Origin of the sequence: Pseudomonas sp. 8 R 14 (assembly GCF_900005955.1) — a bacterium.
GTDB classification, from domain to species: domain Bacteria; phylum Pseudomonadota; class Gammaproteobacteria; order Pseudomonadales; family Pseudomonadaceae; genus Aquipseudomonas; species Aquipseudomonas marginalis.
In genome coordinates this window covers 1-47,606 of record NZ_CVTH01000065.1, presented here as the reverse complement: position 1 = coordinate 47,606, position 47,606 = coordinate 1, and the positions used below count along the sequence as shown (strand labels likewise).

Sequence of the window (47,606 nt, the reverse complement as noted above, 5' to 3'; positions counted from 1 at the left end):
TGAACGAGCCCCATGAAAGACAGGACACCGTTTCCCCCTTACGATAAGGGATAGGCAAACGGTTATGTTTATGACTAATAGCAACGACAAGAGTGGGGAGCTTTTGGGCCAGGAGCGGCGGCGCCGCTGGAGCCCGGAGCAAAAACTGGCCATGGTTCGCGAGAGTCTTGAGCCAGGGCAAAGCGTTTCGGTGGTCGCTCGACGCAACGGCATCAATGCCAACCAGCTGTTCCTATGGCGCAAGTTATATCAGGACGGCAGTCTGTCGGCGGTCAGTGCCGGTGAAGCCGTTGTGCCCGCCTCGGAGTTGAGCGATGCGCTCAAGCAGATCCGTGAACTGCAACGGATGCTGGGCAAGAAAACGATGGAAGCAGAAATCCTCAAAGAGGCCGTGGAGATCGCCCGGTCGCGAAAATGGATTGCGCACTCACCCTTGTTGCCGGGGGACGACCAGTGAAGCTGGTCAGCGAATGTCTCGGTGTGGCGCGCTCGCAATTAACGGTTCGAATCAAGCAATCGGTATCGCTCAAAGTACGGCGCCGCAGGCCTGTGGACGATGCTGATCTGGTGGTTGAAATCCAGCAACAGATCAGCGAACTGCCCAGCTATGGCTACCGTCGTGTTTGGGGATTGCTGCGTCGTGCCCGTGAAACCCAGTCGCTGCCGGCGATCAATGTGAAACGGGTTTACCGGGTCATGCGCGATCACGACCTGCTGTTGGCGCGGCGCATCAAACAGCCCGGCGTGCCGCGTCGGCACGAGGGTCGTATTGCGGTGCAAACCAGTGATACGCGTTGGTGCTCGGACGGCTTTGAGTTCCGCTGTGAGGACGGCGCCAAACTGAGCGTGACCTTCGCCCTGGATTGCTGTGACCGCGAAGCCATCGGCTGGGTCGCGAGTCCGACCGGGTACAGCGGCGATGACATCCGCGACTTGATGCTGGAGAGCGTAGAGAAACGCTTCGGTGATCAACTGCCTGCAACGCCGGTTCAATGGCTAAGCGACAACGGCTCGGCGTACACCGCCGAACAGACACGCCTGTTTGCTCGACAGATCGGTTTGCAGCCGGTGACCACCCCGGTGCGCAGCCCGCAGAGCAACGGCATGGCCGAGAGCTTCGTGAAGACGATCAAACGTGACTACGTTGCGCACATGCCCAAGCCGGATCGAGAAACGGCGCTGCGCAACCTGGCAATTGCCTTCGAGCATTACAACGAGCAGCATCCGCACAGCGCCTTGAACTATCGCTCACCGAGGGAGTTCAGGCGCTTGGCAGCAGCATCAATTTGACGGGGAGTTGGTGTCCGGTTTTGTAGGGGCAAGTCCAGGGGGTGACCTCTTATTGTTATGCAACCAGGGTTGGTTGGGTGTTTATAAGAGGTGACGAAATGTTCGAGGAGAAGTCGGACGGTTCCTGCTGCGTTGTAGTTAAATTCTCTAACGCTGCTTTAGCTGTTTGTGCTGAAACACCATGCCGAGCAGTGAGGCCCTAAGGTTAGAGAGGTCGTTGCTAAGCAATGGGCTGCTGCGCAGCCCAACGGGAGCAAGCTCCCTCGCCACAGAAACCGACTATGCGTTTAGTGCGGCCGCACGCACTCCAGTGCCCGGTCCACCATCACACTGGCCATGTCCACCAAGTGCATGACCGAAAGCACCAGCGTGCGCGAAGGACCGTCCAGTTGATCACCTGCCGTCTGTGCGGCAACGGCGGCGCAACGCAGCACACTGCTGGCGTGGGCCAGGGCGTCTTCGAAGCTGAGGTCTGGGGTGGTGGTGAAGAATTGCAGTTCTGGGGCGGGTGGGGCGGGGACGAGTTTGTCCATGGGTTCAACTCCTAATCTAAATTGGAATGTCACCACCATCGCTACCAAACGATTCTTAGGGTGGTGACCGTACGCAGATTGGTAGACCGGTGATTAGGACCCGGTGCACCCGAAGGTGCCCTGCGCACGGCCACCATAACGCAGGGCCGAAAAAAAGCGCCTTGCAGAAGGGGGCGCTTAGCGCCTAATCACTCGTGGTCTACCAAACCCCGAGTCACTGAATTGGCAGTGACCGCCGAAGACTAGCCACGTGATTTGAGCGGCGCAAGCGCTTGGGATTCTCTCGGAAACGTCCTGCAAGTTAAAGGGAAATGTCACGGCTGCGACTGTTCCTGCACTTGCCAAACCCCACCGATTCTGGGAAAACCCCAGCCTTTACGCCTTCAACGAGAACCCCATGAGCCCCGACGAACTCCAGATCACCGACACCCGACCAGGCACCGGCAAAGCCGTGGTCAAGGGCGCACTGATCACCACCCAGTACACCGGTACCCTGGAAGACGGCACGGTCTTCGATTCGTCCTGGGAGCGGGGCAAGCCGTTCCAGTGTGTAATCGGCACCGGGCGGGTGATCAAGGGCTGGGACCAGGGTTTGATGGGCATGCAGGTCGGCGGGGTGCGCAGGTTATTTGTGCCGGCGCACCTTGCCTATGGCGAACGGTCGATGGGCGCGCATATCAAGCCCAACAGCAATCTGCGCTTTGAGATTGAGTTGTTGGAAGTGCTGACGCGGGACGATTAATTTCGCAAAAACCTGGCCCACCACCTCGTACGTAGCAGCTGCCGAGCGCAAGCGAGGCTGCGTTCGCGGTGTGTCAGACGAACTGCTGACGCAGCCTCGCTTGCGCTCGGCAGCTGCTACGGGATCTGGCGAACCTGCCACCTCACATTCAAGCATCGGCGGCTTCAGGATGGGTGTTCCTGAACCCTCCCTGAAGAATCCTCTTATTCACCATATGGAAACTTTCCTACGGTTTACTCTCCTTAAATCGGGGCGTAAGCTTCGCGCGTTTTCATCAATAGCGGAGACCCTCAGTGGGTACTTGTTCGAGTGACAGTTGTCGGCCGGTCTCGGTAACCGGCACATACTTGGCAAGATAACGCGCATTTTTTCGATGCCGTTGTCTCGCCACCTAGCGAGAAGCGGCATCCCGACAGCGGCCAGTCCTGGCCCCTGTGCGATCCCTCTCATCGACGCTGACCAGCACCCGGTTAACCTCGGGATGCTACGGACGCGGCTGCCTTTTACGGCAGGCGGGCCGGGCTGACTGTGCCTATGAAGCGGGCGCGGTGGGACAGGCAGTACCTGCACGAAGGTTTTTTCCTCGCGCAGGAGTAACACACCATGAACCTCACTCTGTTGAAAGAGTTCTTCGCCGGCTTCCTGCGGACCCGGCATATCGCCCGGCATTTCCGCCGCCTGGCGATGCTCGAAACCGTCACCGATGCCAGCGTCAGCCGCGAAGTGCCGCCCACCCTGGCGCAAACCCTGGTGGTTGCGGCCAACAGCAGTGCCGTGCAATTGCTCGGTACGTTGGGCAGCCATGCCGAGGGCTTGAGCGGCCTGGAAGCCGACGCCCTGCGCGTGCAATACGGCCTCAATGAAGTCGAGCACGAGCAGCCGCTGCCGTGGTGGGTGCACCTGTGGCATTGCTACAAGAACCCGTTCAACCTGCTGCTGACCTTGCTGGCGGTGATCTCCTGGCTGACCGAGGACATGAAGGCCGCCACGGTGATTTTCTCCATGGTGGTGCTCTCGACCCTGCTGCGCTTCTGGCAGGAGGCCAAGTCCAACAAGGCCGCCGATGCCTTGAAAGCCATGGTGAGCAACACCGCCACGGTGCTGCGCCGGGATGATGCCAAGCGCATTGAATTGCCCATCAAGCAGTTGGTACCAGGCGACCTGATCGTGCTCTCGGCCGGTGACATGATCCCCGCCGACTGCCGCGTGCTCAGCGCCAAGGACCTGTTCGTCAGCCAGGCGGCGATGACCGGGGAATCGATGCCGGTGGAGAAGTTCGCCCAGCAGCACGACACCAACACCCGCAACCCGCTGGACCTGGAGAACATCCTGTTCATGGGCACCAACGTGGTGTCCGGCGCCGCGACGGCGGTGATTCTGACCACCGGCAACAGCACCTATTTCGGTGCGCTGGCCCAACGCGTGACGGCCACCGACCGTGCGACCACCTCGTTCCAGCACGGCGTCAACAAGGTCAGTTGGTTGTTGATCCGCTTTATGTTCGTGATGGCGCCGCTGGTGTTGTTCATCAACGGTTTCACCAAGGGTGACTGGACCGAAGCGCTGCTGTTCGCGCTGTCGATTGCCGTGGGCCTGACCCCGGAAATGCTGCCGATGATCGTCACGTCCACCCTGGCCAAGGGCGCGGTGTTCCTGTCGCGCAAGAAGGTCATCGTCAAGCGCCTGGATGCGATCCAGAACTTTGGCGCGATGGATGTGCTGTGCACCGACAAGACCGGCACCCTGACCCAGGACCGGATTTTCCTGGCGCGTCATGTGGACGTGTGGGGCGAGGAGTCCGACGACGTGCTGGAGATGGCTTACCTCAACAGCTACTACCAGACCGGCCTGAAAAACCTGCTGGACGTGGCGGTGCTCGAGCACGTGGAGGTGCATCGCGAACTGAAGGTCGGCACCGCGTTCCAGAAGGTGGATGAAATCCCGTTCGACTTCAACCGCCGCCGCATGTCGGTGGTGGTGGCCGAACAGGGCCGGCCGCATCTGCTGATCTGCAAAGGTGCGGTGGAGGAGATCCTCTCGGTGTGCAACAGCGTGCGCCATGGCGAGGTCAACGAAGCGCTGACCGACGACCTGCTGGCGCGCATTCGCCAGGTCACTGCCGCGTTCAACGAAGAAGGCCTGCGGGTGGTGGCCGTGGCTGCGCAACCGATGGCCCCGGGGCGCGACACTTACAGCCTGGCGGATGAAAACAACCTCACGCTGATCGGCTACGTCGCATTTCTCGACCCGCCCAAGGAAAGCACTGCGCCCGCTCTCAAGGCGCTGAAAGCCCATGGTGTGGCGGTCAAAGTGCTGACCGGCGATAACGAGCTGGTCACCGCCAAGATCTGCCGTGAAGTGGGCCTGGAGCAACAAGGCCTGTTGATGGGCAACGACATCGAGGACATGACCGACGCCCAGTTGGCCAAGGCCGTGGAAACCACCAATGTGTTCGCCCGCCTGACGCCCAGCCACAAGGAACGCATCGTGCGCCTGCTCAAGGCCAACGGGCATGTGGTGGGCTTTATGGGCGACGGCATCAACGATGCACCGGCGCTGCGTACAGCAGACATTGGTATCTCTGTGGACAGCGCGGTGGATATCGCCAAGGAAGCCGCCGACATCATCCTGCTGGAAAAGAGCCTGATGATCCTGGAGGAGGGCGTGCTGGAGGGCCGGCGCACCTTCGCCAATATGCTCAAGTACATCAAGATGACCGCCAGCTCCAACTTCGGCAACGTGTTCTCGGTGCTGGTGGCCAGTGCGTTTATCCCGTTCCTGCCGATGCTGCCGATGCACCTGCTGGTGCAAAACCTGCTGTATGACATCTCGCAGATCGCGATCCCGTTCGATAACGTCGACGAGGACATGCTCGCCAAACCACAACGCTGGCAGCCGGGGGACGTGGGGCGGTTCATGCTGTTTTTCGGGCCGATCAGTTCGATTTTCGACATCACCACGTTCGCACTCATGTGGTATGTGTTCGATGCCAACACCCCTGACCACCAGACGCTGTTCCAGTCCGGCTGGTTCGTGGTGGGGCTGCTGACCCAGACGCTGATCGTGCACATGATCCGCACCCCGAAAATCCCGTTCCTGCAAAGCCGCGCGGCGATGCCGTTGATGGTGATGACCGCGGTGATCATGGCCGTGGGGATCTTCCTGCCGATGGGGCCGCTGGCGCATTACTTCAAATTGCAGGCGCTGCCGTCGCTGTACTTTGTGTTCCTGCCGGTGATCCTGCTGGCGTATATGGCGCTGACCCAGGCGGTGAAGGGCTACTACATCCGTAAGTTTGGCTGGCAGTGAACAGGGACGGTTTCCCATGCAAGCAATCGACAACATCAACCTCAACTCCCTGGTCGATACCCTGGTCAGCCTCACCGCCGCGTTTATCCTCGGTGGCCTGATCGGCTTCGAGCGCCAGTACCGCCAACGCACGGCGGGCCTGCGCACCAACGTACTGGTGGCGGTGGGTGCGGCGATTTTCGTCGACATGGCCAACCGCCTCGGCGGTGCGGAAGGCGCCGTGCGGGTGGTGGCGTATGTGGTGTCGGGCATCGGCTTTCTGGGGGCCGGCGTGATCATGCGCGAAGAAGGCAATGTGCGCGGTCTCAACACCGCCGCCACGCTCTGGGCGTCGGCAGCGGTGGGGGCGTGCGCCGGTGCCGACCTGGTCCTCGAAGCGTTGTTAGGCACGCTGTTTGTGCTGGCGGCCAATACGCTGCTGCGGCCCATCGTCAATAACATCAACCGCCAACCGCTGGATGTGGTGTCGGCGGAGGTCACCAACATCCTCTATGTGATTGCCCGGCGCACCCAGCAAACCGCGGTATTGGCGTTGCTGGAAGCCGAACTGGCGCGCTGTAACTACCCGGCCAGCGATGTCGATGTGCGGCCGTTCGGCACTGAGGAAGTTGAAATCGAAGCCACACTGGCGGTGACCTCGGTAGACGGTGACGAGTTGGACGCCCTGGTGGCGCGAATTTCCAGGTCGACCCTGGTGGTGCAGGCCTTCTGGAGCCCCAGCACCACCGAGTAGCTTTGGAGAGTTCTGAGGAAAAGTCCTACATTTAGTCGAGATTATCCCTTCATTGGCAAAAACACGCGGTTGCTAAGGTTGCGCGCTTGCGCCTGTTCAGGAATCAAGGCGTGGCTTCACATGTTTACTGTGTTTTTCAAAAGGAGGGGCCTGTACTGCCTGAGGTGTTTGACTGAGTAATCAGTGCCGCTTGTCGGAACTGTTACTTTTCACAGGTAGTGGGGTCTCGCGTGATATGTAAGCGTACTGATCTTCCCAGGGGAGTCTTATGAGCAACAAAGCTTTAATCGTGGATGATCACCCTTTTATACGCGCTACCGTGAAGTATCTGTTGAGGCAGGAAGGTTTCGATACTATCTACGAAGCGGGTAATGGCGCTGATGCCATGCAGATTGCTCGCGAAGAACGTCCGGACCTGGTCATTCTCGACCTGGCGATGCCCAAGCTCGGTGGGTTGGAGGTGATCAGCCGGATCAAGGCGCTGGAGTTGCCCTGCCGGATCCTGGTGCTGACCTCGTATCTGGCGGTGTTTTTTTCCACTCGCTGCATGCGCGCCGGAGCGATGGGTTTTGTTGCCAAGACCGGTGAACTGGATGAGCTGCAAAAGGCGATCAGGGCGATCAGGTCCGGCTACAGTTGCTTCCCCAGCCTGCCCACCAGTTCGGTGCGTCGCGACGACCTGCAATCGACCGAGCAGGAGTTGGTGGAGGCGTTATCCGATCGCGAATTGACCGTGCTGCAGAAGCTGGCCCTGGGCCTGGGCAACAAGGATATTGCCGAGGATATGCTGTTGAGCCACAAGACTATCAGTACGTACAAGACGCGGCTCAAGGAGAAGTTGCGTATGTCGTCGGTGGTGCATCTGTCCAAGTTCGCCCAGCGCAATCATCTGATCTGAAATGCTCACCTCCCGGCGGGTGAAACGCGCGGCCATCCTGCTGATGGGGCTGTTGCCCTGGGCGGTGATGGCCTTGGAGGAATCCCACGATCTGAAACTGCTGGGTCACTCCACTCTTGAAAATCCCTCGGTGGTGTTGGACGAAGCCGACTGGCGCTGGCTACGCGAGCGCCGCACGCTCCTGATGGGGGTGTCGGCCCCCGACTACGCGCCCTTTGACTTGAGCAACAATGACGAGCTCGAGGGCATCACGGCCGATTTTGCGGCACTGGTTGCCCAGGCGCTGAATATCACCATCGACGTGAAGCGCTACGACACCCGTGATGAGGTGATCGAAGCCCTGAAGACCGGGGCCGTGGATTTTGTGGGATCGGCCAACGGGTTCGAGGCGGCCGACCCGGAGCTGGTGCTGTCCCGATCCTACGCCAATGACCAACCCGCGCTGGTGACGCGTGCGGGAGAAAACCAGGCGCTGAAGGCTGACCTTGCCGGCAAGCGCCTGGCGATGCTCTACCATTACATGCAGCCCGAGGCCGTCCAGGCCTTTTACCCCGATGCGCGATTGCTCTTGTTTGCCTCGACCTTCGAAGCCATTGGCGCCGTTGCGTTCGGCCAGGCGGATGTGTACCTGGGTGACGCCATCAGCACCCGCTACCTGATCAACAAGAACCACCTTAATAACGTGCGCATGGCGGATTTCTCCGCATTGGAGGTCAACCCTTTCGGGTTCGCATTCGCCAAGGACAATACCCGCCTGTTGGGCATCATCAATAGCGCACTGGCCGCCGTTCCGGCCAACCAGCAGATGGAAATCCTGCGCCGTTGGAGTGCCGGCGGCAGCGGGTTCCTGGAGGCGGAGCAACTGCGCTTGAGCGCAAGTGAACAGCGCTGGCTGGAGAAGCACCCGCGGGTGAAAGTGGCGGTGCTCGATAAATTCGTGCCGTTGTCTTTTTTCAACGAACAAGAGCAATTCGAGGGATTGAGCTCCGAGGTCCTCTCGCGTATCAGTCTGCGTACAGGCTTGAGGTTTGATGTGGAACGGGGCAGTTCGCTGCCGCGGCAAATTGAACAGGCCAGTGCCGGTCGCGTGGACATGCTGGCGGTCGTCACCCCCAGTGTCGAGCGGTCCGAAAAGATCCGCTTTACTCGCCCTTATCTGTCCAGTCCCTATGTATTGGTGGTGCGCACCCACGACGAGCATCTGGTGACCCTGGAAGATATGCCTGGCAAACGCATGGCGCTTATTCGCGGCAACAGCCTGGCCGGGCAAATCAGCCGGGACTACCCAGGCATCGGGTTTGTCGACGTGGAGAACCCGGAGCAGGCCATGGAATTGGTGGTCAACGGCAGCGTCGATGCGACTGCGGTTTCACTGATGAGCGCGCGCTACATGATCGCCCGCAATTACCGCAAGCGGCTGCGCATCACCAGCACTGTCGGGAGTGAGCCTGCACGCATTGCCTTTGGGGTCAACCGCAGCCAACTGGAGCTGTACTCGATCCTCGACAAGGCGTTATTGAGCATTACTCCAGAAGAAATGGACGAGCTGACCAACCATTGGCGCAGCGAGATCATCATCGAAGACAACTACTGGATACGTCACCGCAACATCATCCTCCAGGGGTTTGGCTTGGCCGCGCTGCTGCTGCTGGTCACCCTGGGATGGGTGTTCTACCTGCGCAGCCTGATTCGCAAGCGCACCCAGGCCGAGCGTGCGTTGAGCGACCAGATGCGGTTCATGAGTGTGTTGATCGACGGCACGCCGCACCCGATCTATGTGCGCGATCGCCTGGGGCGCCTGATGGCCTGCAACAATGCCTACCTCGATGTGTTCGGCTTCAAGTTGGAAGACGTCATCGGTAAGACCGTGGTGGAAACCGACACGGGGAACCCGCCCCAGGCCCAGTCGTTCCATGCCGACTATTTGCGTTTGATGGCGTTGGGCGAGCCGCAGGTTCATGACCGCGTGCTCAAGGTGCCCGGCGGCGAGGTGTTGACCATCTACCAATGGATGCTCCCGTACCGTGACAGCAATGGCAGCGTGGTGGGCATGATCGCCGGTTGGGTGGATGTCAGCGAGCGCCAGCGCTTGCTGGGGCAGTTGCAGGAAGCCAAGGAGGAGGCCGACGCCGCAAACCGTGCCAAGACCACCTTCCTGGCGACCATGAGCCATGAGATCCGTACCCCTATGAATGCCGTGATCGGCATGATCGAACTGGCCCTGAAAAACGCCGAGCAGGGCGTGGCTGACCGCGATGCGCTGGAGGTTGCGTCGGTAGCGTCCCGGAGCATGCTGGAGTTGATCGGCGATATTCTCGACATTGCGCGAATCGAATCCGGCCACCTGTCCCTGAGCCTGGAACCGGACAATCTGCACGAACTGCTGGCCTCAGTGGCGCGGGTGTTTGAGGGGCTGGCGCGGGACAAGGGCCTGGTGCTGCAGGTGGAACTCGACCCGTTGATCGACCGGCCGGTGCTGGTTGACCCGCTGCGCTTCAAGCAGGTGGTGTCCAATGTGTTGGGTAACGCGATCAAGTTCACCGCCTCCGGCCAGGTGCGCCTGGGCGCCCAGGGTGCACCGGTATTGACCGACGACCAGTTGCACCTGCGGTTGTGGGTGGAGGACACGGGTATTGGCATCAGTGCCGAAGATCAGCAGCGCTTGTTCAACCCCTTTATCCAGGGCAGCAACAACGAACAGCCGGCGCGAAGCGGATCGGGCCTGGGGTTGGTGATCAGTCGCAACCTGTGCGAGATGATGGGCGGTCAATTGCACTTGAGCAGTGTGCTGGGCAAGGGCACGCGGGTGGATGTGACGTTGACGCTGGCGCTGACCTCGGCCGTGCCTGCCAATGTACCGGTCCCCCACGTTCCGCCAGCGCGCGGGTTGAATATCCTGGTGGTGGATGACTACCCGGCCAACCGCTTGTTGCTGGCTCGACAGCTGAGTTTCCTGGGGCATCGCATCACCTTGGCCGAGGACGGCGCCCAAGGATTTTCACTGTGGCAGGCCGGGCATTTTGACGGCGTGATCACCGATTGCAATATGCCCTTCAAGGACGGTTACGCGTTGGCGCGTGATATTCGTGCACAGGAACGCCAGCGTGGGCTGGCGCCGTGCCTGATCCTCGGGTTCACCGCCAATGCCTTGCCGCAGGAAGCCGAACGCTGCCGGCAAGCAGGCATGGACGGTTGCCTGTTCAAGCCGACCGGGCTTGAGGACTTACGCCTGGCCTTGGCGTCACGGACCGCTGGCGCGCTAACGGATGAAGTGGAAGTGGCGTTTGATTTAAGTTCACTGATCATGCTGACGCAGGGTGATAAGGATGCTCTCAACGAGCTGCTGACGCCGTTGCTCAATAGCCTCGAGGAGGACCGTGCGCTGTTGCCGTCCCTGAAATCGCCGGCTGATTTCGCCAAGCTCCATGACTTGGCTCACCGCGTTAAAGGGGGCGCGCGCATGGTCAAGGCTCAGGTGTTGATCACGTGCTGCGAGACATTGGAGAGCGTGTGTGAGCGGCATGACAACGATGCATCGGACGCTGCGGTAGAGGCGGTAGCTTCGGCCATCGAACAGTTGCATCACAGCTTGAGCCGGTATGGCAATCAGGCTTGACTGCGGGAGCTGGCCATTCGGTTGATTTGGGAGAACTCCTACAAGAAGGGGGAACATGCCTGATTTTGTCTTCGGGATATGTCTGGAAAATGGGCCTCGCTCACTGACGAGCGCTGCCTGCCCAGGGGTTTGCCATGCCGAACAAAGCACTGACCATCCTGATTGCCGATGAACAACACCTGCAACGGTTGTACATCGAAAAAATGCTCAATCAGTTGGGGTACCACCGGATCGTGCCGGTACAAACCTTCGAGGAAGTCCAGATACTCACGGCCATCCCGGCCGAACCCTTCGACGTGCTGATCATCAATGCGGGGCTGACGGCCCAGGCCTGTGGGCCCCAGCCCCAGGTGCGCCATGTATTGGTCTACGATCACCTGGATGTGGGGGCACACCCTGGCGTAACGCCGGCGGTGCTGGTGCGGCTGCCCGGCGTGCCGGACAACGTCAATCTCGAACACTTCATGGACATCATCGACCCACCCGAGGCCACTGCCGGCCTGCGGGTGTTGCCATGGCTGCGCGAGTTATCCCGCACACCGGTGGCGGGGGTTTAGTCCCACTTCGGCGCGATGCCCTTGGGGCTGGTCAAGCGCTGGCCCCGTTCCAGCCCGGCAATGTGCGCCATGTCAGCAGCGCTCAAGGTCAGTTGCAGAGCCTTGAGGTTGCTTTGCAGGTTGGCACGCTTGGTTGAGGACGGGATGACCGCATAGCCCGATTGCATGGCCCAGGCCAGGTTCACCTGCGCCGCTGTGGCCTGATGGCGCTCGGCAATCTGCTGGATCACCGGATCCTTGAGTACTTCACCGTAGGCCAGGGTCATGTAGGAGGTGATCTGGATACCGTTGGCGGTTGCGAAATCCACAACCTGCCGGTTTTGCAGATAAGGGTGCAATTCGATCTGGTTGGTGGCGATGTGCTCGGCACCCACGGCTGCGATGGCCTGCTTCATCAGGGCGATGGTGAAGTTGGAAATGCCGATCTGGCGCGTCAGGCCCAGGCGTTTGGCTTCCAGCAACTGCCCCATGAATTCGGTGACGGGCACCTGGTTCTCTGGCGATGGCCAGTGGATCAGGGTCAGGTCCAGGTAATCGGTCTTGAGCTTGCGCAGGCTTTCCTTGAGGCTTGGGATCAATTGGCCTTCAGCGAAGTTGGCGATCCAGATCTTGCTGGTGATAAACAGCTCGTCCCGCGGGATGCCGCTGTCGGCGATGGCTCGGCCAACGTCCGCTTCATTCTCGTAGATCTGCGCGGTGTCGATGACACGGTAGCCCAGTTCCAGGCCGGTGCTGACGGAATCGATCACCACCTGGCCTTGCAGGCGAAAGGTGCCGAGGCCGAAGGCAGGGACTTTTGGCGTGAGGGTAGACATCGGTAACTCCAATAGGGCCGTAGGCAATGGCGTTGAGTATCCCCTCGTCGTTGCGTCGGAAACACCGTCGACGCCGAAAAGGACTCTTGCCTGCACGTCACGAATGGCCTGTGTGCCGCAGGTTCTCATGAGGCGCTGTACCTGCGGCAGCAGCGCCTCGATCCATCAGCCTTAAGCGCGCAGGCGCTCGGCAGCCGCACGCAGCAACTGCTCGGTGGCGGTCCAGCCCAGGCAGCCATCGGTCACCGACACCCCGTATTTCATCGGCGGGCTCAATGGTTGGCAGCCTTCGAACAAATGGCTTTCGAGCATCATGCCGATCAGCGAGGTATCACCCTGCAAGCGCTGCTCCAACACATCGTTGAACACGGCCGGTTGGCGCAGCGGGTCCTTGTTGCTGTTGGCATGGCTGCAATCGACCATGATCCGCGGGGTGACCTTGGACTTGGCCAGGTCGTGTCTTACCCGCGCCACGCTCTGCACATCGTAGTTCGGCCCGTGATGCCCGCCGCGCAGCACCAGGTGGGTGTCGGGGTTGCCCGGGGTCTGGATGATCGCCGGATGGCCTTGGCTGTCGACGCCGAAGTGGCGGTGCGGGTGAGACGCCGAGCGCATGGCGTCACAGGCAATCGCGACGCCGCCATCGGTGCCGTTCTTGAAGCCCACGGGCATGCCCAGGCCGCTGGCCATCTCGCGGTGGATCTGCGACTCCGTGGTACGCGCGCCAATCGCCACCCAACTGAGCAGGTCATCGAAGTAGCCGGCGGCCATGGGTTGCAGCAGCTCGGTGGCGACCGGCAGGCCCAGGCGCAGCATTTCGCGCATCAGCTCGCGGGACAGGGTCAGGCCGGCGGCCATGTCATCGCTGCCATCCAGGCGAGGGTCGTAGGCCAGGCCTTTCCAGCCGATAGTCGTGCGGGGTTTTTCGACATAGGCGCGGATCACCAGCAGCATCTGGTCGCCGACGTCGAGGGCCAGCTTCTTCAGGTTGCGGGCGTATTCCATCGCCGATTCCGGGTCATGGATCGAGCACGGACCGACGATGACCAGCAAGCGTGAATCTTCGCCATTGAGGATGGCGCGCACGGCTTGGCGGTGGGCGTGGATCTGTTCGTTGAGGAACGGGCTGAGGGGCAACTGGTGCTTGAGCTCAAGCGAGCTGGGCAGGCGCTGGGTCAGGGCTTCATTGGCACTGTTCAAGGCAGAGAGGGGCAGAGCGGCGACGGAGGAGTTCATATTCAAGGCTTCCTGGGCAAGCGGCGGGCTATTCCCGCGCGCTTGGCCTACTGGGGTGTTCGACAATTCGCCGTATCGGCGACGTGTGTTGGTTTGCCACCGATAGGTGACCGATCGGAGGCGGCAGGCTGTCCCGAGCGGAGCTGGCTAAATCGCCATGCAGTGCACATGTCGTAGCGGTAATAGGTGGCGTAGTTCATGTCGGGATTCCTTTAAGTGTTCTTGATCAAGTTGAAAAGTTTATGGGGACCTGAAAAAACAAAACCCCCGGTCGGGGAGCCGACCGGGGGTTAGATTTCTCTGGTAGGCGACCCTTGGTGAGTGGGCGCCGATTTCAGGTATCAGGCGCGCCAGTGGCTAAACCAATACCCAAAATAAAAGCTGACCAGTGCACTCGAACCGTTCACACGGGTAGCCGACACCGAGCGCTGGGCGCTGGCAGCAGGGCAAACCTGAGTGTGGGTGAGTTGCAACATGGTGTGTCTCCAAATGTATGGGGGAGCTTACTCGAGGCACGCAGGCAGATTCAATCAGTAATTTCTATTGCAGTGGGGGACTTACGGCTATGGGGGGAGTGCCGATATGCTGTTTGCACTTTGATACTGATTGCTTGGACGCGACCATGACTGCCTTCACTCTTGCTGCTGCTCAATCCATTTCCATCGCGGGCGATGTCCCGGCCAATATTGAACGGCACCTCGCATTTATGCGCGCGGCGGCGGAACAGGGTGTGCAATTACTGGTGTTCCCCGAGTTGTCGTTGACGGGGTATGAGCCGTCGCTGGCCGCTGAATTGGCGATTGCGCCGGGGGATAAGGTGCTGGCGCCCCTGCGCGAGATGGCGCGTGAGCTGCGACTGACGGCGGTGGTGGGGATGCCGATCCGACTGACGCCAGAGGCGGGCGTGCTGATCGGTGCGTTGGTGCTCGGAGCGGATGGCTCCCTGGCGGTCTACACCAAGCAGCATCTGCATGCCGGCGAAGAGGCTGTGTTTGTCCCAGGGCAGGGCGGTGCAGTACTTGAGCGAGGGAATGAGCGGATTGCGCTGGCGGTGTGCGCAGATTTTTCCCATGCCAGCCATCCCCGTACCGCCGCGCGAGCGGGCGCCACGGTGTATGCCGCCGGGGTGTTGATCAGTGAGGGCGGCTACGCCACGGACAGTGCGCTGCTCCAAGGCTATGCCGCTGAACATGGCCTGCTGGTGTTGATGGCCAATCATGGCGGCCCGTCGGGTGGCTGGGCCTGCGCCGGTCGCAGTGCGATCTGGGCCGCCAATGGCCGTTTGCTTGCTGCTGTACCTGGCGTGGGGGATGCGTTGCTGATTGCCCGTCGCGATGGCGGGGGGTGGGTCAGCCACGTGATGGCTCTCTAATGGCTTTTCACCTGCGCGCTGCAACGGACCAGGACCTTCCCTTTGCGCGGAAGTTGACCCACGAGGCCATGGCCCGCTACTACGTGCAGTACGGATTGTGGTGGTCCAACGACGGCTTTGATACTGCCTGGGCCGGTCGGGAAAACTGGCTGATTTGCCGGGACGACAGGGTCTTGGGTTTTATCAGCCTGAGCCGCGACAGCCGGGCCCTCTATATTCGCGAGTTGCATCTGCTCGAGGCGTATCGCGGGTTGGGCGCGGGTGGCTGGGTGTTGGAGCAGATGGCGCTCAAGGCGCAAACGTTGGGACTGTTGCGTTTGACCGTATTCAAGACCAACCCGGCCAGGAGGCTCTATCAGCGCATGGGGCTCAGCATCGTAGGTGAAGAAGACTGCTTCTGGCGTATGGAGCGTGTTTGTCGCTCAAGCTAAAACGTGCACCCACTCCTTATAAGCGCATACTGGCCTCAGGCGCCGACTTCCTGATCGTTGTTCAGGTCTCCCGTCTCAGCAAGGATGATCCCTTCTTTCATGCCCAAAAGGACCGCTACCTTATGGGCTTCCCCACGCCGTCCCTTTTTGCGCCCAGCGAGCACTTGATAGGTGGTTGCCGGATCTACGCCATGTTCACGGGCGAACGCTTGAACTGACTTTCCTTGATGTTCCAGCCAGGCCTTGGCTTGTGCAGCGGTACGGATTCCGGGCATAGTTCAAAACCGTTCAAGTTTGTTTAATAAGAGATGAATGTGTCACCTCTTGGGGTGTGCCAAATAGGATCATACATCCAAATGAGTGGAATCGGTTCGCGTTTACGGCAAGAAAGGGAGCGACTTGGCCTGTCGCAAAAAGTGTTTGGTGAAATCGGCGGCGTTGAAGCCAACGCACAAGGTAAATATGAAAGTGGAGGGCGTGCGCCTAAAGCGGATTACCTGTCTCGTGTCGCCGAAAGAGGCGTGGATGTACTTTACGTGTTGACCGGCGCAGCCACGCCGATTCAATTGGAGAATCTGAGCCAGATTGAAGAAAAAGTCCTCGGGGACTATCGCGCAATGTTCAAGGAAGACCAGGCTGCGATCCGTCGCCTGACCTCGACGTTGGCCGAGCATTCGATTGCGATGAATGGAAAACCCAAGCCCCAGCCCCAGGATTCCTGACCCTTCGCCCAGCAAATTGAGCCATCCGCCGCCCGGCGGATGGCTGTCGCCCAATCAATCTCTCTCTATATGACGCGTGCAATTAGGTCTGTGCCTTGGTTTTTTGCTAAGGTGTTCAGCAACCTATAAGACCATTTCGCGAGGTGTCTGCTTGATTAGGGTGCTAGTAGTCGATGACCATGATCTCGTTCGTACAGGCATTACACGAATGCTGGCTGACATCGATGGCCTGCAAGTAGTCGGTCAGGCCGAGTCAGGCGAGGAATCCCTGATCAAGGCCCGGGAGTTGAAACCCGATGTGGTGTTGATGGACGTCAAGATGCCTGGCATCGGCGGTCTTGGCGCGACGACCAAATTGCTGCGCAGCCATCCGGACATCAAGGTCGTGGTGGTGACTGTGTGCGAGGAAGACCCGTTTCCGACACGCCTGCTGCAGGCTGGCGCTGCCGGCTACCTCACCAAAGGTGCGGGCCTGGCGGAAATGGTCCAGGCCATTCGCCTGGTGTTTGCCGGCCAGCGCTATATCAGCCCGCAGATCGCCCAGCAATTGGCTATCAAGTCCTTCCAGCCCACCAGCGACTCGCCGTTTGATGCGCTGTCGGAGCGGGAAATCCAGATTGCCCTTATGATCGTCGGTTGCCAGAAGGTACAGACGATCTCCGACAAGCTGTGCCTGTCGCCCAAGACCGTCAACACCTACCGCTATCGCATCTTCGAGAAGCTCGCCATCAGCAGTGATGTTGAATTGACCCTGCTCGCGGTGCGCCACGGCATGGTGGACGCCAGCGCCTGACATGACCACACCGTTTGATCCGAGTGCCTTTCTCTCAACCTGCAGTGGCCGCCCTGGCGTGTACCGCATGTTCGACAGCGAGGCGCGCCTGCTGTATGTCGGCAAAGCCAAAAACCTCAAGAATCGTCTGGCGAGCTACTTTCGCAAGACCGGTCTCGCGCCGAAAACCGCGGCCCTCGTGGCGCGTATCGCCCAGGTCGAAACCACCATCACCGCCAACGAAACCGAAGCGCTGCTGCTTGAGCAGACGCTGATCAAGGAATGGCGGCCGCCCTACAACATTCTGCTGCGTGACGATAAATCCTATCCCTATGTGTTTTTATCCGATGGCAACTTCCCACGCCTGAGCATTCACCGTGGGGCGAAGAAGGCGAAGGGCAAGTACTTCGGGCCTTATCCCAGCGCCGGGGCCATTCGGGAAAGCCTGAGCCTGCTGCAAAAAACCTTTTTTGTACGCCAGTGCGAAGACAGCTTCTATAAGAACCGCACCCGGCCCTGTCTCCAGTACCAGATCAAGCGCTGCAAGGCGCCCTGTGTGGGGTTGGTTGAGCCGGCCGAATACGCCGAGGATGTGCGCCATTCGGTGATGTTCCTCGAAGGGCGCAGCAATGCCCTCACCGATGAGCTTTCCACCGCCATGGAGCAGGCGGCCAGCACCCTGGATTTCGAACGGGCCGCCGAGCTGCGCGACCAGATTTCGCTGCTGCGCCGTGTCCAGGACCAGCAAAGCATGGAAGGTGGCACCGGCGACGTCGACGTGATCGCGGCCTTCGTCAATCCGGGCGGTGCCTGTGTGCACCTGATCAGCGTGCGCGGTGGGCGAGTGCTGGGCAGCAAGAACTTCTTTCCGCAGACCGGTATTGATGAGGAGGTCGCCGAAGTCATGGCCGCTTTCCTGGGCCAATACTACGTGAGCAGCCCCGAGCGCGACCTGCCGTCGGAGTTGATCGTCAATGTGGTGCACGAAGACTTCCCCGCGTTGATCGAAGCCATCCACGAACTGCGCGGCCGCGAGCTGGACATCAGCCACCGCGTGCGTGGCACCCGCGCACGCTGGCAGCAACTGGCGGTGACTAACGCCGAGCAAGCCCTGAGCGCGCGCCTGGCCAACCGACAGCACGTCGCCGCACGCTTTGACGCCCTGGCTGAAGTCCTTAACCTGGAAGAGCCGCCCCAGCGCCTGGAGTGCTACGACATCAGCCACTCCAGTGGCGAGGCCACGGTGGCATCCTGCGTGGTGTTCGGGCCGGAAGGGCCGATCAAGTCCGATTACCGGCGCTACAACATCGAAGGCGTCACTGCCGGCGATGACTACGCCGCCATGCACCAGGCCCTCACGCGCCGCTTCAGTAAGTTGAAGGATGGCGAGGGCAAGTTGCCGGATATCCTCCTGGTCGACGGCGGCAAGGGCCAGCTGTCCATGGCCCGCGACGTGCTCAATGAGCTGGCGGTGCCTGACCTGATTCTGTTGGGCGTGGCCAAGGGAACGACGCGCAAGGCGGGTTTCGAGACGTTGTACTTGAATGATGCCGCCCATGAGTTCACTTTGAAGGGCGACTCACCCGCGTTGCATTTGATTCAACAGATTCGCGACGAAGCCCACCGTTTCGCCATTACCGGCCACCGCGCCCGCCGTGGCAAAACCCGGCGAACCTCAACCCTGGAAGGGGTGGCAGGGGTTGGCCCGACGCGGCGTCGCGACTTGCTTAAACATTTTGGTGGCTTGCAGGAGCTGTCCCGTGCCAGCATTGACGAGATAGCCAAAGCACCCGGTATCAGTAAAAAGCTCGCTGAGCTGATTTATGCGAATCTGCATAGCGAATAGAATGCCTTTCCACCTCGTAGCCAGTTGTGCCGATGAATATCCCTAATCTGATCACCGTTCTACGCGTCCTGCTCATCCCAATTTTCATTCTGTTGTTCTATTTGCCGTACGAATGGAGCTATCTGGCTTCCAGTTCAGTGTTTGCCTTTGCCGCCGCCACCGACTGGCTCGACGGCTACCTGGCGCGTCGCCTGGAACAGAGCACGCCCTTCGGCGCGTTCCTCGACCCGGTGGCCGACAAGCTCATGGTGGCCGTCGCTTTGGTCCTGCTGGTGCAGGAACACGGCAACCTGTGGCTGACCCTGCCGGCAGCGGTCATCATCGGCCGCGAAATCGTCGTCTCGGCCCTGCGCGAATGGATGGCTGAAATCGGCGCCCGCGCCCACGTGGCCGTGTCCAACATGGGCAAATGGAAAACCGCCGCGCAAATGCTCGCGCTGGTTATCCTGCTGGCCAACCCGTCGGACTTCTCGTTCTGGGTCCTCACGGGTTATGCCTTGCTGCTGATCGCAGCGGGCCTGACCCTGTGGTCGATGCTCCAATATCTGCGCGCCGCCTGGCCGCATCTGCGCACCACCGTTGAAAAGAAATAAAACTTTTTTGAATCAAGGGGTTGACGGGTGCTGAGGATTCTATAGAATGCGCATCACCAAGCGGGAATAGCTCAGTTGGTAGAGCACGACCTTGCCAAGGTCGGGGTCGCGAGTTCGAGTCTCGTTTCCCGCTCCAAAATTTGATCCACAGATGTCCACTGGACGCTGGGATCCACGAAATAGACGCTTAGGCGTCTTTTTTCGTTTCTGCGGAAAACCACTGAAAACTAGGGTGATCCAGTACGTTTAAGTACCTTTTTGAGTACCTTTTTCCGGGGAGACTCAAATTCGTATTGTTGATGGATCCTCTCAGGTCGCCAGACGAGCATCGGGTGCTGACTCTCTAACAGGAGCTCACCATGCCTTTCTCAGATATGGCAATTCGGCACGCGCGATTCAGTTATCAGGTGGCGGCCTATTGGCCGCCCCTGATCCGAAAGTGCAGAAGCGTTGAGTCTTAATAACAAGCTCACGCAACCTATGAAGCCTCAATCTTCAATGTTGCCCATTGCTGTAGTATTGAAGCCGCCATCGACATACAGTATTTCGCCGCTAATTCCGGACGCCAGCTCCGAACACAAGAATGCGCCAGCGTTGCCAACTTCTTCGATAGTAACGTTGCGGCGCAGTGGAGTCTGCGCCTCGTTAGCCGCGAGCATCTTGCGGAAGTTCTTGATACCTGATGCGGCCAGCGTGCGTATCGGGCCAGCCGAGACGGCATTGACGCGAGTGCCTTGCGGGCCTAGTGAGCCGGCAAGATAACGTACACTGGCTTCGAGAGAGGCTTTTGCCATGCCCATGACGTTATAGTTAGGCATGGTGCGTTCCGCGCCCAGGTACGAAAGTGTCAAAAGGCTGCCATTACGGCCTGCCATCATTTTGCGCCCTGCCTTGGCCAGCGCGACGAAGCTATAAGCGCTGATATCGTGGGCAATCCGAAAACCTTCACGGGTGGTCGATTCGGTGAAGTCGCCCTCAAGTTGGTCACTGGGGGCGAAGCCGACAGAGTGCACAATGCAGTCTAGGCTGTCCCAATGAGCGCCCAAGGCTTGAAACACCTGTGCGATTTCCTCGTCGCTCGCAACATCACAAGGAAAGCACAACTCTGGCTTTGAGCCCCAACTCGCCGCAAAATCTTCCACTCGAGCCTTAAGTTTTTCATTTTGGTAGGTAAACGCAAGCTCTGCACCTTCCCGATGCATGGCTGCTGCGATGCCGGAGGCAATAGACAATTTGCTGGCTACACCTACGATCAATACGCGCTTACCGGTGAGGAAACCCATGTGTTGCTCCTTTCAAGCTGATAGTCAGTGTCCGTGGCAATTGCGCCGGACGGTCACTGTTTCCTTAGAGGGGGGAGCCAATACCTTTTTCTCCCCCTTATGATCCTGTCGATATCCGTCAATTAGCGGCTAGCGAGCTCGAATTCTACACCGAACTATAAGCGGTATGCTTGTTTGGAGGTGTAAATTGAGAAACTTCGCTTCGATACGTGAGCCTGTGATACTTGGTAGCAATCTGGCCGAAGACTGTAGGGGATCGGAGTTCGCTGAGACAGTGAGCGCTCACCAGTTAGTACGTATGTGCCAACTCCCATGCTTAAAAGGCAGCGATCGAGTGATGCCTGTTAAGTTCGGGATTGGATAGAACAGTATACTTTTTGAAAGCGGGAACTTGTTTTTTGGTTTTCAACTTGTTAAGGTGCGTCCCGAGTTTTACCTGCAAGAGGAAAGCTCGCAAGGAAGAAAAAAGTAAAGCACGGAGTGGCTTATGAAAATTGCTGAAAAAACCTCTTATTCAAAAGCTTTGAGCTTTCTGGCTTTAAGCTTTTCGCTCTATCCTGCCGTCTCCTGTTTTAACTATTTATTGATGTGCCACTGATTTCAGAATTCCTGAACTTTTCTTGAAGGGCGCGTTGCTTCGTCTAAGATTTGGTCGCGACTTAACATTAATCATACTTGTGCACATTAAGCATAGGCAAACGCAGGGTCGCTCATAGAATGCCTGCCTGCATCATTTATGTGCTCTGAATTTTTATTATTTAATGGCGTTGGAATGTCCATTGCTATGGAGTGCTCAGTGCAGGCGAATAAGCTGCCGGCTATAGGCAGCCGCGTTGCGCGTGTAATTGCGCGTCACGCTAATCTGTTATCAAGAAACGAAAAATAAGGATGTTACCGCGATGTCAATTCATGAAGTGCTGCGCTCTGGCCTGGATCAGGCAAACTGTTTTTTGGAGCTAACAGAGGGTCGGTCACTGCTTGAGTTGGAGCAGCTGTCACCGCAAGAAGTTAAAGACATGCTCTCCAAAACTAAGCTGCCTGCTTTAATTATTCCGAAAGCGTACGGTGGGCTCCAGCTGCCTCTGAAAGAAGCGCTTGAAGCGGTTGGGTTAGTTGCTGCGGTATGTCCTTCGGCGGCTCTGATGCTTTGTATGCACTATCATGTTGTATCGACCATCGCAATGTATCCCTCCGCGTTTCCGTTTGCGGACATGTTGCTCAACGATATTTCGCTGAACGGTAAGTTGATGGCATCCGCGTTTGCCGAAAGCTCGGGAAATCAAGATATTTTCCACACCAGCGTCGCCGCGAGCGTAAATGAAGAGGGCGTTATTAAAATTACAGGCAGTAAAAAGCCTTGTACGATGAGTAACGTTGCTGACTATTACGCAGTGTCAATCGTTACTGCAGAAGGCTTGCCGGGCATTGCAATTTTGTCCAATGGCGATGCGGGACTTGAACGTAAAGACTTTTGGCCCGGCGATATCCTGCTAGCAACAGACAGCCATGAAGTAATATTTGACGACGTAACAGTTAAGAATGGTTGGGTTGTTTGGGCGGAAAACGAATCGTTCGAGCTCTATCTCAATACCGGTTTGATTAGCTTTAATCTATTCATATGTGCCGCTTACACTGGTGCCTGCCAAGCACTCTCCGAGCGCCTCAGTCCTGGCGCAATGGCGAGCCCATCGATTTTCATTCCTATCAAAGGCGGGCTTGCCCAGTGCCGTTATAGCGTAATGGGAATCGCAGAAAACGTGATGCCGGATAATATTGCATGGCTTGTGCCTGAGGTGTTGGCGTTGCGTTACCAAATCCAGCGCACACTGAAAGAAATCAAAATATGTATCTTTGAAAATTTCGGTGCACAACGCTACCTCTCCGATAACCAGGCACATTATCTTGCTAAGGCTGTCGACTTACTTGCATTCCATCCTGTGACGCGCTTTGGATTCGAACAGCAGATGAGCCAAGGTTGTGAACTGTGAATCTCCAACCCTACCGTCAGTCGATGCTCAAAAAATTCAAGCTCGATTTGGATATCGTACGAAGCAAAGGCTGCTATCACTACGATGCTCAGGGTAAAAAAATATTAGATGGCGTCGCGCAATATGGCGCTTTGCCGTTTGGGCATAACTCCAGCGAGTTGAACGCGATCGCGATTGACTATTTGCAACGTGAGTGCCCGAACTTTATTCAGCCCTTTGTCGCTGCAAGCACCCAGCAATTGGCTGATCGCTTGATCCAGGTCGCAGGCGCCAATTACGAGCAGGTCGTGTTCACTAACACGGGTACAGAAACAGTCGAGGCTGCCCTGAAGTTAAGTCGCCTGAAAACTGGCAGAAGGGCAGTGCTGTCTGCAAAAAACTCGTTCCATGGTAAAACGTATGCTGCACTGTCTGCGACGGGCAGCAAGCGCTATAGCAACCCCGACATTGTCGATGGCGAAAACTACAGTAAAGTGCAGTACAACGATTTAGCAGCGCTGCAGGCGGCTCTGGAAACCAGACGATTTTCTGCTTTTATTGTAGAGCCCATTCAAGGTGAGGGGGGCATGACTCCCGCCGAGACCAACTACCTGGTAGAGGCACAGAGATTGTGCCGAGTTTATGGAACGCTACTGGTATTGGATGAAATTCAGACCGGTCTTGGGCGTTCTGGGGCCGTTTTTGCTGCCCACCGCTTTGGGGTTGAGCCTGACCTCATCCTGCTCTCTAAAGCCCTGGGGGGAGGCATTATCCCCATCGGCGCCATGATCATTAAGCGTGGTGTCTATAGTGCAGAATTCGACAGCAAACATAGCTCTACATTCGCCAACGGCGGTTTGGCATGTGCTGTTGGGCTCGCTGTCATCAATTCATTGATGTGCGAGCAAAGCGCGCTGTTAGAGCATGTCAGGGAATGCGAGGCGATCATCAGCCAGCGACTCGCGTTACTGGCGGATAAATACACCAGCTTTACTTACAGTGGCCTTGGGCTTATGTACGCATTGCATTTTAGTGATCCGGCGACCCAAGGTAACTATATCGTCAGTTATGCGCAGAAAAGCGATTTAATGTCGCTACTGATCTGTGGCTATCTTGTGCACGTTAAAGGCATCTTTTGCATGCCGCTGTTGAATGACGCCGAGCGTGGGAGTATCCGTTTTCAGCCAGCGCTCACTATTAGCAAGTCAGAGTTGAAGCGATTCCTCGGCGCCTTCGAGGAGGTGTGCGAGATTCTGCAAAACAAGCGTTACGACAAGCTAATGGGTTTCCTGGTGGGGTATGTGCCCGCAGCCAGCGATGCGCCAGTGAAAGGTAATGCCAAGAAAAAACCTCGGCCCCGGCCACTGTCGCCACAGCCGGTGAAGGGTGACCATGTGCAGTTCGCATTTCTCCTGCACTCCACGAGTGCCGAGGATATCTGCAGAGGCTTGCCGGAAGCCGTTATTGAATACTTCACCGAAGCGCAGAAGCTTGCGTTGGCGCACTGGTTTTTCTCGTTCGGGCAGATAGAAAACAGTCCTGAAGTTGTATTTGAATTCTCAATGGCAAGCCCTCATGGCCGGGTAGTCAATGGCGCAATGATTTACAGCCCCATCAGTCCGCAAGCGATGCTTAAGCTGAGTCGCGCCGATAAGGCCGATTTGTTGAAAAAGTATCTGCAGAAAGCCCAAGATGTCGGCGCCGTTGTGGTGGGTTTAGGCGCTTATACTTCGGTTATTTCAAAAGGCGGTCTGGACATTGCTGATGCCCCTTTCCGTTTGACCACTGGTAACAGCCTTACAGCTATATCCAGTTGCAACTTGATCCGTGAAGTATTCGGCCCATCGGCTTTGCGCAAGCGCCTGATGATATTCGGTGCTCGGGGGTCTGTAGGTCGTGTCGCACTCATGGATCTATGCCAGTTTTTTGGAAAGATAGACATCGTTGGCAGCATGAGTTCTACGGTCGAGGAGCAGTACATCAATTTGCGTGGTGCGCTGATCGAGGTGCTCCTGCGAGTCGAGTGTCTCAGCGATGAATCCGCCGCCGGGAAGTTCTGGGGCGTTTGCAGGAATCTCGATCTCGAACAGGCGTTGCTTCACTGCCCGGCCGAGCAGGTGCCTGTATTAATGCAATCGATCATGGATGCCGGTACGGCCAGTGGCGTGCAATTCTTCGAGGTCCATATTGGGCTGGAGCACACCGTAATCGCCCAGGACATTGATTGCGTGTACTCGGCTACCAGCGAAGGCAAACCTTTCATCGCCGCCGACGTTTTTCCGAAGACCTGTAAGATTTTCGACGTGGCCCGCCCCTTCGATGTGCTGCGTGAGGGAGGGGCTCGGGAGGTGTACGAGGGAGGATTGGTTACCTTGCCCGATGCACAAGCGATGTTGAGTGACTGCAACATCATCGGCTGTGAGCCTGGGGTGAGTCTGGCATGCCTCTCGGAAACCATATTGCTCAGCATGGAAAATGTAAGTTCCAGTTATAGCATTGGTAAAGAAATTGCCTATGACGAAGCCAAGGAGGTGGGTGAGTTGGCTGCTCGCCATGGATTCAGTCATTACATTGATCGTAAAAAAGATCGCTTGCCAGCTTGACATGGGCCACTGCGCAGCATCTTCGATGAGCCGTCGTTCAGTCTCCAGGGGTACTAAATGGATGTAGTAAATAGTTTTGAAAGTCCGAACACACGGGCAATGGCGCGTGTTGAGTACGGGTTTCTATTGCTCGCGAGCGTCTTGATCACTTTGTACCACTGGGCGGACGTTCGAGTTATTCCGCTGATTATCCTGTTCTCGTATATCGATATTATCGGTTACTTCCCGGGTGCAATTGCGTACAGGCGTTACCAAGGCAAGGTGCCCGACATCTACTATGTTCTGTATAACGGCGCGCATAATTTTTTCACGGCAGCGATAGTTGCCGCGCTGTGGTGCTATTTTGTAGAGGTAGAATGGGCGCTGATGGGGATTCTCATTCATCTATTTGGTGATCGCAGTCTATTCGGAAATGGCTTCAAATCCAGAGCGATGTCGTTCGAGCCACGCATACACCCGCTCTACGCGAAGTTTCAAGCGTTGATGGCACATGAAAGAAAGCTTAACGGTACGGTGGTGGATAGCGCGCGAAAATTTCTCTGGGCTGAGCGGTTTGGGAATCACCCGTCGCTATTCCTGACCCTCAACAGTGGTATCTCGACGTTTACTGTCGAAGGGCTGGCCGGATACCTGCCTTTTCAGGACGATGGTAAGTGCCTGTTCATCCTCACCGGTGTTATTAGCTCTGCGGATAATCGGGAGCCGCTGCTGAAGGCATTCATCAGCCACGCGGTGGAGCATGGCCGGGAATTGTCTTGTGTGCAACTGCGTCGTGATCAAGCCGATCTGTTCGAAAGGCTAGGTTTTCATGTCAACCAGATGGGCTGCTCCTACACACTGGATCTGGAGCGTTTTTCGATGGCGGGTAGCCCCTTCATGAGCTTGCGAAACAAGATCAAGCGAGCCGAAAAGGCAGGGGTCATTGTCAAGGAGTTGGGGGTTGACCTACCTAACGGACCGGACCAACAGCGCATGCTTTCGTCCATTACCGAGGAGTGGTTGAAGGCCAAAGGAAGCAAAAAACTGCTATCGTTCATGGTCGGCGACCTGGGTGCAAGCGGGCTGGACAAAGAGCGAATTTTCGTCGCCGTACTGCACGACAAGATTGTCGGCTTCATTAGTTACGTGCCAGCCTTTGGCGAATACAACGGGTGGATGCATGACCTGACGCGCCGCGTGTCCAAGTTGCCTCCTGGCACAATGGAATTGGTCAATGTCGAGGCGATCAAGCGCTTCAAGCAAGAGGGCGAGAAGTACCTGAATTTTGGGCTGACTCCCTTCTATGGTGTGACGGATGAATTTGATACGTATTCCTCGCGCAGCCGTCTGTTGAGATGGATATTGGGCGCGTTGGAAAAGCAGGGACAGCGCATCTATCCCGCAGCCAGTCAGGTGGCTTACAAGTTGAAGTGGCAGCCAATGTCAGTGACACCTGAGTACTTCGCCACCTATGGAAAGTTCCGTGTTGGAATTCTGCTTCGGTTGATGAAGTTAACTAACGCTATCTAGGTGTATTGAAATGGACTTCACATCAAACCTCGTATGGAGTCGTACGGGGGCCGAGATTTCCTTGCCATCACTGTGCGCGGACGCAGAGTGCGATCATCTGATTATTGGTGCGGGGTTGGCAGGGTTGTCTGCGGCTTACCACATATTGAAAAAGTTTGGGTCGCGCCGCAAAGTCATCGTGGTCGATGCCCATCCTCTAGGCAGTGGAGCCAGTGGCCGAAACTCAGGGATGATAGGGCCAGGTATTGGCAAGCAATATCACCTTTTGGTGAAACAGTATGGTGACGTCAAGGCTCGTCAGATTTTCGTCCACACCCTGGACGCACTTAACTACAGCACGCAGTTGATTCGCGACGAAAAGCTGGGTTGTGATTTGTTGATGGGTAGCCAGTTCAAAGTGTCCACCAACGCGGCCAATGATAGACAACTCCAGTTGGAGGGCGACGCGTTGATTGCAGCGGGTTTTGACGTAGAGACCTACGATCGCAAGGCTATCAAAGGGATTGTCGATAGCCCGGGTTACCTGTCGGGGCTCGAGTATAAAAATACAGCGACCATTGACCCTGTGAAGCTCGTAGTGTCTTTGGCCAAGAAAATCCTGGCCATGGGTGGAGAGATTTACGTCAACACTCGGTGTGCCGAGCCTCAGGAACATTTCGTTGAGGCGAATGGGCATTCCCTGCGCTTTTCGAGGGCGTTGTTGGCGACGAACGGTTTTACCCCCTCGTTGAATCGGTTGCGCGGACGAGTGATGCCCATATCGACTTCGCTGATGCTTTCTGCGCCGTTACTGCCTGGTCAAATGGCACAACTTGGGTTACAGCCGAACAACGCGATCATCGATGTACGAAGAATCTTTAATTACTTGCGCATCACGCCTGATCATCGTTTGTTGTTCGGCGGAGGGGAGCCATTTTATTCCACAGATTCTGTATGGAAGCGGCAACGCGATGGAGAACCGGAGTCCTACAAGGTCTATGCAGGCCTGAGCGAAGGGCTGAGCAAGTTTCTACCTCAACTGGCTGATATCAGTATTGAAAAAGTCTGGAGCGGAACCATTGGCGTCACGCTAGATAACTATCCCGTCGTTACCCGTGGACAATCGTCGGTCGACAGTTTTGTGGGGTGCTGCGGGCACGGCTTGGCCTTGTCGTTGGCCAATGGCGCGTCCTATGCAAACTGGCTGGAAGCATTTTCTTGTTCACCCGACTTGCCCTGGTATCGCAGCAGCGCCCCTTATTTGGCACCGCCGGCGTTATTACCATTGGCCTCTAGCTCATACATCAAGTTCTTGCGTTTGGCGGATGGCCTGAGTAGCACTTGAGTCGTGGGAGGAATAATTAAATGCCAGGAGGGCAGAAACAGTGGATTATAAAAAACGCTCGCCCGCACTAAGTATTCGCGGGTTGTATTGCGCTCTATTTGAACATATTCAAAGTATTCAAGGGTTCGGCAGAGCGCGTGCGCACTTTGTATCCAGCCTGTTTCTTTTATCCGTTAGTTTTTTCCATGGGGTCGACGTATTGCGTCGATGGATGGGCGGCTACCAGAGCAGTTACAAGGACAGTACCGCGCATTTCTACCTGACGTGTCGTGGAGGCTTGCCGTTTTATAATAATTTCCCGCTGGTCTTTTCAATGGGTCAGGAGCATGAGGCAGACGTCGAGCGTTTTACCCGTCTGATTTCTGCTATTCATCAAGCCTGCTTGGCGAGCGACGACGTTGCCCGGGCTTTTCGTATTTGGCGTTCACCAAGGGCTTTTTGCGACGCACTGGTCTGCCCTGACACTTACCCCTATTTCGCCATTTTGCACGCTGGCGCTCTATTCAAGGTGCCAGTGGATGCCTGCCTGGATCTTGGACATCTTCGAACGATATTGATCGACATCATCTTTAAACCGAACCCTGAAGACGTCCATGGCGCAACCCTGACTTTGTCGGAGTGTGCGTCCTATCGTCGTCATGGGTGGTCTACCATTTCGGTGCGTCTACAGGCTGATCCGGTGGCGGGTGAAGGGCTAAGGGTGTTGCGCCAGTGCAGTTTCCTGCTTTGTATTGATCCGGCGGGGAGTAATGACAGCGCTTCGGGGCGTCTTGTCAATCTAGATAATCGGTTTGCCGACAAGGCATTGCAGGTGTGCGCGCGCCTTGGCAGCAATGAAGTGCTCGTGCTCTGCGAGCATGCAAGCCTTACTGGCGCTCAAGCGGCATCAATAGTCTCGACAGTCCAGCAGAATCAGAATGCTCCGTCGCAGCTCCCGGCCGTCTTGATTCAGGAAGAGGTGGCTCGCTATGACAACGCTGTTGCGCAGGCACAGTTGGGGCGTGTAAAGGTGGCTTCGATCAAGTCTTATCTAGACAACCAACTGCGAAGCGTTGAGCACCGTGTGCTTTGTATAAAGGATCTGGACCTGAGCGCGGTTAGGCGGCGGCGTATCTCGTTAGACATGTTGGTGCAGCTGGCCATTTATGAAGCTTATAGAGAAACGACCGGGTCGCCACCGACCCTGTTCGAACCTGTTGCACTGGACCATTTGCCTGGCCGTGCACTTGATTTCATCAATCCGGTAAGTGCCGCCTTCAAACGTTATAAGTCAGCGGCAAGTTCACAACAGAAAGTCGACGTGCTCGTGCAAGCGACGCAAGCGCATAAACGAGCCATATCGCACTCCAAGCAAGGCTTGGGATTGCTTTCCCATCTCTTGCAGATCAGTTACTTGCGCTGGGCCGGTGGAGCGACCAATGCGATCGTCCAGCGGGTGATGAAGTATTCAGTGCTGGCTGGTCTACCGGCATTTCGCTTTATCTATGACAGAACCATTATGGCGTCCAACGGAGGCAGCCAAAACGCATTGCTGCAGTTTGGAACGCTTTGCCATGTACCTGGAATGTTAGGCGTTGGTTATCTGATTAAGGAAGACTCGGTGAGTTTGGATCTTCTGCTAAACAGCTTATTGCACCCGCCTGTATCGCTAGATCGGTTTTCCGCATGCCTGGCATACCAATTGAAAAGCAGCATTGCTGTCGCGCAATCTTAATAAATAGGCTTGGTTTATGAAAGAAGGGAAATATGCTGTCGTTACCGGAGCATCCTCCGGTATTGGCTACGCGCTTAGCCAGGAGGCGGCGAGCAGTGGTTATAATCTGATCATGGTTGCCAATCATAAAGAGCGACTAAACTATGCTGCGGAGCGTCTTGCTGCGAACTATCAAGTGACGGTTAAGTGTTTGAGTTTTGATTTATCGAATGCTGATGAGTTAAGCCAGCTGATAGAGCACCTTTCGCCATATCTTGAAGTGATAGAAGTATTTATCAATAATGCCGGTGTCGGTCGCGGAGGCAGTTTTTTGGACACCGATGTGGTCGATCATAGTGCGCTTATTGAAACTAATGTCCGCGCACTTACGGTATTGAGCCATTTTATCGCACAACATTTTGTACGCCGGGGTAAAGGCTACTTGCTAAATGTCGCATCTTTAGCTGCATTTCAGCCCGGACCTTATTATGCAAACTATTACGCCTCAAAAGCCTATGTCTTGCACTTCACTGAAGCATTGGCGGTGGAACTGCGCAAGAAGGGCGTGAGATGTGCAGCGTTGTGCCCAGGTACGACTCAGACGGCATTTCATCTAAGAGCCGGGTCGGTGGATACAGGCCTCGCTAAGGGGTTGTTCGGTATTGTCATGAGCCCGGAAGAAGTGGCGAGGATCGGTTTCAAAGGCCTGTTAAGTAACCGTGTGGTCATTGTCCCCGGGCTGGTGAATAAGTTGGCTATGCAGTCGGTTCGTATCAGCCCTCGTTGGCTGGCTCGGCAAATCACCGCGATGATCAATCAGTAACTCGTAATAGGTAGGCCCAATGCTTTCCTTTTTTAAGAAAAAACCTCCCTTTGTTGGTCAGGTCGGCAGTACGCCATGTCAGTTGCACCGGAAAAATACGATCTTGGATAGTCTTCTGGAGCAAGGTCTTGACGTGCCGTATTCCTGTCAAGTTGGCGCATGCCAGAAATGTCTTGTGAAAGTAGCGCATGGACAGGCTAGATCGCTGATTGATTTAAGCCACTGCCTGACACCCTCTCAGATTGCACAAGGGTATGTCTTGGCCTGCCAAGCTGTACCGCAAAGTGACGTCCATCTGGATTTTCTGCATAAGCTCAGTGACACGACAAATCTGCTGTCGGCACGTATTGAACATATTGAGCCGATGAACGAATACATTTCCCGAGTGACATTATCCAGCCTTTGTGTCGCTCAGGTAGGGCAGAGCGTTATGCTGACTATACCGGGGGCAACTGACGGTCGAAGTTATTCTATTGTCAGTACAAGTCCGGGAAGATTGGCTGTAGATGTAGCACGAAGAGAAAGCGGTTTTTATTCGCAGTGGCTATCTGATAACGCTCACATCCATCACGACTTGAACGTCAGCGCCGCATTTGGGCAATTTGGAGCTTCTCTAGACGACTGGCCTAAAGAAACCGATCGTTGTGTTGCAGTCGCGGGTGGTTCAGCGTTGGGTATGGTGCTGGGAGTGCTTGAGGGGCGGTTGAGAAAGTATCCCAAGGCCTCCGTGCTATTAATGCATGCAGTGCGCTATTCCTCTCACTGTTATGACGGAAGGCGCCTTGAGGCGATGAAGAAAAAATACCCGGACTTTGATTATCGTGTGGCGGTTTCAAGAGAATCCAGTTCCAGCAGTGCTACGAACGGTGAGCGTGTGCCTGCAATATTGCATGAGATGTTTCGGGCAACGGAAGGCGATCGGTTAAAAGGAACGGAACGTTTCCTGATGTGTGGCTCTCAATCCCTGGTCAATGCCTGCCTGGACGTATTGAAGATGCATACCGTGAAAAACCATCAGTGGGAAATTGAGTCGTTCGGCAAATAATTGAACTGGGTAGGTGATACGTGAAGTATTTAAGATTCTCGGCGGTGCCTTTACTTTATATGCCCCTGTTGGTGTTCTCGACCTTGTGGGGTGGGTGGGCGCCCTTACTAAACTTGTTGTTCATCTTTGCATGCTACTTTGTGCTCGATCGATTTTCTGATCTCGGCGATGTTCAGGATGCCGGACGTTGGTCGTTTGTTCTCGACGGGCTTATGTATGTATATATCGTCCAGTCGCTGATCGCGGTAGGCGCGGTGTTGCTCGTGGCCGGCGGACATGCTCATGAAGCTATGCAAGCGCTGGCCCGTCTGGTTGATACGCCGGCGCTGGCTGAACGACAATGGACGCTCTTACAGGTTGTTGTCGCTTCCGTGAGCACAGGGTTCGTACTCAGCATCAATATGGTGGTGGGACATGAACTGACCCACCGAACAATCAGCAAGCTTGACATGGCGGCGGGCAATCTAGCCTTAGCGATCGTTGCTGACAGCCAGTTCGCCATTTCCCACGTACATTGTCATCATAAAAATGTTGCGACAACTCAGGATGCAGCGACAGCGCGTCGCGGTGAAAGTATTTATCGGTTTATTGTCCGCTCGTCCTGGGAGCAGTATGCCGAAGCCTGGGCATTCGAGAAGGCGCGGTTGAACAGATTGCCGAGATCTGTCTACGGCCTAGGGAATAGACTGATGCCAGGCTTCATCCTCACGCTGCTGATCATCGCTATCTCAATATATGTCGCAGGTGCAATGGGTTTTGCGTGTTATCTAATTATTGTGGTGACCTCGAAAGTTACTTATGAGTGCACTAATTACATTCAACATTATGGTTTGGTGCGTGTGCCAGGTAGTAAGGTCAGGCCAGCCCACAGCTGGGATTGCCGCAGCCTATTTTCATCCGCGGTTTTGCTGAATTTGACTCGGCATTCGGATCATCATGCTAACCCAAACAAAAAATATTGGTCGCTGGGTAGTCTTGAAAGCCCGGTACTGATTGAGCATGGTTACGTTGTGCAAATTTTCCGCTCGTTGTTTCCACGCTATTGGTTTCGAGTGATGGAGAAAAAACTGGAGCATTGGGAAAAGCATTATGCCACGGCTGAGGAAGGAGCAATCATGTCTGAACAGCGTCGTCAGTGGAGAAAGCAGAATGTTTAAATATAGTAAATTCGATGGCGTGCTGGTGGCTTTGAGTTTGGCGCATATTGCTTGTTGGGTCGTACCAGTCGTGTGGTTTAACGAACTGTCGATTGCGAGTCTGCTCATTCTGGCATTGGCCAACATTCTATTGATGTGTACCAACTATCAATGCGTGGCACATAATTTTATTCATAATCCGTTTTTCAAGTCGCGCCTGGGTAACTTGGTGTTTTCAGTGATCAATACACTGGCGCTGGGCATGCCGCAATCGTTCTACAAGGCACACCATATCAATCACCACGTTTTCAATAACGATGGGTGGATGGGCGATCAGCCGCCAAAGGACAGATCATCGCTTTATTTATACGGCAGTGACGCTGGCGAGGAGAGTGCATTGCGCTACACGCTGCTCAGTTATTTCAGGCTGTCTGTCACCGAGTTGTTTAAAGATGCCTATCAGCGCGTCGGCGCACTGGTGATGATCGAGATCAGCATCCTAGTCTTTGCAGTCACTCTAACGCTGATCTATCAGCCGCTGGCGTTTGTGCTGTTTGTGATTCCTGTTCATTACCTTGGGACGTCGATGGCTTCACTGGAAAACTATGCAGAGCATCACGGCTGTGACCCGGCCAATAGCATGAGCAATTCCGTGAGTAGCTATTCACGGTTATACAATTTGCTTTGGTTCAATAATGGCTATCACCAGGAACACCATTGTATGCCAGATATCCATTGGTTTCGGTTGCCTGAGACCAGAAGCAAGATGCTGGATGAGCGCGAGCGTAAGGTCATCCGCGGAAGCCATTTTTTCAGTGTGTTCAAGGAGTCGTAAGCGTGGGTAATTGCAAGTTTTTTAATCTTCTTTATGAGGCTGTTGGCCACATTCGCTCGGAGTCGCTTGTCATTCTTGATTCGCTTGAGGGCGAAGAGTCTCTGATGAGTCTGCTTATTCCTTCTTTGGGCCTGGACTCGGTTGAAATCTTTGAACTTGTGGGCTATTTGGAGGATAACTCTGGCGTTGAAATTCCGGAGTCGAAGGTGTTCTCATTCAAGACTGTTGGTGAACTGAAAGCGTTCATGGCGCTGAATTGAGTTTGGGATTAGCACCCGTTTGTCATGCATCGCCGACCTGCGACGTGGCATGGGTGGCGTACTATTTTCCATAAGTACCCGGCAAGGAAGGAGGGGTCAACGTGACCGACAGAAATTTTTATAACATTCCGAATACTGAAGAACGCTGTTTTGCAAAATCTATAGTTGAAGTGTGTCAGTGGCGAGGTATTCACCAGTCCGACAGTATTGCTTATCGCTTCCTCAACAATGGTTTGGATGACTGCGAAACGTTGACCTGTGGTCAACTGCTCGCACGCCTGCGGTCTATCGCCGGGCACTTTGACGTAGGCGATGGCGGAGAGCGGGCTATCCTTCTATTCCCATCAGGGTTCGACTATATATCAAGCTTTTATGCATGCATTTTCGCCGGGATCGTCGCGGTGCCAGCTTACCCAATGGTTTCGCACTCCGAACATGTAAGGCTGCGGGTCATCATTAGGGACTGCAATCCTCGGTATATTCTGACCACCTCTGCTTTGAAGGACTCTCTGCTCCAGTGGCTGGAAAAAGAGGGGCTCAAACACACGACGTTCAGGATTATTGTCGTCGATGAAGTGGCTAACTCGGACGTCGAGCCACGTCATGTCATAAGTCCAGGTGAGATTGCCTTCTTGCAATACACTTCTGGGTCTACGGGAAATCCCAAAGGCGTCATCGTCACCAATCAAAATCTGCTCCATAACTCCACGGTCATCTATCGTAAGTTCGAGCATGATGCCCATAGCTCTGTCGTCAGTTGGCTACCGCCTTTTCACGACATGGGGCTGGTGGGCGGCATTATTCAGCCAATGTTTGCAGGTTTTACCGCCAACATCATGTCGCCGATGACATTTTTGCGCAGGCCGTTGCGCTGGCTCCAGGCAATCTCGCTGTACGGCGCAACGTCCAGCGGCGGGCCAAATTTTTCCTACAAATTGTGCGCTAAACACTCCAACAGCAAGCAAATGGAAGGTATTGATCTCTCCTCCTGGAGGGTTGCCTTTAACGGCGCTGAGCCTATTCATGCGCAGACACTCAAGTCATTTTCCGAGCAGTTCGCGCCATACGGTTTCAGTCACGAAGCTTTTTATCCCTGCTACGGACTTGCTGAATCGACACTCTTCGTTACCGGTGGTAGCCCCCGTGAGGTGCATCAGCAGATCACTATCGATAGCGAGCAGCTCTCTCTAGGGCGGGCCGTGCCTGTTGTCGAACGGCCTGACGTAAAGACGGTAGTCGGTTCCGGGCAAGTATTGGGCAATGAAGTCTTGATTGTGGATCCCCAGAGCCGCCGAGTTTTGAATGATCGGGATGTGGGTGAAATCTGGGTATCAGGGGCAAGCGTTGCTCAGGGTTACTGGCAGCGTCCCGAAGAAAGCGAGGTGGTTTTCCAGGCCATGACCGAGGATGGGCGAGGGCCATTCATGAGAACAGGTGACTACGGATTTTTTGATGCGCAGGAGCTGTTCATTACCGGGCGTTTGAAGGAGGTCATCATCATCAATGGGAAAAACTATTTCCCATCAGATATCGAAGGGTCCGTTCAGGCGCTGTCCAGTGTTTTCAAAGCAGATGCGGGAGCCGCCATTTCCATTGAGGCGCAGGGTGAGCAACTCATCGTTATTCAGGAGATTGAGCGTTCACAGCGCCATGTCTATTCAGTAGAAACACTTGAATCGATGATCAAGGAGCACTGCTTCACCGTGCACGGGATTCGACCCCATGAAGTGATTTGCGTAGACCAATCACATATCCCCAAAACTACCAGCGGTAAGATAAAAAGACTTCAAGTTCGTCAAGACTATATACAAGGAAAATTTCGGGGCGCTCAAGCATGAGCGGCCAGCTGAAACACTTGGGTGACAGTGGAGAATAACGTGCTCAGTTCATCAGAAAAGCGAAAGTTATTTGATATTGTTCAAGGTTTTGCTCATGAGCGGATTGGGTACTCATATTTCTGCCTGATATCCACGGTGGTAATGTTATTTTCTGCTTATTCCGTGATTGCGCTCTCGGATGATATCATTCTTGGCATATTGGGGTGTGCCGCGGCTGTGGCGTTGAATATTAGATTGTTTGTGATTTATCACGACTATTGCCATGGCGCGTTGTTGAAAAATACAAACATTATAGTTAAAGCCATCCTGGGTTTTTTTGGACTTTTCATCTTCTTTCCGCCGGCACAATGGACGCGTAGTCACGATGAGCATCACCGTACCAACTCGATTCTGAATTTTGGTACGAACTCAATGGCCGAGAGCTACCTGTCCGGCTACTTCATGGTTGTGAACACTGAGCAATGGGCCGCATTTTCGCCAAGGCAGAAGGCGCTTTACAAACTCAGGCGCTCCGGTTTATCGATGGTGTTGGGGCTATTGGTTTTCTTCGTGCTGCCGACGCTCGCTAGAGGCTTCATTGATTTTCGCCGCTGCTGGACGTCCTTCATGTCTGTGCTTCTCCATAGCGTATTGCTGCTAGGGCTTTATCAGTTCGCGGGCAGCCTGAGTGTGCTCCTCTATATCTCGTCGCTACTGATTGCCACTGCAGTGGGGAGCTACCTTTTCTATGCTCAGCACAACTTTCAGGGCGCGAAGTTTTACGCGACGGCAGAATGGGATTATTTGGATGCGGCATTCGACAGTACATCGTTCTTCAGTATGTGCCGGCTGGGGCACTGGGTGACGGCCAATATTGGTTATCATCAAGTGCATCACGTCAATGCAAAGGTGCCTTTTTATCACCTTCCGGCGGCGATGTCGGCTATTGAGGGGATTGCGAAAGTGCATCGGACAACCTGGCGTATAGCCGATATTACAAGCAATCTGTCGTGTCATTTATGGGACGAAAAAAGGCAGCGTTTCATTCGTTATGAAGAAATAAACATGCCTTATGGATGCGATTTAAAATAGGAGAGTCATCGTGAATTACAAAGATAAAATTACCGCATCTTATGGCGATTTCAATGCGCCTGAGTTTAACGGCACGCTGCCGCTTAAGTTATTTCGCACTGCGATGAAATTCAGTGAGATTTGCGCGCCTGGCTTCACAAAAAGAAAAATGGAGAGTCTTTTGTTTCAACCGCGTCGCAAGAATAACGATCCTAGGGATCGCTTCCTTGTAAGCGCATCGGTGTCAGGGGACTTTGCGATCAAATCGGACGTTTCTTGCAAGTACTACCTGTGGGGAGGAGAGCGCCCAGACGTTCTTCTGGCGCATGGCTGGGAGTCGAAGGCGTCGCATTTTCGCACGTTGATCGAGTTGCTGACCCGTCGCGGACTGTGTGTTGCGGCTTTCGATGCGGTCGCTCACGGTCAATCCGGAGGCAATGAAGCGGATATGCTGGACTTTAAGGAATGCATTACGCACATGGTCGGCCTGTATGACAGTATCAATTGCGTAATTGGCTACAGTTTTGGCGGAATTGCCGCAGTTAATGCTGTGAAAGCCGGCCTCCCCATCAAGCGCCTCGGGCTGATCAGTTCGCCTTCCAGTTTCTATGGTGTGTTCGAGAAAGTGTCGGCTCAGTTGCGGCTGACCCGGACCATGCAAGCGCACTTGTCGTCCGTCGTGCTCGACCGCTATCAGTTGCAAGGTGAAAACTGGGACTTTTACAGCGCTTACCGGGGAGCCGAAGCCATGTCCATTCCATTGGTCGCGTTGCATGATACCAACGACACTTACGTCAATAAAATCGAGAGCGAATTGCTCGTCGAAGTTTGGCCAGGTGCCAAGCTAATATTAACCTCGGGCCTTGGGCATCGTGGCATTATTCGCTCCACCTCGGCCCTTGAGCAGTTGTGTGATGCCTTGCTAACCAGCTGAAACCGGAACTTGACGCCGTCCTCAGGGTGGCGTCGCGTTAGCTAGTAGGAGAATCAAAGACGACAGAAGGTTATAACTTTGTTGTTATTTGCCTGTTTCTACCCATGAAGTGATTGGTTGGATCAATGGCAAAGCATTTTCAGATTTGGACATCTCCGGACATAGCATACTGTATCCGTGATAACAGGCTCTTGATACACCTCAAAAACAAGTCCAGATTTGAGTCTTTTCCTGCTTCGGCAAGAAAATAAACCCCTTAGATTTCAATGGGTCTGACGCCAGATGCGAGTCTCGTTTCCCGCTCCAAATATTGCGCTACAGAGTTCCACTGAATTCTGTAAGTGATTGAAATCAGGGCCTTTAGGCCCTTTTTTTCGTTCCGGCGGGAACCACTGAAATCCAGTACTATCCGGTGCGTTTAAGTCCAGGATTAAGTCCAGAATCCGGACATGCCCTGAATCGGTTTGTTGCTGGAGCAGTTTGCGCAGCGAGATGAGTATCTGGCCCTGACTCTGTTCAGGAGCTCGCGATGGCACTCTCAGAAATGACAGTTCGGCATGCCCGAATCACCGGTAATGGCTACACCCTCGGTGACAGTGATGGTCTCACTCTCAATGTGACGGCCAGAGGCGGCAAAGTCTGGCTCTTCCGTTACTACTGGGCAGGCAAGCAGAAGCGCATGTCCTTGGGTTGTTACCCACAAATCTCCCTCAAAGAAGCCCGTGCCCGACGTGACGAGGCGCGAGCCTTGGTCGCCCAAGGCATCAATCCCTATGAGCACCGTAAGCAACAGGGCCGTGCTGTTCGTTTTGCGGCAGAGCATACCTTCGAGGCCGTGTTCAATCAGTGGGTGGAGTTCCGCATGCTGAGCCTGAAGCAGGGGCGCCAGAGCACACTCTCGCAGATATTGAGAATCTTCAAAAAAGACCTCCTGCCAACGCTCGGCAGGCGGTCCATCTACGGCATCAATCGCCACGACCTGATGCACCTCCTGAGCGGAATCGAACAACGCAAGGCGTTAACGACAGCGGAAAAATGTCGGACCTGGTTCAAGCAATTGTTCCGCTATGCCCTGGTGAAGGTGGAGGGGCTTGACCAGAATCCTGCGTCGGACCTTGATGTGGTAGCGCTTCCGAAACCCCCTGTCGCACATAATCCCTTTCTTCGTATGGACGAGCTGCCTACATTGCTGGCCGCGCTTCGAGATTACGGTGGTGCGAACCAAACACGCCTAGGTCTTCGCTTGTTGCTGCTAACGGGGGTGCGTACCGGCGAGTTGCGCTTGTCGACGCCCGACCAGTTTGATCTAAAGCAGCGGTTGTGGATCATCCCGCCGGAAGTGGTGAAACAGCTTCAGATGGGGATGCGCAGGGCGGGGAAGCAGACCTCAAACATACCGCCTTACATCGTGCCATTGTCGGTCCAGGCGCTTGAAATCGTGCGCGAGATGCTGAGTCAAGTTGTCCCCGCGCAGTGTTATTTGTTAGCGCACCGGAGCGACCTAAGCAAGCGCATTAGCGAGAACACCTTGAATGGGGCGTTGCGTCGAATGGGGTATGCCGATCAACTCACCGGGCATGGGATGAGGGCCACGATTTCGACGGCGCTTAACGAGATTGGCTACCCCAAGGTATGGGTTGATGCGCAGCTTTCTCATGCCGATTCAGGCAAGGTGAGTGCGGCCTACAACCACGCGGAATACGTCGAGCAACGTCGGACCATGATGCAGGATTGGGCGAATAGATTGGACCTTTGGGGGCAGGGTAAGCCGAAAGCAGCAAGCTCTCCGCTGACTATTCGTTTGTAGGGCGCAGCCTCGCTGCCCTTACTGGAAAACTCTAAGGGAAATGTCGTTCTTTACAGCAGCAACTTTGCTGCGGCGACCTCATCGACGATGCTGGTAGGTAGCGAGAAAGGCCCCATGAGGCCCAACCAATCGCCTGTCGTGCCCGTTCCAATACAGACTGAAAAGCCTCACAAATCTCACGTGTCTGAAGCCCAGCGTGAACGGACCGAAATGTTGGCCACGTTTGAAGCTTCGAGTAATTTGCCGCTGCTGGTCTTCGCCAGACTGGCAGGCAAATCCCGCGATCAGATCAATCGGGATATTAAGGCTCGACGTCTTCTGTCCCTGAGCTTGGGGAATCGTGGTCAGCGCATTCCGGACTGGCAGCTTGATGCGTTACGGCACAAGTTGGTGCTCACGGTATTAGCGCGGTCTCCGGATGTGGATGCATGGAGGCTTTATCGGACGCTGTGTAAACCTCATGAGCGGCTAAAGGGTCATTCGCCAATCGATGGGCTCACCATGGATAATTTCGAAATTACCACGCGGATTGTCTGCAGGACCCTGAGCTCGAGCTGAGGTGCTGTCTTCGAGCGGTGACAACGGATGTAGCCGCTGGCTTGAGTGCATCTGGCGAGGGCTGCTCCAGGATACGTGGAATTTATTCTGTTTATCTACAACACATTCCAAGACAAGCGTTTGTCACCTGTCGGAACAGCACCCTTTGTGCTACAGGGCCTGACGTTTTCGCTCTATGGCGCCCTTATCAAGCGATGGCAGGTCGGCCCGGTTCTCGGCAACGCTGTCGTCTCTCCGGTTTCCTGCGTGCCTGCGCTCATCGCTCATGCAGCAATGCCGACCGGTTTCGCTAACCCAACGATTGCCGAGTATCTGCATGGACGATTCGATCGACGCTATCGAAGCGCCGAGCTGTTGAGCCGCTCCGCTTCCCCAAACTCCCGTAACGGTTGCCCGGTGGCCTCGATGCGGTCGCGTCTTGACAATGAGGATGATGAGCGTCATCCTCATTGTCAGCGACCAGATGGTCTGCGCCCCCGACACCTCCGGCGCCCAGCGCCTTAGAACGAAGGAATCTTTCGAATGAATGCTCCACTGACCCAGTTCATGATTACCGAGGCAGCGCCGGGATACTGGCGAGTGACCTTCAACAATCCTCCGATCAACCTGTGCGATCCGGAGACCCTCCTAGAGCTGCAGGAGATCGTCGGCCTCATCGAGTCCGATGACACGTTGCGGGTGGTCGTGTTCGATAGTGCTGACCCGGACTTCTTCGTTAATCACTACGACGTCTCCCGGGTTGCCGATTTTCCCCTGACGCCGGGGCCGACCGGTCTGCCAACATTCGTCGATGCCACGACACGGTTAACCATCTCCCCGGTCGTGACCATTGCGTCGATTCGAGGTCGCACGCGCGGCGGGGGTTCTGAGATTGCTCTGGCATGTGATATGCGTTTTGCCAGCCAGGAGCGCGCGATCTTCGCTCAGATCGAGGTCGGGGCAGGCGTCTTTCCGGGTGGTGGCGGAACCGAGCGCCTGCCACTCCTCGTCGGACGGGCCAGGGCGCTCGAAATCGTTCTCGGCAGCGACGATTTCGACGCAGCAACGGCAGCGAACTACGGGTGGGTGAATCGTGCACTCCCCGATGACGAGCTTGACGCCTTCGTCGACAACCTCGCTAGGCGCATCGCGTCCTTCGACAAACCTGCGCTCGCCGAGGCGAAGCAGCTGATCAACCGTAGAACCCTGCCGTCCGCGGAGGACCTGATGCAGACACAGGACGCTTTCCTTAATGCGTTCTCTTGGCCGACTGTCCATGAGCGGGGAGCACGAATCGCGCAAAAGCGCGACGAAGTGGGTCTTGATTTCGAGGCACGCATGGGTTATCACCTCGGCAATCTCAGTACCGAAACCCGATAACAGCAACTGCAGCGCCAAAGAGTGGGGTCGAAGCCTTGGCGTATATTCGCTTGAACTGGATCGTTACCAAAATCGTTAGGATATAACTAGTGTTGCATCGGGAGGAGTGTCCCATTCATGGGTAGTTCGAAAGCAGACAAGGCGGCAAGCCACGATCGAATTGTCGACATCGCTGCGGCTCGAATGCGCCGCAGTGGCATTAACGGTTTCGGAGTAGCGGAGCTGATGCGGGAAGCCGGCCTGACGCACGGCGGCTTCTACCGTCATTTCGAATCTCGAGATGAACTGGTCGGTGCCGCGGTGGAACGCGCTTTGGCTCAGGGAAGTGCACGGACTGTGGCTACGTCCGGCCAAGGCGGCAGACGGGCGCTCGAAGCGATCGTCGACGATTACCTCAGTCCAGCCCACCGCGCGCATCCTGAAGCCGGATGCGCAGTGGCCGGGTTGGCTGAGGGCATTTCGCGCGCGGATGACCGAACTCGCTCGGCCTATGGACGTCAGGTCGAGCAGTACATCGAGCTTCTGGCCGCGTTGACGCCGGGTACGGACGCCGCTGGTGATCGACTTCGCGCCTGCTTGGTACTCAGCGCACTGGTTGGTGCCCTTGCCATGGCGCGAGCAATCGGCGACGGGGGCCTGTCCGACGAAATCCTCTCAGGCACCGCGACGGCACTCAAGGAGCTCTAGGCAGGATCGACATCCAGCGTAACCAGTTCATGACGGTAGCGAGGTAGGCTGGATCATCCCCAGTTAGACTCCATGCACTCCGGTCCGCCAAAGCCTGACCTGTGCCGCAGGTTTAGAGCATGGTGTTGCTGTTGTCAGCTATCTCGGGGATCGGCTGCCGGTTCAGTCGATGGGGCAAAAAAGTCAGAGTTTGATCCTGCCTTGATTCGCTCGGCATGTTTGTCTCCTAGAGAATTCCGGTGGCCTGGGTCAGTAACCAGATACCGACCACCAGCAATAGGGCACCCACCGCTACGGTCAGGCCAAACTGTCCCCAGGTCTTACGTCCTGCGTGGATCTCCGAATAGGTGGTATAGGCGCGGTAGCAGACCCCGATAAACATGGAGGCAATTACCAGCAGTGCCACCAGCATTACGATGTCGTAGCCGTAGTTCTGCAGCGTCGTGAGAATGCTATCCCCGGTACCGCGCGACGGGTCTTCCAGTGATGGCAGCCCGCCTAGCGCCCAGGTGGGTGACAGCAACACCGCAGCCACACCTGCCATGTACACAATGGGGAGACCTTGATCGAAGTGCTTCATACAACCTCTCTCAAGACAGCAGGAAATAGGTCAGCACCACATACATCACGGCAAATCGCACCGCGACGCCCAGCAGCTGCCGCTGGCTCAGCTTGTGCTCAGCCCAACCGACATAGGCTGTGCGTAATGCCCATACGCCCCAAACCAGCAGTACGGCGAACACCATGCCTAGCAGCAACGTGGCACTCGCGTCGTGTGTGAAACCGCCATGGGCCAGGAAGGCTGACGCCTGATCGGCGCTGAGGCTCATGGGGGCCACCTCCGTGTCTTGACGATAGTCTCCCTGCAACGGCAAGGGATCGCGCGGTTGTGCACGTTGGGGGCTCAGGTGGTCCTGGACGCCTTGGCGTATACGTTGCACGTCGTTGCGGAGGCGTTTGTAGTCGAAGTGGTAGCGGGAGGTTTCGTCACGGGGTAGGCGGGCGCTGTCTTCGGCTAGGCCTTCAATTAAGTTTAGATGGCGAAGCAACAGTGATAGACGAGCAGACTCTGTGGCTGTGCCGGAAGCAGGCCAAAGCACTGACGTCAGCGTTAAGCCGATGGCCAGTAAATGTTGATGCCATTGGTGAACACCTCGATATCCCAACATTTACTAAAATCCCTGAAAAACAGGAGTAAATGTTGCATCTTTGGCTGTAAGCGTCCGGCAGACACACCTTGACCACACCATTCTCCCCCGTGCTCCTCAAAACCACGCTCATTTGCAAGGCTTTAGTAAGCGCTTGGTTAAGTCACCGTGGTTCGGAATTCGCGCTTAGAAAACTCAATAGATAGTGAAGTGGGACGCCTCAGACCTCGGCAGATGGTGCGGATAAGATAAAGATTCGGTCGTCTTGGATTACCAGACCCATTCTCCGCGCCTTAGCTTCGGTTATCAGCGCCCATTATCAGACTGAGGAGCTTTTTAGCAGGTCAACTCCGAGCGCGAGAACGTTCGTTCAGCTACTGCCCTTATGCTGATGAGGTTGCCAGATTTGCACGGGCCCACTCCTCAGCGGTCGTGACTTGAGTCGACTGCTGCGCGTTGAAAGTGCCTGCTTTAGGCCAGGCCACGCCTCTGCCCTGGGCGAACACAGCGCGGTACTTCTTGATGTGATGCGTTGGGTCTCTCTCCAATTCTTGGAGCAAGTACGGAACAGTCCACACGTTACGTTTGAACGGGCGACCCAGTACACGTTCGAGGAGGCTCGCAACCTCTCCGTACGTCACTGTATCTCCCGAGAGGTACACAATCTGATCGCGGAAGCGAGGTTCGAAGAAAACAATTTCCGCTGTCAACGCACCAATGTCTTCTGGAGTCGTGAGCGTCACGCTGGTCTCAAGACTGCCTAGCGCGTTCACGGTATCGTTTTCGAAGTCAACCACCTCGAATACTGGCTCGAATAGAAAGCTGGTGAACATACCCGTCGAGATGATTACCCATTCAGTTTTATCCTGGGCGCGAAGCAATTCGCGTACATCAAGCTGAGCATCGAACAGATCTTGAGGACTGCCCCGACCGATTACCTCGAAGTCGACACCAAACTGCCAAGGAAAGTAGCGCTTCACACCGGACTTGAGAGCTGCTGTAGCCAGCTTCATCGGGGTTTCCCGGCCTGCAACCATGCCTGCGCAGCCTATTACGGTATCGAACCGTGCGAACACTTCAGCCAACTGATCGATTGAATTATTCACGAGATCTGCGGCCACCATCTGGATGCCAAGATCTCGAAGCTCATCGATTTCGACCTTTTTCTCGGGCACCTGAGTGTTGATGGTCGAATCCCTGAGCAGGACGCTGATTGTGGAGCCGGGCGCGCGCTTTGCTACTCGCGCAAGATTGCGCAGAACCGGCAGCCCAAGCTCACCGGCGCCTAGAACGAGAATGGATTGGGGGGAAAGCTGGGTCACTTCGGTCATGATTTCTCCTGAGACCTGTTGCCTGTAAGATGAACAAATGCTTGCACGATTAGGCAACGTTCGTAAGAAGGCACACCTGTGATACCAGAGAATGAAATGACCGATCAGGAGGCTCTCAGCCAGGCAGAAACAATTTGCCGAACGCTTAGAGAAGACGATGATGGCGTCAGACGAGAAGTGCTTGCTCACGCAGGTAGCCGCTGGTCGTTAGGTATTCTGCATGCCCTGGGGGTTTACGGCACGATGCGCCATGCCGAAATAAAAAGGCAGATGACTGGGGTGACTCAGCGGATGTTAACCAAGACGCTACGCTCCATGGAGCGGGATGGGCTAGTGGTTCGGCGGGAGTTCGGTGAGATTCCGCCACGTGTCGAGTATGAGCTGACGCCGCTGGGTATGGGACTGTTGATCCGCATGTCACCTATCTGGACTTGGGTTGTCGAGAACGTTGAGGATTTCCGCAAGGCGCGGCGTATTTTCGACAGTCAGGATGACAAAAAACCCGCATGGCAAATACCTCCATCGACACCATTAGATTCAGACGCGTCGGACTGAATGTAGCTCATAGCGTGTTAGGAGCCCTGTGCCCATTGATGCGGTAGTAATTGGTCAATTGCACTGGCCCTCTGTGTCGGCAACCGCGTCAGTACATCCTTGAGATACGCGAACGGATCATGCCCATTCATGCGTGCCGATTGAATCAAGCTCATAATTGCCGCCGCTCGTTTACCGCTGCGCAGTGATCCGGCGAAGAGCCAATTCGAACGGCCAAGGGCCCAAGGCCGGATCGTATTTTCGACCCGATTGTTGTCGATGGGCACAGCACCATCATTGAGGTAGCGCGTCAGCGCTACCCAGCGTTTCAGGCTGTAATCCAGAGCCTTGGCTGTGGCCGAGCCCTCGGGCACAAGTTCGCGCTGAGCCAGCATCCACTCATGCAACTTCTCCGCGATAGGAATCGCCATTTCTTGACGTAATCGCCAGCGATCTTCATCGCTCATCTCTTTGGCCTTTCGTTCAACCTCGTATAGGCCGCCGATTGAGTGCAGCGCCTGTTCGGCCAGTTGGCTTTTGTTCGCCACATGCAGGTCGAAGAACTTGCGGCGAGCATGGGCCATGCAGCCGATTTCGGTGATGCCCCCTTCGAAGCCGGCCTTGTAGCCTGCGAAGCCATCGCAGACCAGCTTGCCGTTCCAAGTGCCCAGGAAGTTGCGCGCATGTTCGCCAGCACGGCTCGGGCTGAAGTCGTAGACTACCGCCTTCAGTGCCGAGAATGGTGTCGTGCAGTAGGCCCAGACATACGCTCGGTGCGTTTTCTTTTCACCCGGTGCCAGCATCTGCACGGGTGTTTCATCGGCATGGACGACTCGCTGGGCCAGCACTGCCTCGCGCAGTGCTTCCACGAGCGGTTGCAGTTGTACGCCGGTTTGACCCACCCACTGCGCCAGTGTCGAACGGGCGATGGGCAGCCCGGCGCGGCCGAAGATTTTCTCTTGGCGATACAGCGGCAGATGGTCGGCGAACTTGGCCACCATGATGTGGGCCAGCAGGCCTGCGGTCGGGACGCCTTTGTCGATGACGTGCGCCGGTACCGGCGCCTGGATTAGCGTTTCACACTGCTCGCAGGCCCACTTTCCACGGATGTGACGCTCGACGGTGAATACGCCGGGCGTGTAGTCGAGCTTTTCGCTGGCGTCTTCGCCGATGCGCTTGAGGGCGCAGCCGCACTGGCAGTGGCTGTTGTCCGGTTCGTGATGGATCAGTGTGCGAGGAAACTGCGGTGGCAGCGGTGCGCGCTTGGGTTGCTGGCGCACTTTGGCTTCGACAGGTGCCGGTTGCAGCGCCTCAAGTTCGGCTTCGATAGCGGCGATATCCGTATCGATCAAGTCGTCGAGCAGGCTGGCTTGATCCGGGCTCAACTGCTCGCTGCGCTTGGCAAACTTGAAGCGTTTGAGCAGCGCGATCTCGTGGGCCAGTTTCTCGTTGACCGACTTGTGATGAGTGATTTGCTTGTCCATTGTCTCGACGCGCTGGATCAACTGCGCCGCCAGGGCACGCAGTTGTTCAGGGTTTAATTGATCGAGATTTGGATGCAAAGTCATGCCGCCGATTTTGCCAGAGAGGGCTGATGGCGACGATAGACTGATGGGCCAATTGCGCTGGCAAGCACGCCATGGCAGATGTTAAAGCATCGAGATGATTCCGCCTGCACCGACGCGCTGCCAAGGTAAACCGAGCACCAGGGCCTGAAGTTGCTCGGCATCCAACTCAACTTCGGAGCCGTGTCGCACACCCGGCCAGAAGAAGCGTCCTTGATTCAAACGCCGGGCGGCAAGCCAAATCCCCACGCCGTCATGCACCAGCACTTTCATTCGATTGGCGCGGCGGTTGGCGAACAGATAGGCACAGTGCGGCTTCGCCGCACCGAACACCGCCACGACTCGTGCGAGCGCGGTTTCAGTGCCGGCGCGCATGTCCATGGGCTCGGTGGCGAGCCAGATGGAATCGACGCGGATCATCGCAGCAGGTCTCGTAGGAAAGCAGAACACGCCGCTGCATTTTCTGCTGGCCAACTCACCACGACTACACCTTTTGGATGCGGCACTTCGATTCGGATCGTGGCAGGAAGGGCCTGATGCATCGGCACCGGCGGCGAAGTCTTGACCGGGATGAAGGCAGTTTGCAGTGCCAGGTTTTTCTGCGCATGCACCCGAATCCATTTATGGACGAGGTTTGCATTGAGGTTGTGGGTCAAGGCGACATTGGCAATTGAAGTGTCAGGATGGGCGCACTCAGTAATGACCTGGGCCTTGAAGGACTTGGAATAGGAACGGCGTTCTTGTGGCATGGGCGTCCGCTTAAAAAGGCTAAAAATGGTGTCCACTTAAATTTAGGTGGACACCATCGCCTTAACCGATGGCATCAGGAAGATGTGTTGCTCGGACGGTTAC

At 55.8% G+C, this 47,606-nt stretch carries 40 protein-coding genes, 1 tRNA gene and 2 pseudogenes; 31 read left to right on the top strand and 12 right to left on the bottom strand.

Annotated elements, in window-relative coordinates:
- Positions 1 to 70: 70 nt before the first annotated feature.
- Positions 71 to 1,290, top strand: a protein-coding gene (locus tag BFQ01_RS31655; RefSeq protein WP_370467938.1) for an IS3 family transposase whose coding sequence is annotated in 2 segments (ribosomal slippage) — positions 71 to 416 and positions 416 to 1,290 — 1,221 coding nt in all. Because the reading frame shifts where the segments join, the coding sequence is not laid out codon by codon here.
- A gap of 287 nt (positions 1,291 to 1,577) precedes the next feature.
- Here the strand turns inward: BFQ01_RS31655 and BFQ01_RS17445 are convergent.
- Positions 1,578 to 1,823: a DUF6124 family protein gene (locus tag BFQ01_RS17445; protein ID WP_065926229.1), complete on the bottom strand. Its 246-nt coding sequence runs from the start codon at positions 1,821 to 1,823 to the stop codon at positions 1,578 to 1,580.
- A gap of 397 nt (positions 1,824 to 2,220) precedes the next feature.
- Between BFQ01_RS17445 and BFQ01_RS17440 the strand changes: the two genes are divergently transcribed.
- The 6 genes from BFQ01_RS17440 to BFQ01_RS17415 all read left to right on the top strand — a co-directional run bounded on the left by BFQ01_RS17440 (position 2,221) and on the right by BFQ01_RS17415 (position 11,678).
- A complete protein-coding gene (locus BFQ01_RS17440) occupies positions 2,221 to 2,565 on the top strand; it encodes an FKBP-type peptidyl-prolyl cis-trans isomerase (protein ID WP_065926228.1) in 345 nt (114 codons plus the stop codon).
- 603 nt (positions 2,566 to 3,168) lie between these two features.
- Positions 3,169 to 5,874 (top strand): magnesium-translocating P-type ATPase, encoded by a 2,706-nt coding sequence (gene mgtA, locus BFQ01_RS17435; RefSeq protein ID WP_065926227.1) that lies wholly within the window; start codon positions 3,169 to 3,171, stop codon positions 5,872 to 5,874.
- A 16-nt stretch (positions 5,875 to 5,890) separates the two neighbouring features.
- A complete protein-coding gene (locus tag BFQ01_RS17430; RefSeq protein ID WP_065926226.1) occupies positions 5,891 to 6,607 on the top strand; it encodes an MgtC/SapB family protein in 717 nt (238 codons plus the stop codon).
- A 268-nt stretch (positions 6,608 to 6,875) separates the two neighbouring features.
- Entirely contained in the window at positions 6,876 to 7,505 is a 630-nt protein-coding gene (locus BFQ01_RS17425) for a response regulator transcription factor (RefSeq protein ID WP_027603197.1), read from the top strand.
- A gap of 1 nt (position 7,506) precedes the next feature.
- Positions 7,507 to 11,121, top strand: coding sequence for a transporter substrate-binding domain-containing protein (locus BFQ01_RS17420; protein ID WP_065926225.1), 3,615 nt, complete (start codon positions 7,507 to 7,509; stop codon positions 11,119 to 11,121).
- A gap of 134 nt (positions 11,122 to 11,255) precedes the next feature.
- Entirely contained in the window at positions 11,256 to 11,678 is a 423-nt protein-coding gene (locus BFQ01_RS17415; protein ID WP_065926224.1) for a chemotaxis protein CheY, read from the top strand.
- Here BFQ01_RS17415 and dkgB read toward each other — a convergent pair.
- Together dkgB and BFQ01_RS17405 are read right to left on the bottom strand one after the other, a co-directional pair.
- Positions 11,675 to 12,493 carry a 2,5-didehydrogluconate reductase DkgB gene (gene dkgB, locus BFQ01_RS17410; RefSeq protein WP_065926223.1) on the bottom strand — a complete coding sequence of 273 codons (819 nt, stop codon included), beginning with the start codon at positions 12,491 to 12,493 and terminating at the stop codon, positions 11,675 to 11,677. The genes BFQ01_RS17415 and dkgB overlap by 4 nt on opposite strands.
- Before the next feature lie 171 nt (positions 12,494 to 12,664).
- The gene (locus BFQ01_RS17405) at positions 12,665 to 13,729 is read right to left on the bottom strand and encodes a 3-deoxy-7-phosphoheptulonate synthase (protein WP_065926222.1); all 1,065 of its coding nucleotides are present in this window, start codon (positions 13,727 to 13,729) and stop codon (positions 12,665 to 12,667) included.
- Between the two features lie 622 nt (positions 13,730 to 14,351).
- Here BFQ01_RS17405 and BFQ01_RS17400 point away from each other — a divergent pair.
- Positions 14,352 to 15,101 (top strand): carbon-nitrogen hydrolase family protein, encoded by a 750-nt coding sequence (locus BFQ01_RS17400; protein ID WP_065926221.1) that lies wholly within the window; start codon positions 14,352 to 14,354, stop codon positions 15,099 to 15,101.
- The gene (locus BFQ01_RS17395) at positions 15,101 to 15,532 is read left to right on the top strand and encodes a GNAT family N-acetyltransferase (RefSeq protein WP_065926220.1); all 432 of its coding nucleotides are present in this window, start codon (positions 15,101 to 15,103) and stop codon (positions 15,530 to 15,532) included. The genes BFQ01_RS17400 and BFQ01_RS17395 overlap by 1 nt, the downstream gene beginning before the upstream one ends.
- Before the next feature lie 35 nt (positions 15,533 to 15,567).
- Here BFQ01_RS17395 and BFQ01_RS31650 read toward each other — a convergent pair whose 3' ends face one another.
- The gene (locus BFQ01_RS31650; RefSeq protein ID WP_065947535.1) at positions 15,568 to 15,807 is read right to left on the bottom strand and encodes a DNA-binding protein; all 240 of its coding nucleotides are present in this window, start codon (positions 15,805 to 15,807) and stop codon (positions 15,568 to 15,570) included.
- Positions 15,808 to 15,888: 81 nt separating this feature from the next.
- On the opposite strand from BFQ01_RS31650, the gene BFQ01_RS17385 reads away from it, so the two are divergent.
- The 5 genes from BFQ01_RS17385 to BFQ01_RS17365 all read left to right on the top strand — a co-directional run bounded on the left by BFQ01_RS17385 (position 15,889) and on the right by BFQ01_RS17365 (position 19,601).
- Positions 15,889 to 16,254, top strand: a complete 366-nt coding sequence (locus tag BFQ01_RS17385; protein WP_027603205.1) for a helix-turn-helix domain-containing protein — start codon at positions 15,889 to 15,891, stop codon at positions 16,252 to 16,254.
- A gap of 151 nt (positions 16,255 to 16,405) precedes the next feature.
- Positions 16,406 to 17,047, top strand: coding sequence for a response regulator transcription factor GacA (uvrY, locus tag BFQ01_RS17380; RefSeq protein ID WP_003190387.1), 642 nt, complete (start codon positions 16,406 to 16,408; stop codon positions 17,045 to 17,047).
- Position 17,048: 1 nt separating this feature from the next.
- Positions 17,049 to 18,872, top strand: a complete 1,824-nt coding sequence (gene uvrC / locus BFQ01_RS17375) for an excinuclease ABC subunit UvrC (RefSeq protein ID WP_065926219.1) — start codon at positions 17,049 to 17,051, stop codon at positions 18,870 to 18,872.
- 32 nt (positions 18,873 to 18,904) lie between these two features.
- A complete protein-coding gene (gene pgsA, locus BFQ01_RS17370; protein ID WP_027603207.1) occupies positions 18,905 to 19,465 on the top strand; it encodes a CDP-diacylglycerol--glycerol-3-phosphate 3-phosphatidyltransferase in 561 nt (186 codons plus the stop codon).
- A 60-nt stretch (positions 19,466 to 19,525) separates the two neighbouring features.
- Positions 19,526 to 19,601 (top strand) — tRNA-Gly (locus BFQ01_RS17365).
- 352 nt (positions 19,602 to 19,953) lie between these two features.
- On the opposite strand, the gene fabI is transcribed toward BFQ01_RS17365, so the two are convergent.
- Positions 19,954 to 20,748: an enoyl-ACP reductase FabI gene (gene fabI / locus BFQ01_RS17360; protein ID WP_065926218.1), complete on the bottom strand. Its 795-nt coding sequence runs from the start codon at positions 20,746 to 20,748 to the stop codon at positions 19,954 to 19,956.
- Positions 20,749 to 21,647: 899 nt separating this feature from the next.
- On the opposite strand from fabI, the gene BFQ01_RS17355 reads away from it, so the two are divergent.
- The 16 genes and pseudogenes from BFQ01_RS17355 (at position 21,648) to BFQ01_RS17285 (ending at position 42,176) form a co-directional block, all read left to right on the top strand.
- Complete coding sequence (locus BFQ01_RS17355; protein ID WP_065926217.1) at positions 21,648 to 22,736, top strand: acyl-CoA dehydrogenase family protein; 1,089 nt, start codon at positions 21,648 to 21,650, stop codon at positions 22,734 to 22,736.
- Complete coding sequence (locus BFQ01_RS17350; protein WP_065926216.1) at positions 22,733 to 25,318, top strand: aminotransferase class III-fold pyridoxal phosphate-dependent enzyme; 2,586 nt, start codon at positions 22,733 to 22,735, stop codon at positions 25,316 to 25,318. The genes BFQ01_RS17355 and BFQ01_RS17350 overlap by 4 nt, the downstream gene beginning before the upstream one ends.
- 57 nt (positions 25,319 to 25,375) lie before the next feature.
- A complete protein-coding gene (locus BFQ01_RS17345; protein ID WP_083221186.1) occupies positions 25,376 to 26,827 on the top strand; it encodes a DUF2156 domain-containing protein in 1,452 nt (483 codons plus the stop codon).
- A 10-nt stretch (positions 26,828 to 26,837) separates the two neighbouring features.
- Complete coding sequence (locus tag BFQ01_RS17340) at positions 26,838 to 28,151, top strand: NAD(P)/FAD-dependent oxidoreductase (protein ID WP_065926214.1); 1,314 nt, start codon at positions 26,838 to 26,840, stop codon at positions 28,149 to 28,151.
- Positions 28,152 to 28,191: 40 nt separating this feature from the next.
- Positions 28,192 to 29,865 carry a choline/carnitine O-acyltransferase gene (locus BFQ01_RS17335; protein WP_141691286.1) on the top strand — a complete coding sequence of 558 codons (1,674 nt, stop codon included), beginning with the start codon at positions 28,192 to 28,194 and terminating at the stop codon, positions 29,863 to 29,865.
- A gap of 16 nt (positions 29,866 to 29,881) precedes the next feature.
- A complete protein-coding gene (locus BFQ01_RS17330; protein ID WP_065926212.1) occupies positions 29,882 to 30,667 on the top strand; it encodes an SDR family NAD(P)-dependent oxidoreductase in 786 nt (261 codons plus the stop codon).
- Positions 30,668 to 30,686: 19 nt separating this feature from the next.
- Complete coding sequence (locus BFQ01_RS31645) at positions 30,687 to 31,712, top strand: 2Fe-2S iron-sulfur cluster binding domain-containing protein (RefSeq protein ID WP_083244897.1); 1,026 nt, start codon at positions 30,687 to 30,689, stop codon at positions 31,710 to 31,712.
- A 20-nt stretch (positions 31,713 to 31,732) separates the two neighbouring features.
- A complete protein-coding gene (locus BFQ01_RS17325; protein ID WP_137213038.1) occupies positions 31,733 to 32,869 on the top strand; it encodes a fatty acid desaturase in 1,137 nt (378 codons plus the stop codon).
- Positions 32,862 to 33,683: a fatty acid desaturase family protein gene (locus tag BFQ01_RS17320; protein ID WP_065926210.1), complete on the top strand. Its 822-nt coding sequence runs from the start codon at positions 32,862 to 32,864 to the stop codon at positions 33,681 to 33,683. The genes BFQ01_RS17325 and BFQ01_RS17320 overlap by 8 nt, the downstream gene beginning before the upstream one ends.
- Before the next feature lie 2 nt (positions 33,684 to 33,685).
- Complete coding sequence (locus tag BFQ01_RS17315) at positions 33,686 to 33,943, top strand: acyl carrier protein (RefSeq protein WP_065926209.1); 258 nt, start codon at positions 33,686 to 33,688, stop codon at positions 33,941 to 33,943.
- Between the two features lie 101 nt (positions 33,944 to 34,044).
- Positions 34,045 to 35,781 (top strand): fatty acyl-AMP ligase, encoded by a 1,737-nt coding sequence (locus tag BFQ01_RS17310; protein WP_083244895.1) that lies wholly within the window; start codon positions 34,045 to 34,047, stop codon positions 35,779 to 35,781.
- A 39-nt stretch (positions 35,782 to 35,820) separates the two neighbouring features.
- Positions 35,821 to 36,852 carry a fatty acid desaturase gene (locus BFQ01_RS17305; RefSeq protein ID WP_099489747.1) on the top strand — a complete coding sequence of 344 codons (1,032 nt, stop codon included), beginning with the start codon at positions 35,821 to 35,823 and terminating at the stop codon, positions 36,850 to 36,852.
- A gap of 10 nt (positions 36,853 to 36,862) precedes the next feature.
- The gene (locus BFQ01_RS17300) at positions 36,863 to 37,765 is read left to right on the top strand and encodes an alpha/beta hydrolase (protein ID WP_065926207.1); all 903 of its coding nucleotides are present in this window, start codon (positions 36,863 to 36,865) and stop codon (positions 37,763 to 37,765) included.
- Positions 37,766 to 38,294: 529 nt separating this feature from the next.
- Positions 38,295 to 40,130: pseudogene (locus BFQ01_RS17295) on the top strand (tyrosine-type recombinase/integrase).
- 522 nt (positions 40,131 to 40,652) lie between these two features.
- On the top strand, positions 40,653 to 41,489 hold the full coding sequence (locus BFQ01_RS17290) for an enoyl-CoA hydratase/isomerase family protein (RefSeq protein ID WP_065926206.1): 837 nt from the start codon (positions 40,653 to 40,655) through the stop codon (positions 41,487 to 41,489).
- 117 nt (positions 41,490 to 41,606) lie between these two features.
- Positions 41,607 to 42,176: a TetR/AcrR family transcriptional regulator gene (locus BFQ01_RS17285; protein ID WP_065926205.1), complete on the top strand. Its 570-nt coding sequence runs from the start codon at positions 41,607 to 41,609 to the stop codon at positions 42,174 to 42,176.
- A gap of 226 nt (positions 42,177 to 42,402) precedes the next feature.
- Here BFQ01_RS17285 and BFQ01_RS17280 read toward each other — a convergent pair whose 3' ends face one another.
- The 4 genes and pseudogenes from BFQ01_RS17280 to BFQ01_RS17270 form a co-directional block, all read right to left on the bottom strand.
- Positions 42,403 to 42,720: a TIGR03745 family integrating conjugative element membrane protein gene (locus BFQ01_RS17280; protein ID WP_256097750.1), complete on the bottom strand. Its 318-nt coding sequence runs from the start codon at positions 42,718 to 42,720 to the stop codon at positions 42,403 to 42,405.
- 46 nt (positions 42,721 to 42,766) lie between these two features.
- A complete protein-coding gene (locus BFQ01_RS32735) occupies positions 42,767 to 43,006 on the bottom strand; it encodes a TIGR03758 family integrating conjugative element protein (protein ID WP_065926203.1) in 240 nt (79 codons plus the stop codon).
- Positions 43,007 to 43,036: 30 nt separating this feature from the next.
- Positions 43,037 to 43,345: pseudogene (locus BFQ01_RS32730) on the bottom strand (RAQPRD family integrative conjugative element protein); the annotation flags it as partial.
- 362 nt (positions 43,346 to 43,707) lie between these two features.
- The gene (locus BFQ01_RS17270) at positions 43,708 to 44,655 is read right to left on the bottom strand and encodes an aromatic alcohol reductase (RefSeq protein ID WP_003173940.1); all 948 of its coding nucleotides are present in this window, start codon (positions 44,653 to 44,655) and stop codon (positions 43,708 to 43,710) included.
- A 96-nt stretch (positions 44,656 to 44,751) separates the two neighbouring features.
- Here BFQ01_RS17270 and BFQ01_RS17265 point away from each other — a divergent pair, with 96 nt between their 5' ends.
- Positions 44,752 to 45,210, top strand: a complete 459-nt coding sequence (locus BFQ01_RS17265) for a winged helix-turn-helix transcriptional regulator (RefSeq protein WP_003429427.1) — start codon at positions 44,752 to 44,754, stop codon at positions 45,208 to 45,210.
- 17 nt (positions 45,211 to 45,227) lie between these two features.
- On the opposite strand, the gene BFQ01_RS17260 is transcribed toward BFQ01_RS17265, so the two are convergent.
- The 3 genes from BFQ01_RS17260 to BFQ01_RS32335 all read right to left on the bottom strand — a co-directional run bounded on the left by BFQ01_RS17260 (position 45,228) and on the right by BFQ01_RS32335 (position 47,503).
- Positions 45,228 to 46,757 (bottom strand): IS66 family transposase, encoded by a 1,530-nt coding sequence (locus BFQ01_RS17260; protein WP_042944682.1) that lies wholly within the window; start codon positions 46,755 to 46,757, stop codon positions 45,228 to 45,230.
- 81 nt (positions 46,758 to 46,838) lie between these two features.
- Positions 46,839 to 47,174, bottom strand: a complete 336-nt coding sequence (gene tnpB / locus BFQ01_RS32950) for an IS66 family insertion sequence element accessory protein TnpB (protein ID WP_003177794.1) — start codon at positions 47,172 to 47,174, stop codon at positions 46,839 to 46,841.
- On the bottom strand, positions 47,171 to 47,503 hold the full coding sequence (locus BFQ01_RS32335) for an IS66-like element accessory protein TnpA (protein WP_003173944.1): 333 nt from the start codon (positions 47,501 to 47,503) through the stop codon (positions 47,171 to 47,173). Before BFQ01_RS32335 ends, tnpB begins: the two co-directional genes overlap by 4 nt.
- Between the last annotated feature and the right edge of the window lie 103 nt (positions 47,504 to 47,606).

Coding starts and splice junctions, on each gene's coding strand:
- tnpB (WP_003177794.1), bottom strand. CDS start 47,174: ATGATCCGCGTCGATTCCATCTGGCTCGCCACCGAGCCCATGGACATG.
- BFQ01_RS17415 (WP_065926224.1), top strand. CDS start 11,256: ATGCCGAACAAAGCACTGACCATCCTGATTGCCGATGAACAACACCTG.
- BFQ01_RS17280 (WP_256097750.1), bottom strand. CDS start 42,720: ATGGCAGGTGTGGCTGCGGTGTTGCTGTCACCCACCTGGGCGCTAGGC.
- BFQ01_RS17445 (WP_065926229.1), bottom strand. CDS start 1,823: ATGGACAAACTCGTCCCCGCCCCACCCGCCCCAGAACTGCAATTCTTC.
- BFQ01_RS17425 (WP_027603197.1), top strand. CDS start 6,876: ATGAGCAACAAAGCTTTAATCGTGGATGATCACCCTTTTATACGCGCT.
- BFQ01_RS17440 (WP_065926228.1), top strand. CDS start 2,221: ATGAGCCCCGACGAACTCCAGATCACCGACACCCGACCAGGCACCGGC.
- BFQ01_RS17270 (WP_003173940.1), bottom strand. CDS start 44,655: ATGACCGAAGTGACCCAGCTTTCCCCCCAATCCATTCTCGTTCTAGGC.
- BFQ01_RS17395 (WP_065926220.1), top strand. CDS start 15,101: ATGGCTTTTCACCTGCGCGCTGCAACGGACCAGGACCTTCCCTTTGCG.
- BFQ01_RS17340 (WP_065926214.1), top strand. CDS start 26,838: ATGGACTTCACATCAAACCTCGTATGGAGTCGTACGGGGGCCGAGATT.
- BFQ01_RS31650 (WP_065947535.1), bottom strand. CDS start 15,807: ATGCCCGGAATCCGTACCGCTGCACAAGCCAAGGCCTGGCTGGAACAT.
- mgtA (WP_065926227.1), top strand. CDS start 3,169: ATGAACCTCACTCTGTTGAAAGAGTTCTTCGCCGGCTTCCTGCGGACC.
- BFQ01_RS31645 (WP_083244897.1), top strand. CDS start 30,687: ATGCTTTCCTTTTTTAAGAAAAAACCTCCCTTTGTTGGTCAGGTCGGC.
- BFQ01_RS17400 (WP_065926221.1), top strand. CDS start 14,352: ATGACTGCCTTCACTCTTGCTGCTGCTCAATCCATTTCCATCGCGGGC.
- BFQ01_RS17290 (WP_065926206.1), top strand. CDS start 40,653: ATGAATGCTCCACTGACCCAGTTCATGATTACCGAGGCAGCGCCGGGA.
- pgsA (WP_027603207.1), top strand. CDS start 18,905: ATGAATATCCCTAATCTGATCACCGTTCTACGCGTCCTGCTCATCCCA.
- BFQ01_RS17285 (WP_065926205.1), top strand. CDS start 41,607: ATGGGTAGTTCGAAAGCAGACAAGGCGGCAAGCCACGATCGAATTGTC.
- BFQ01_RS32735 (WP_065926203.1), bottom strand. CDS start 43,006: ATGAGCCTCAGCGCCGATCAGGCGTCAGCCTTCCTGGCCCATGGCGGT.
- uvrC (WP_065926219.1), top strand. CDS start 17,049: ATGACCACACCGTTTGATCCGAGTGCCTTTCTCTCAACCTGCAGTGGC.
- BFQ01_RS17385 (WP_027603205.1), top strand. CDS start 15,889: ATGAGTGGAATCGGTTCGCGTTTACGGCAAGAAAGGGAGCGACTTGGC.
- BFQ01_RS17320 (WP_065926210.1), top strand. CDS start 32,862: ATGTTTAAATATAGTAAATTCGATGGCGTGCTGGTGGCTTTGAGTTTG.
- BFQ01_RS17355 (WP_065926217.1), top strand. CDS start 21,648: ATGTCAATTCATGAAGTGCTGCGCTCTGGCCTGGATCAGGCAAACTGT.
- BFQ01_RS17430 (WP_065926226.1), top strand. CDS start 5,891: ATGCAAGCAATCGACAACATCAACCTCAACTCCCTGGTCGATACCCTG.
- BFQ01_RS17405 (WP_065926222.1), bottom strand. CDS start 13,729: ATGAACTCCTCCGTCGCCGCTCTGCCCCTCTCTGCCTTGAACAGTGCC.
- BFQ01_RS17345 (WP_083221186.1), top strand. CDS start 25,376: ATGGATGTAGTAAATAGTTTTGAAAGTCCGAACACACGGGCAATGGCG.
- BFQ01_RS17330 (WP_065926212.1), top strand. CDS start 29,882: ATGAAAGAAGGGAAATATGCTGTCGTTACCGGAGCATCCTCCGGTATT.
- BFQ01_RS32335 (WP_003173944.1), bottom strand. CDS start 47,503: ATGCCACAAGAACGCCGTTCCTATTCCAAGTCCTTCAAGGCCCAGGTC.
- dkgB (WP_065926223.1), bottom strand. CDS start 12,493: ATGTCTACCCTCACGCCAAAAGTCCCTGCCTTCGGCCTCGGCACCTTT.
- BFQ01_RS17260 (WP_042944682.1), bottom strand. CDS start 46,757: ATGACTTTGCATCCAAATCTCGATCAATTAAACCCTGAACAACTGCGT.
- BFQ01_RS17420 (WP_065926225.1), top strand. CDS start 7,507: ATGCTCACCTCCCGGCGGGTGAAACGCGCGGCCATCCTGCTGATGGGG.
- BFQ01_RS17265 (WP_003429427.1), top strand. CDS start 44,752: ATGACCGATCAGGAGGCTCTCAGCCAGGCAGAAACAATTTGCCGAACG.
- fabI (WP_065926218.1), bottom strand. CDS start 20,748: ATGGGTTTCCTCACCGGTAAGCGCGTATTGATCGTAGGTGTAGCCAGC.